Source organism: Pandoraea sp. NPDC090278, from assembly GCF_044772185.1.
Lineage (GTDB): Bacteria > Pseudomonadota > Gammaproteobacteria > Burkholderiales > Burkholderiaceae > Pandoraea.
The window spans coordinates 114697-169824 of the sequence record NZ_JBIVYJ010000003.1 but is presented as its reverse complement, the minus strand read 5'-3'; the positions used below and the strand labels follow the sequence as shown (position 1 = coordinate 169824).

57 protein-coding genes (2 of these 57 cut by a window edge) are annotated in these 55128 nt (G+C 63.1%); 29 read left to right on the top strand and 28 right to left on the bottom strand.

The features are described from left to right. On the top strand, positions 1-16 hold the end of the coding sequence (locus tag ACIQWO_RS13175; protein ID WP_402824352.1) for a LysR family transcriptional regulator. 917 nt of this gene lie to the left of the window's left edge; only the last 16 of its 933 coding nucleotides appear in the window; the start codon falls outside the window, past its left edge; the stop codon is at positions 14-16. 49 nt (positions 17-65) lie between these two features. Here the strand turns inward: ACIQWO_RS13175 and ACIQWO_RS13170 are convergent, their stop codons facing one another. The 7 genes from ACIQWO_RS13170 to ACIQWO_RS13140 all read right to left on the bottom strand — a co-directional run bounded on the left by ACIQWO_RS13170 (position 66) and on the right by ACIQWO_RS13140 (position 7983). Beyond that, positions 66-920: a hypothetical protein gene (locus ACIQWO_RS13170; RefSeq protein WP_402824349.1), complete on the bottom strand. Its 855-nt coding sequence runs from the start codon at positions 918-920 to the stop codon at positions 66-68. 78 nt (positions 921-998) lie between these two features. Beyond that, on the bottom strand, positions 999-1508 hold the full coding sequence (locus ACIQWO_RS13165; protein WP_402824346.1) for a hypothetical protein: 510 nt from the start codon (positions 1506-1508) through the stop codon (positions 999-1001). 197 nt (positions 1509-1705) lie between these two features. Further along, on the bottom strand, positions 1706-2287 hold the full coding sequence (locus tag ACIQWO_RS13160) for a DJ-1/PfpI family protein (RefSeq protein ID WP_402824343.1): 582 nt from the start codon (positions 2285-2287) through the stop codon (positions 1706-1708). A gap of 165 nt (positions 2288-2452) precedes the next feature. Beyond that, positions 2453-3718: a benzoyl-CoA 2,3-epoxidase subunit BoxA gene (boxA, locus tag ACIQWO_RS13155; protein WP_402824340.1), complete on the bottom strand. Its 1266-nt coding sequence runs from the start codon at positions 3716-3718 to the stop codon at positions 2453-2455. A gap of 57 nt (positions 3719-3775) precedes the next feature. Next, entirely contained in the window at positions 3776-5203 is a 1428-nt protein-coding gene (boxB, locus tag ACIQWO_RS13150; RefSeq protein WP_402824337.1) for a benzoyl-CoA 2,3-epoxidase subunit BoxB, read from the bottom strand. A gap of 97 nt (positions 5204-5300) precedes the next feature. Continuing rightward, on the bottom strand, positions 5301-6956 hold the full coding sequence (gene boxC / locus ACIQWO_RS13145) for a 2,3-epoxybenzoyl-CoA dihydrolase (RefSeq protein WP_402824334.1): 1656 nt from the start codon (positions 6954-6956) through the stop codon (positions 5301-5303). A gap of 112 nt (positions 6957-7068) precedes the next feature. Next, complete coding sequence (locus ACIQWO_RS13140) at positions 7069-7983, bottom strand: helix-turn-helix transcriptional regulator (protein ID WP_052252576.1); 915 nt, start codon at positions 7981-7983, stop codon at positions 7069-7071. Between the two features lie 118 nt (positions 7984-8101). On the opposite strand from ACIQWO_RS13140, the gene ACIQWO_RS13135 reads away from it, so the two are divergent. From ACIQWO_RS13135 to ACIQWO_RS13120, 4 genes are all read left to right on the top strand, one after another. Next, a complete protein-coding gene (locus ACIQWO_RS13135) occupies positions 8102-8572 on the top strand; it encodes a DUF4863 family protein (RefSeq protein ID WP_402824331.1) in 471 nt (156 codons plus the stop codon). A 42-nt stretch (positions 8573-8614) separates the two neighbouring features. Then, positions 8615-10201: a 3,4-dehydroadipyl-CoA semialdehyde dehydrogenase gene (locus tag ACIQWO_RS13130; RefSeq protein ID WP_402824326.1), complete on the top strand. Its 1587-nt coding sequence runs from the start codon at positions 8615-8617 to the stop codon at positions 10199-10201. A 203-nt stretch (positions 10202-10404) separates the two neighbouring features. Continuing rightward, positions 10405-11976, top strand: coding sequence for a benzoate-CoA ligase family protein (locus ACIQWO_RS13125; RefSeq protein WP_402824323.1), 1572 nt, complete (start codon positions 10405-10407; stop codon positions 11974-11976). A gap of 14 nt (positions 11977-11990) precedes the next feature. Beyond that, positions 11991-12812 (top strand): alpha/beta fold hydrolase, encoded by an 822-nt coding sequence (locus tag ACIQWO_RS13120; RefSeq protein ID WP_402824320.1) that lies wholly within the window; start codon positions 11991-11993, stop codon positions 12810-12812. A gap of 109 nt (positions 12813-12921) precedes the next feature. Here ACIQWO_RS13120 and selD read toward each other — a convergent pair whose 3' ends face one another. Then, positions 12922-14019 (bottom strand): selenide, water dikinase SelD, encoded by a 1098-nt coding sequence (gene selD, locus ACIQWO_RS13115; RefSeq protein WP_402824317.1) that lies wholly within the window; start codon positions 14017-14019, stop codon positions 12922-12924. Positions 14020-14215: 196 nt separating this feature from the next. Here selD and ACIQWO_RS13110 point away from each other — a divergent pair, with 196 nt between their 5' ends. Further along, positions 14216-15364 carry a transglutaminase-like domain-containing protein gene (locus ACIQWO_RS13110; RefSeq protein WP_402824315.1) on the top strand — a complete coding sequence of 383 codons (1149 nt, stop codon included), beginning with the start codon at positions 14216-14218 and terminating at the stop codon, positions 15362-15364. A 61-nt stretch (positions 15365-15425) separates the two neighbouring features. After that, a complete protein-coding gene (locus ACIQWO_RS13105) occupies positions 15426-16025 on the top strand; it encodes a TlpA family protein disulfide reductase (protein ID WP_402824312.1) in 600 nt (199 codons plus the stop codon). A gap of 23 nt (positions 16026-16048) precedes the next feature. Here the strand turns inward: ACIQWO_RS13105 and ACIQWO_RS13100 are convergent, their stop codons facing one another. After that, positions 16049-16972, bottom strand: coding sequence for a LysR family transcriptional regulator (locus tag ACIQWO_RS13100; protein ID WP_402824309.1), 924 nt, complete (start codon positions 16970-16972; stop codon positions 16049-16051). Between the two features lie 159 nt (positions 16973-17131). On the opposite strand from ACIQWO_RS13100, the gene ACIQWO_RS13095 reads away from it, so the two are divergent. Together ACIQWO_RS13095 and ACIQWO_RS13090 are read left to right on the top strand one after the other, a co-directional pair. Further along, positions 17132-17788, top strand: a complete 657-nt coding sequence (locus ACIQWO_RS13095; protein WP_402824306.1) for a chromate transporter — start codon at positions 17132-17134, stop codon at positions 17786-17788. Further along, positions 17785-18315 (top strand): chromate transporter, encoded by a 531-nt coding sequence (locus tag ACIQWO_RS13090; RefSeq protein WP_046292673.1) that lies wholly within the window; start codon positions 17785-17787, stop codon positions 18313-18315. Before ACIQWO_RS13095 ends, ACIQWO_RS13090 begins: the two co-directional genes overlap by 4 nt. A gap of 14 nt (positions 18316-18329) precedes the next feature. Here the strand turns inward: ACIQWO_RS13090 and ACIQWO_RS13085 are convergent, their stop codons facing one another. After that, the gene (locus ACIQWO_RS13085) at positions 18330-19691 is read right to left on the bottom strand and encodes a hypothetical protein (RefSeq protein WP_402824300.1); all 1362 of its coding nucleotides are present in this window, start codon (positions 19689-19691) and stop codon (positions 18330-18332) included. Between the two features lie 187 nt (positions 19692-19878). Here ACIQWO_RS13085 and ACIQWO_RS13080 point away from each other — a divergent pair, with 187 nt between their 5' ends. The 3 genes from ACIQWO_RS13080 to ACIQWO_RS13070 all read left to right on the top strand — a co-directional run bounded on the left by ACIQWO_RS13080 (position 19879) and on the right by ACIQWO_RS13070 (position 23444). Continuing rightward, positions 19879-20505 (top strand): LysE family translocator, encoded by a 627-nt coding sequence (locus ACIQWO_RS13080; protein WP_402824297.1) that lies wholly within the window; start codon positions 19879-19881, stop codon positions 20503-20505. A 30-nt stretch (positions 20506-20535) separates the two neighbouring features. After that, on the top strand, positions 20536-21369 hold the full coding sequence (locus ACIQWO_RS13075) for a DUF3047 domain-containing protein (protein WP_402824294.1): 834 nt from the start codon (positions 20536-20538) through the stop codon (positions 21367-21369). 290 nt (positions 21370-21659) lie between these two features. After that, positions 21660-23444: a peptidoglycan D,D-transpeptidase FtsI family protein gene (locus ACIQWO_RS13070; protein WP_402824291.1), complete on the top strand. Its 1785-nt coding sequence runs from the start codon at positions 21660-21662 to the stop codon at positions 23442-23444. A 299-nt stretch (positions 23445-23743) separates the two neighbouring features. Here ACIQWO_RS13070 and ACIQWO_RS13065 read toward each other — a convergent pair whose 3' ends face one another. The 5 genes from ACIQWO_RS13065 to ACIQWO_RS13045 form a co-directional block, all read right to left on the bottom strand. After that, positions 23744-24109 (bottom strand): cytochrome o ubiquinol oxidase subunit IV, encoded by a 366-nt coding sequence (locus ACIQWO_RS13065; protein WP_402824288.1) that lies wholly within the window; start codon positions 24107-24109, stop codon positions 23744-23746. Beyond that, complete coding sequence (locus ACIQWO_RS13060) at positions 24109-24735, bottom strand: cytochrome o ubiquinol oxidase subunit III (protein ID WP_402824285.1); 627 nt, start codon at positions 24733-24735, stop codon at positions 24109-24111. Before ACIQWO_RS13060 ends, ACIQWO_RS13065 begins: the two co-directional genes overlap by 1 nt. 2 nt (positions 24736-24737) lie before the next feature. Then, positions 24738-26717 (bottom strand): cytochrome o ubiquinol oxidase subunit I, encoded by a 1980-nt coding sequence (gene cyoB / locus ACIQWO_RS13055; RefSeq protein ID WP_150739510.1) that lies wholly within the window; start codon positions 26715-26717, stop codon positions 24738-24740. 15 nt (positions 26718-26732) lie between these two features. Further along, positions 26733-27791: a ubiquinol oxidase subunit II gene (cyoA, locus tag ACIQWO_RS13050; RefSeq protein WP_402824282.1), complete on the bottom strand. Its 1059-nt coding sequence runs from the start codon at positions 27789-27791 to the stop codon at positions 26733-26735. 510 nt (positions 27792-28301) lie between these two features. Continuing rightward, positions 28302-28931: a LysE family translocator gene (locus tag ACIQWO_RS13045; RefSeq protein WP_233326744.1), complete on the bottom strand. Its 630-nt coding sequence runs from the start codon at positions 28929-28931 to the stop codon at positions 28302-28304. A 267-nt stretch (positions 28932-29198) separates the two neighbouring features. Between ACIQWO_RS13045 and ACIQWO_RS13040 the strand changes: the two genes are divergently transcribed. Together ACIQWO_RS13040 and ACIQWO_RS13035 are read left to right on the top strand one after the other, a co-directional pair. Beyond that, positions 29199-29663, top strand: coding sequence for an Lrp/AsnC family transcriptional regulator (locus ACIQWO_RS13040; RefSeq protein ID WP_402824280.1), 465 nt, complete (start codon positions 29199-29201; stop codon positions 29661-29663). Positions 29664-29871: 208 nt separating this feature from the next. Further along, the gene (locus tag ACIQWO_RS13035; RefSeq protein WP_402825346.1) at positions 29872-31332 is read left to right on the top strand and encodes a diguanylate cyclase domain-containing protein; all 1461 of its coding nucleotides are present in this window, start codon (positions 29872-29874) and stop codon (positions 31330-31332) included. Here the strand turns inward: ACIQWO_RS13035 and ACIQWO_RS13030 are convergent. Next, a complete protein-coding gene (locus ACIQWO_RS13030; protein WP_402824277.1) occupies positions 31260-32384 on the bottom strand; it encodes a LysR family transcriptional regulator in 1125 nt (374 codons plus the stop codon). The two genes, ACIQWO_RS13035 and ACIQWO_RS13030, sit on opposite strands and share 73 nt — an antisense overlap. Continuing rightward, positions 32381-33883, bottom strand: a complete 1503-nt coding sequence (locus ACIQWO_RS13025; RefSeq protein WP_402824274.1) for an MFS transporter — start codon at positions 33881-33883, stop codon at positions 32381-32383. The genes ACIQWO_RS13030 and ACIQWO_RS13025 overlap by 4 nt, the downstream gene beginning before the upstream one ends. Positions 33884-33948: 65 nt before the next feature. Here ACIQWO_RS13025 and ACIQWO_RS13020 point away from each other — a divergent pair, with 65 nt between their 5' ends. Then, positions 33949-34623 (top strand): helix-turn-helix transcriptional regulator, encoded by a 675-nt coding sequence (locus ACIQWO_RS13020; RefSeq protein WP_402824271.1) that lies wholly within the window; start codon positions 33949-33951, stop codon positions 34621-34623. 33 nt (positions 34624-34656) lie between these two features. On the opposite strand, the gene ACIQWO_RS13015 is transcribed toward ACIQWO_RS13020, so the two are convergent. After that, a complete protein-coding gene (locus tag ACIQWO_RS13015) occupies positions 34657-34974 on the bottom strand; it encodes a YnfA family protein (protein ID WP_150577099.1) in 318 nt (105 codons plus the stop codon). 114 nt (positions 34975-35088) lie between these two features. Between ACIQWO_RS13015 and ACIQWO_RS13010 the strand changes: the two genes are divergently transcribed. Together ACIQWO_RS13010 and ACIQWO_RS13005 are read left to right on the top strand one after the other, a co-directional pair. Next, positions 35089-35304, top strand: coding sequence for a SlyX family protein (locus ACIQWO_RS13010; protein WP_370855767.1), 216 nt, complete (start codon positions 35089-35091; stop codon positions 35302-35304). 169 nt (positions 35305-35473) lie between these two features. Further along, positions 35474-36118, top strand: a complete 645-nt coding sequence (locus ACIQWO_RS13005; protein ID WP_402824267.1) for a DUF1439 domain-containing protein — start codon at positions 35474-35476, stop codon at positions 36116-36118. Between the two features lie 78 nt (positions 36119-36196). Here the strand turns inward: ACIQWO_RS13005 and ACIQWO_RS13000 are convergent, their stop codons facing one another. From ACIQWO_RS13000 to ACIQWO_RS12985, 4 genes are all read right to left on the bottom strand, one after another. Next, positions 36197-36622: an organic hydroperoxide resistance protein gene (locus tag ACIQWO_RS13000; protein WP_150577101.1), complete on the bottom strand. Its 426-nt coding sequence runs from the start codon at positions 36620-36622 to the stop codon at positions 36197-36199. A gap of 281 nt (positions 36623-36903) precedes the next feature. Next, the gene (locus ACIQWO_RS12995; RefSeq protein ID WP_402824264.1) at positions 36904-37488 is read right to left on the bottom strand and encodes a TetR/AcrR family transcriptional regulator; all 585 of its coding nucleotides are present in this window, start codon (positions 37486-37488) and stop codon (positions 36904-36906) included. Positions 37489-37657: 169 nt separating this feature from the next. Beyond that, entirely contained in the window at positions 37658-39895 is a 2238-nt protein-coding gene (locus tag ACIQWO_RS12990) for a TonB-dependent siderophore receptor (RefSeq protein ID WP_402824261.1), read from the bottom strand. 177 nt (positions 39896-40072) lie between these two features. Further along, positions 40073-41230, bottom strand: a complete 1158-nt coding sequence (locus ACIQWO_RS12985; protein WP_402824259.1) for a WD40 repeat domain-containing protein — start codon at positions 41228-41230, stop codon at positions 40073-40075. Positions 41231-41489: 259 nt separating this feature from the next. Between ACIQWO_RS12985 and ACIQWO_RS12980 the strand changes: the two genes are divergently transcribed. Next, positions 41490-41978, top strand: coding sequence for an Lrp/AsnC family transcriptional regulator (locus ACIQWO_RS12980; RefSeq protein ID WP_039396891.1), 489 nt, complete (start codon positions 41490-41492; stop codon positions 41976-41978). Further along, entirely contained in the window at positions 41971-42930 is a 960-nt protein-coding gene (locus ACIQWO_RS12975; RefSeq protein ID WP_402824256.1) for a DMT family transporter, read from the top strand. Before ACIQWO_RS12980 ends, ACIQWO_RS12975 begins: the two co-directional genes overlap by 8 nt. 35 nt (positions 42931-42965) lie before the next feature. Here ACIQWO_RS12975 and ACIQWO_RS12970 read toward each other — a convergent pair whose 3' ends face one another. Next, the gene (locus ACIQWO_RS12970) at positions 42966-43724 is read right to left on the bottom strand and encodes an SDR family NAD(P)-dependent oxidoreductase (RefSeq protein ID WP_402824253.1); all 759 of its coding nucleotides are present in this window, start codon (positions 43722-43724) and stop codon (positions 42966-42968) included. 174 nt (positions 43725-43898) lie between these two features. Here ACIQWO_RS12970 and ACIQWO_RS12965 point away from each other — a divergent pair, with 174 nt between their 5' ends. Further along, complete coding sequence (locus ACIQWO_RS12965; RefSeq protein ID WP_150661643.1) at positions 43899-44795, top strand: LysR family transcriptional regulator; 897 nt, start codon at positions 43899-43901, stop codon at positions 44793-44795. Between the two features lie 21 nt (positions 44796-44816). Here the strand turns inward: ACIQWO_RS12965 and ACIQWO_RS12960 are convergent, their stop codons facing one another. Continuing rightward, positions 44817-45470 (bottom strand): TetR/AcrR family transcriptional regulator, encoded by a 654-nt coding sequence (locus tag ACIQWO_RS12960; protein ID WP_402824248.1) that lies wholly within the window; start codon positions 45468-45470, stop codon positions 44817-44819. Between the two features lie 220 nt (positions 45471-45690). Between ACIQWO_RS12960 and ACIQWO_RS12955 the strand changes: the two genes are divergently transcribed. From ACIQWO_RS12955 to ACIQWO_RS12945, 3 genes are all read left to right on the top strand, one after another. Then, a complete protein-coding gene (locus ACIQWO_RS12955; RefSeq protein ID WP_150666050.1) occupies positions 45691-46119 on the top strand; it encodes a VOC family protein in 429 nt (142 codons plus the stop codon). Positions 46120-46258: 139 nt separating this feature from the next. Next, the gene (locus ACIQWO_RS12950) at positions 46259-47188 is read left to right on the top strand and encodes an ABC transporter ATP-binding protein (protein ID WP_402824243.1); all 930 of its coding nucleotides are present in this window, start codon (positions 46259-46261) and stop codon (positions 47186-47188) included. A gap of 8 nt (positions 47189-47196) precedes the next feature. Further along, entirely contained in the window at positions 47197-47958 is a 762-nt protein-coding gene (locus ACIQWO_RS12945) for an ABC transporter permease (protein ID WP_402825343.1), read from the top strand. A gap of 101 nt (positions 47959-48059) precedes the next feature. On the opposite strand, the gene ACIQWO_RS12940 is transcribed toward ACIQWO_RS12945, so the two are convergent. Then, entirely contained in the window at positions 48060-48674 is a 615-nt protein-coding gene (locus ACIQWO_RS12940) for a glutathione S-transferase family protein (RefSeq protein WP_150666048.1), read from the bottom strand. Positions 48675-48780: 106 nt separating this feature from the next. Here ACIQWO_RS12940 and ACIQWO_RS12935 point away from each other — a divergent pair, with 106 nt between their 5' ends. Then, entirely contained in the window at positions 48781-49470 is a 690-nt protein-coding gene (locus ACIQWO_RS12935; RefSeq protein ID WP_402824239.1) for a type 1 glutamine amidotransferase domain-containing protein, read from the top strand. Further along, on the top strand, positions 49467-49994 hold the full coding sequence (locus ACIQWO_RS12930) for a GNAT family N-acetyltransferase (protein ID WP_402824236.1): 528 nt from the start codon (positions 49467-49469) through the stop codon (positions 49992-49994). The genes ACIQWO_RS12935 and ACIQWO_RS12930 overlap by 4 nt, the downstream gene beginning before the upstream one ends. A gap of 3 nt (positions 49995-49997) precedes the next feature. Here the strand turns inward: ACIQWO_RS12930 and ACIQWO_RS12925 are convergent, their stop codons facing one another. Then, a complete protein-coding gene (locus tag ACIQWO_RS12925; protein ID WP_402824233.1) occupies positions 49998-50519 on the bottom strand; it encodes a DUF1993 family protein in 522 nt (173 codons plus the stop codon). A 217-nt stretch (positions 50520-50736) separates the two neighbouring features. Here ACIQWO_RS12925 and ACIQWO_RS12920 point away from each other — a divergent pair, with 217 nt between their 5' ends. The 3 genes from ACIQWO_RS12920 to ACIQWO_RS12910 all read left to right on the top strand — a co-directional run bounded on the left by ACIQWO_RS12920 (position 50737) and on the right by ACIQWO_RS12910 (position 53251). Beyond that, complete coding sequence (locus tag ACIQWO_RS12920; RefSeq protein WP_402824230.1) at positions 50737-51486, top strand: hypothetical protein; 750 nt, start codon at positions 50737-50739, stop codon at positions 51484-51486. Positions 51487-51554: 68 nt separating this feature from the next. Continuing rightward, entirely contained in the window at positions 51555-52376 is an 822-nt protein-coding gene (locus tag ACIQWO_RS12915; protein WP_402824227.1) for a hypothetical protein, read from the top strand. Then, positions 52280-53251, top strand: coding sequence for a hypothetical protein (locus ACIQWO_RS12910; protein WP_402824224.1), 972 nt, complete (start codon positions 52280-52282; stop codon positions 53249-53251). Before ACIQWO_RS12915 ends, ACIQWO_RS12910 begins: the two co-directional genes overlap by 97 nt. A gap of 10 nt (positions 53252-53261) precedes the next feature. Here the strand turns inward: ACIQWO_RS12910 and ACIQWO_RS12905 are convergent, their stop codons facing one another. Then, positions 53262-53858: a nitrogen fixation protein NifQ gene (locus ACIQWO_RS12905; protein ID WP_402824221.1), complete on the bottom strand. Its 597-nt coding sequence runs from the start codon at positions 53856-53858 to the stop codon at positions 53262-53264. Positions 53859-53949: 91 nt separating this feature from the next. Then, positions 53950-54375 (bottom strand): molybdopterin-binding protein, encoded by a 426-nt coding sequence (locus tag ACIQWO_RS12900; protein WP_402824218.1) that lies wholly within the window; start codon positions 54373-54375, stop codon positions 53950-53952. A 284-nt stretch (positions 54376-54659) separates the two neighbouring features. Here ACIQWO_RS12900 and ACIQWO_RS12895 point away from each other — a divergent pair, with 284 nt between their 5' ends. Continuing rightward, positions 54660-55128 carry the 5' portion of a YoaK family protein gene (locus ACIQWO_RS12895; protein ID WP_402824215.1) on the top strand. The gene runs 266 nt beyond the window's last position, so only the first 469 of its 735 coding nucleotides appear in the window; it begins with the start codon at positions 54660-54662; its stop codon lies off the right edge, out of view.

Below are 55128 nucleotides of genomic sequence, written 5' to 3'. Positions count from 1 at the left end.
GCCGACGACGGCTTGAGAGTCAGATGACGTTCAGACCACGATGCGTCTGACGCCACCGCCTGTAATTAACGCCGCCCCGCACACAGGAACGGCGCCTGCCGAGCATCAACCGCCCTGGCACGCGTGTCATACATGTGCGCCCAGGTTTGCGCAGCCCACGTGCCGCCGAGGCGTTCCACCAGGTGATCACGCCGAGCCAGCAGCCGGGTCACGAGCGCATCCGGTTCACAGCACGCGGCGGCAGCGCCGGGCGAAGCGCCGCACGCCGCGTCCCCAGCCCTCGCCACCGCATGCGCGCTTTGCGCCCACGGCCGAATGTCCAGCGCAGAAATCCGGCCCAGCCGGTAGGCCATTTCGGCCGCCAGCGCACGCACACCGACCGGATTCTTCAATTCGTCCTGCACTGTCTTGTTCGACGCCTCGCACGCGAGCCCCTTCAGGCGACGGACAAACGGCGCGTACTGATCGCCGTACGGAAATTGCGAGAGATCGGTGAGCGAATTTGGGGCAAGCGCGGCGCTGAAGTCCGCTGCGTCGCGCCGAAACGTCGACGTCAGTGCGGGCAATGACGGCACCGCGTTGCGCTGACCGACCGCCGCGTCGTAGCTCTTGTCTTTGGTTAGGCCCTGAAAGCCCAGGTGAAGGCACGCGTCGAAGTCGAGCGACATCGCGTAAGGCAGGTCGTTTTTGTCGCGCCAGACACCGATGTTCTCCATGAAGACGTTGCACAGATCCCAGTTGCCGAGCCAGAGCGCTGCTATGTAGTGGCGTTCGAGCGCACATTGATAGACGTCTGGCAGCGCGTGACAAAGCTGATGGCGCATGGCGTTGCGACGCGCCAGCGCATCAGCGTACCCTTTCGCCGCGTCGCCGCTTAGTGCATGGAACGGCACGCCGTTGGATGCCACGAGTTCCGCCATCTGCCGCCCTGCCGCCGTCGCCTCGTCCCTCGCCCTTTGCAGCCGGGGGACGTCGGAGCCGTCGACACCGCTTATCCCTTACAAGACCCGCCACGCATCGTCGCTCTCCAGCCAGTCGCCGAGATCCTGATAGCGGGACAGAAACGTCGTCGCCAGATAGACGCGCGCCGGGTCGCGCGTGCCGTCGAACGCCTGCGAACACCCGTGCACCAGCGCTGCCGTCGGCGTCGCGAGTCCCACCGCACCGAAGAGTCGCGACGCCAGCCATGCCTGCGCGGCATGCCCCGCGCTCGGGCACGCCTTGACGACGTACTGAGGCATCTCCGCGTGCGGCGTGAGCGACATGAGGGTGGCCGCGCCCGTGCTGCCCATCGGCATGGCATCGATCACACGTGTGGCGTTGGAGAAATCGTAGGGACCGATATCCGGCAATGACGCACCACTGCCGTCGTGCCCGATGACCGCGCCGAAGAGGCCCTGCGGCCCGGCTTCCGGCAACAAGTCGGCGCGCCCGGTGGCGTCGCCGGTTAGCGTGTCGTGGCGGCGGTGATCGATGTCACTGTGAACGAGGAAAGTGTTGAGCTGCATCGCGACGCTCCCTGGTCGTGGCAGGGGGCCGAGACGTGTGCGGACGCCGGTCTCCCCGGTTGAGACCGGCAATCTTGCTGCGGCGTCGGGCAGCCAGCTTTCGAAAATGAGGCAAGATCGGACGAATCCGCCGCGCGTCTGCGGCAACGACCGCAGCGGCGGCGACGTCCTATCGGAGGTCCTGCACTACGGCTGCATTACAGCTCGATTTTCGTGCCGAGCACGGCGAGGAACTGTGCGATCCACGCGGGGTGCGCGGGCCACGCCGGGGCGGTGACGAGTTTGCCGTCGGTATGGGCGTCGTCGATGGCGATTTCCATGTACTTTCCGCCAGCCAGACGCACTTCCGGCGCACATGCCGGATACGCTGAGCACTCACGCCCTTCGATCACACCGGCGGCCGCAAGCAACTGTGCGCCGTGACAGATCGCGGCAATCGGCTTGTCGTTCTCGGCAAAGTGGCGCACGGCGGCGAGCACCTGATCGTTGAGCCGCAGATACTCGGGGGCGCGGCCGCCGGGGATCACCAGCGCATCGAAGTCCGCTGGCGAGAGGCCGTCGAACGTCGCGTTGAGCGTGAAATCGTGACCGCGTTTCTCGCTGTAGGTCTGATCGCCTTCGAAATCGTGAATCGCGGTACGCACCTTGTCGCCCGCCTTCTTGCCAGGACAGACGACTTCCACGCGATGCCCGACGGCCATCAGCGCCTGCACCGGCACCATCAGCTCGTAGTCTTCGACGTAGTCGCCCGCCAACACCAGAATCCGCTTCTTGCCCATGTGACTCTCCGTTCAGAGAAAAAATGGAAGGGAAACAGCCCCTCCATGTTACTCAATTCCGGTGACGCACTTGAGACAGCATCGAACAGCATCGGGGCAAAAAAAACCGCGAGCCGAAGCACGCGGTGTTAAATCGGCGCAAAACGCCGTCGGTCAATCGATTCGTCAATAGGTTTCCAGATGCAGACGCCCTTCCGTCTTCATCCGTTGCCATAGCGTCTGCCAGTCGAGACCGGCTTCACCCGCGATGGTCTGCAACACTTGCAGCACACCGTCCTCCATGCCTTTCAACCCACAGACATAGATGTACGTATGCTCGTGCCGCAGCAGCGCCGCCACATCGGCCGCCCGCTCGCGCATCGCATCTTGCACGTAACGCTTGGGGCTTCCCGGCGTGCGCGAGAACGCGAGATTGGTATCGATGAAATCCTTCGGCAGATTGAGCAGCGGACCGAAGTACGGCAACTCGCCTTGCGTGCGCGCACCGAAGAACAGCATCAGCTTGCCGGTCGCGCCCTTCATGCGGCGACGTCGGCGGTATTCGGTCATGGCGCGCATCGGTGCCGCGCCCGTGCCGGTGCAGATCATCAGAAGATGCGAGTCGGCGTGGTTCGGCATCAGGAACGTGCTGCCGAATGGCCCCATCACGTTGACCACGTCGCCCTTCTTCAGGTCGCACAGATAGTTCGAGCACACGCCACCCACCGCCTGTCCCTGATGGTCCTTGGTCACACGCTTCACCGTGAGCGCCAGGTTGTTGTACCCCGGACGCTCCCCATCGCGCGGCGACGCAATCGAATACTGACGCGCATGATGCACACGCCCGTCCGCCGTCGTGCCCGGCGGGATGATGCCGATGGACTGCCCCTCGAGCACCGGGAACGGTTGCTTGCCGAAGTCGAGCACGATGTGATGGATATCGCTCTCGGTACTCGCGTCCGTCACGCGATAGTTGCCGACCACAGTGGCCTGCACAGGGGCCTTGTGGTTATAGAGATTGACGTACGGCTTCGCAGCGGACCACGGCGGCACGACCGAGCCGCGCACCAGATCCGAGCCACCGATGACGGGCTCCGACGCATCGGCGGAGGCACCGGACGCACCGCCCACCGCGCCCTCCGACGCCTCGCCAATCGTGCCCTGCCCGGCGAGCGCGTCGTCTTGCACGGGCAGTTCGTCCCACGTGAGCTGGTCGTCGACGGGGTAGGCCTCGGCTTTGAGCACGTCGCGCCAGTTGTCGATGGCCCCCGTCGGGCACGGCGAGATACACGCCATGCACCCATTGCACGTGTCCGCGCGCACGACGTAGTTGTTCTCGTCATGCGTGATCGCGTCGATCGGACACGTCTCCTCGCAGGTGTTGCAGCGAATGCAGATCTCCGGATCGATCAGATGCTGCTTCAGGACTTCGACCGGAACGGGGCCGTTCATGATGCTGTCTCCTTGTGGGGATGGCTCTTGCGGCCTTTCCAATAACTTGGCAATGACTTAGTTGAAACGCACGTACTCGAAATCGATGGGCTGACGGTTGATGCCCAACGGAGGCGGCGCAATCCAGTTGGCGAACTTGCCCGGCTCCGTCACACGGCCCATGAGCGACGCCACATACGCACGGTCTTCCGACGTCGGCAGCCATTCGCGTTCATGCGCGGCCAACTCCGTCTCGCTCACCACACGACCGTCCGGCGACACGCGCACGCCTGCAAACGTACCGATCTGACGATTGAACGCCTTATGCGGCACCGTCAGACGGAAGTCGATCCCGGCCTTCTCCAGCACCTTGTTCCAGCGATTCACACCGGCGACCGAATCCTTGATGTAGTCATCGCGCAGCACTTCGTTCATCGCGTTGAGCATCGGCACTTCACGCTCCACGAGCTTGCCGTTGTCGACATCGAGCAAACGGTACATCTGACCGTTCAGTTGATGATCGTCGTCGCGCTTGCTCTCTTCATAGCGACCCTTGAGGCCCGAGCTATAGAAGATCGCCGCGTTCGACGACTGGTCCGCGCCGAACAGATCGATCGTCACGGAGTAGTGGAAGTTGATGTAACGCTGGATCGTCGGCAGGTCGATAACGCCCGCCGCGCGCAGCTTCGAGACGTCATCCGTCTTCAGTTCGTTCATCACCTGCGCCGTGCGCGCGATCACACGCGACACGCCCGACTCGCCCACGAACATGTGGTGCGCTTCTTCCGTGAGCATGAACTTGGTGGTGCGGGCCAGCGGATCGAAGCCCGACTCGGCCAGTGCGGACAACTGGAACTTACCGTCACGATCCGTGAAGTACGTGAACATGTAGAACGCGAGCCAGTCCGGCGTCTTCTCGTTGAACGCACCGAGAATGCGGGGATTGTCCTCGTCGCCCGAGCGGCGGCCGAGCAGCGCTTCGGCTTCTTCACGGCCGTCGCGGCCGAAGTAGCGATGCAGCAGGTAGACCATCGCCCACAGGTGACGGCCTTCTTCCACGTTCACCTGGAACAGGTTGCGCAGGTCGTACATCGACGGTGCGGTCAGCCCGAGGTGACGCTGCTGCTCGACCGAAGCCGGTTCCGTGTCGCCCTGCGTGACGATGATGCGGCGCAGGTTCGCGCGATGCTCGCCCGGCACTTCCTGCCACGCGGCTTCGCCCTTGTGCTCGCCGAAGTGGATCTTACGATCCGAATCGCCCGGCGTGAGGAAGATGCCCCAGCGGTAGTCCGGCATCTTCACGTGATCGAAGTGCGCCCAGCCGCTCGGATCGACGCTCACAGCCGTGCGCAGATAGACGTCGAAACCATGCGAGCCCTCCGGTCCCATGTCGCCCCACCAGGACAGAAAGTTCGGCTGCCATTGTTCGAGCGCGCGTTGCAGCGTGCGGTCGTCCGACAGGTTGACGTTGTTGGGGATCTTCTCGCTGTAGTTGATCGAAGCCATCGTGGGAATCCTCGTGTCTCGTACGTGTTCTATGGAAACGTTTGATCGGGTGCGGGGGCGAGAGCGTGACATGCGCCGCCGCACCCCTGCGAATTCGTCAGACGCGGTTCAGATCGAACTGCGCCTTGTTGCCCTTGCCGTAGACCTTGAGCGCGCCCTTCTCGCCTACCGCGTTCGGACGAATGAAGATCCAGTTTTGCCACGCCGACAGACGGCCGAAGATGCGCGTGTTCATCGTCTCTTTGCCGTTAAAGCGCAGGTTGGCTTCCATGCCGGTGAGCGCATCGGGCGACATCGCCGCACGCTCCTCGATGGCGATGCGAATTTCGTCCGGCCAGTCGAGATCGTCGACGGCGGCCGTGACCAGCCCCAGACGCTCGGCTTCGTCCGGACGCACCGGACGGCCAATCGTGGCGCGCACAGCGTCAAGCTCGGCAGCGTCTTCATAGAAACGGCGTGCGAGACGCGACTGATCGGTGACCATCGGCAGCAAACCGAAGTTGACTTCGCTCAGCGTGATGGCCGGTTCGTCTTCCTCGCTTGCCGGGAGCGCCGCCATGTACGTGCGATCAGCGGCAAAGGCGAATTCGGCGAGCGTGCCGGTGAAGCACGAATCCGGCTCGATCAACGCAAACAACGAGCGCGACGACACATCGATACGGGCGAATGTGCGACGCAGCATGCCGAGGGTCTCGCGCACGAACCAGTGATCCTGATGCGCGAGCAGCGACGCATCGGCGGCCAGCACATGCTTCGCGTCGCCTTCGGTGCGCAACAGCCACGTGCCGATGTCGAGTTCGTTGGTGCGCAGGTTGAGAATCGCGTCGTCGAGTTCGCGCGCCATCTTCAGCGGCCACCAGTTGATGCCCGCCGCTTCGATACCGGCGATGTCGCTCGGCGGCGCAGACTTCGGTGCCTTCACGGTCAGGCTTGCGGTGCGATTGGCGCGGTCGATTTCAACGTCGACGAATTCATAGCGGATGGCATCCGGCTCGTCGGTGCGTTCGATGCGCGTGAGCGTCACGCCCTTGCCACCCGGACGATGGCTGTCCTGCGCCAGTTCCTGCGCACGTGCGGCGACGGCCTGCGCGAATTGCGCGGGCTTGACCACTTCGTCGACCAGACGCCATTGCTTGGCGCGCTCGCCGCGAATGCCTTCCACGATGGTGCAGAAGATGTCGGCGCGGTCGTTGCGCACATGACGCTTGTCCGTCAGACGCGTCAGACCGCCGGTGCCCGGCAGCACGCCCAGCAGCGGCACCTCCGGCAGCGCGACCGACGACGAGCGGTCGTCCACCAGATAGATCTCGTCGCAGGCCAGCGCCAGCTCGTAACCGCCGCCAGCACAGGCGCCGTTCACGGCGGCAATAAACTTCAGGCCCGAATGACGGCTGGAGTCTTCGAGACCGTTACGCGTTTCGTTGGTGAATTTGCAGAAGTTGACCTTCCACGCATGCGAGGACAGGCCAAGCATGAAGATGTTCGCACCCGAGCAGAAGACACGGTCCTTGGCGCTCGTGACCACCACCGTCTTCACTTCCGGATGTTCGAACCGGATGCGCTGGATGGCATCGTGCAGTTCGATGTCCACACCCAGATCGTACGAATTGAGCTTGAGCTTGTAGCCCTCGCGAATACCGCCGTCTTCCGCGATGTCGATGGCGAGCGTGGCCACCGAGCCGTCAAAGGTCAGCTTCCAGTGCTTGTACTGCGTGGGGTCCGTACGGTAGTCGACGTGGGGTTTGCCGAACATGATTGCCTCCAACTCGAATAATGATCTTGTTGAATTGCAATATAGTGCAGCACAAACCCACCGTCAACCGTTTACCCAAATAAAAATGAATTATTTTGCAGAATGCTTCCGATCAATCGGATGACAACTGCACTGCCAGGCGTCCACGCAGTTGCAGATAGGCGTCCGCGAGCGCCCGCCCGCCGGTGTCGAAGCTCATATCGGCCTTCGCGTAGAAGTCCTGACGCCCGGCCAGAATGCGCTTGAGGTCGTCCATCGCTTCCGCATTGCCCGACATCGGCCGAAGGTCGCCCTGTGCCACCACGCGCTTCATGTGCTCCTCGGGCGACGCTTGCAGCCACACCGTATAGCAGTGGGTCAGCAGGAAATTGAACGTGGCGGCGTCGCTGACGATACCGCCCGGCGAAGCGATCACGGCACGCGGATGCTCGGCCACCACCGCTTCCAGCGCGCGCAACTCGTAGCGACGGTAGGCGCTCGCACCATACAGAGAATAGATCTCCGACGGCGGGCAGCCCGCCAGTTGTTCGATCACGCGATTGAGTTCGACGAACGGCACGTGCATGTCGTCGGCAAGCATGCGGCCCAGCGTCGACTTGCCTGCGCCGCGCAGGCCGATCAGCGCGATGCGCCCACGCCGGTCGGGGTCTCGCTCGCTGCCCGCGAAGAGTTCGCTCAATGCCTGACGTGCGCGGGTCAGCGCTTCGCCGTCGCGGCCGTGCAGGATCTCGCGAATCAGCAGCCACTCGGCGGACGACGTGGTTTCGTCGCCCACGATTTCGGCCAATGTGCAATTTAGTGCCTGTGCGAGCTGACGCAGGAACAGCACGGAGGCGTTGCCCACGCCCGACTCCAGATTGGCGACGTGACGCTCGGAGACTCCGGCATCCAGCGCCAGCGCCTTACGGGTCAGGCCGCGACGGGCGCGCAGCGTCCGAACCCGCTCGCCCAGTGCGACCAGGAACGGGTCTTTCTCGCCAGCGCCTCGCGCCGTCGGCACCCCATCGGCTTGCGCACTCTTATTCATCGGATGAGATCCTCGAAGCAGGTAACATGTAATATATTGCTTGACAGCCAAATTTGCATGCTCTAATTTTCACCATGCGTCAGTAAAAAAGCAAACACGACGTCCCCAGGAGACATGGATGGATGTGCCCCAATTTCAGGCGCTGATCGCCGACGTGACACGTCAGCTCGACGGTCGCCCGCTAGACAGCTCGCTCGCCGACTGGCTCAACGCCAACTACGGCGCGGGTTCCCCAGGTTACGAAACCCTCATCGACGCCTGCCGCACCGGTGTGGCCGAGGGCTGGCTGTGCAATCGCGAAGGCGGCGGCATTCGGTACGGGCGCGTCATCAAGCCCACGCCCGACACGCACGGCTTTTCCGTGGACGTCGTCGACATGGCCGATCTGGCCGGACCGCACCACGTGCATCCCAATGGCGAAATCGATCTGATCATGCCGCTCACGCCGGGCGCGACTTTCGACGGGCATCCCGCCGGTTGGTGCGTGTACGGCCCGGGCACCGCACATCGGCCGACGGTCGCGAGCGGTCGTGCCCTCGTGCTGTACCTGTTGCCCGAAGGCGCTATCGAATTCACGCGCAGCGCCTGAGACCGGCGCGCCCCTTCTTTCCTGCCTGATTCATTTCGGTTGATGGATATGAGTACCCCTGCCTTGCTGGAAAACTACGTCGCTGGCCAATGGGTGGCCGGTGGCGGCGAGCGCACCGCGCTGACCGATCCCGTGACGGGCGACACGCTCGCCTTCGTTTCGAGCGCCGGTCTCGATCTCGACGCCGCGTTCGCCTTCGCGCGCGACACGGCTGGCCCGGCGCTGAGGGCGCTGTCGTACGGCGAACGGGCGCAGCGTCTCTCGCAGATCGTCGCCACGTTGCAGGCGAATCGCGACGACTATTACGCCATCGCGACAGCCAACTCGGGCACGGTCGCCACCGACTCCGCTGTCGACATCGACGGTGCGATTTACACGCTGTCGACCTACGCGAAGCTAGGTGCGTCGCTGGGCGATGCGCACACGTTGCTCGACGGCGCGGCCCTGCCGCTCGCCAAAGACGCCTCGTTTGCCGTGCGTCACGTCTTCCGTCCAACGCCGGGTGTCGCCCTCTTTATCAATGCGTTCAACTTCCCCTCGTGGGGTCTCTGGGAGAAGGCCGCAGGTGCGCTGCTGGCGGGCGTGCCCGTCATCGTCAAACCCGCGACGTCGACGGCATGGCTCACGCAACGCATGGTGGCCGACGTCGTCGCCGCAGGCATTCTGCCGCCGGGCAGCCTGTCGGTGATCTGCGGCAGCGCCGCCGGACTGCTCGACCGCATCGGACCGTTCGATGTGGTCTCGTTCACCGGCTCGGCGGACACCGCCGCCACGTTGCGCGCGCATCCCGCCTTCACCGAACGCTCCGCGCGCATCAACGTGGAAGCCGACAGTCTGAACAGCGCCATCCTTTTGCCGGACGCCACACCGGGCACCGCCGCCTTCGATCAGTTCGTGCGCGAAGTCGCGCGCGAGATGACGGTCAAGTCGGGGCAGAAGTGCACGGCGATTCGTCGCGCGATGGTGCCGGTCGAGCATTTCGACGCGGCGGCGGCCGCCATTGCCGAGCGACTGGCGAAGACCGTCGTCGGCAACCCGCGCAACGAGACCGTGAAGATGGGATCGCTCGTGAGCGCTGCGCAAAAGCGTGCGGTGCTCGAAGGCATCGCGCATTTGCAGGCCGAAGCCGAAACGCTCTACGACGGAAATCGTGACGCCGTCTTTGTCGATGCCGACGCGAATAGCGCCTGTGTCGCCCCCGTGCTGCTGGGCCTGCGCGAGGGCGCGGCAGGCAAGCGCGTGCACGACACTGAGGTCTTCGGTCCGGTGGCGACGCTCGTCGGTTATCGCGATATCGAAGAAGCCGTCGCACTCGCCAAGCGTGGTCAGGGATCGCTGGTCGTCTCGCTGTTCAGCGACGACGCCATCGCCATGCGCGCGCCCGCCCTTGCGCTGGCCGACTCGCACGGGCGCGTTCACGCCGTCGATCCGTCGGTTGCGAAGACGCAGACGGGTCACGGCAACGTCATGCCGCAGTCGCTGCACGGCGGCCCGGGACGCGCCGGTGGTGGCGAAGAACTCGGTGGCCTGCGCGCGCTGCGCTTTTATCACGTGCGCTCGGCCGTTCAGGGGCCTGCCGCCCTCGTCGAAGCGCTAACGCAGGACGCCGTCGAATTGCCAAAGTCATAACGTCGTAAAGACGTCGCAGATTTATGCCGATGGCGGTCACAGCCCCCGCTATCGGCACCGTTTTACGCCAGCCGTAGAAGTCGCAAGCCGTCGCAGTCAAGGTGATTCAAAGAGGCGCCATCAGAGCGCTGAATAGAACTCACGCCACGCGTGCCGCGCCCGTTGGAGTGCGCTGTGCCGCATGGTGATCCACCGGAGGCAACATGGAAGCCGTACTCACCCCACCGCCAGCGAACTTCAACTTCGCTGCGCATCTGGAGGCGCTCAACCGCGAGCGCGCTGCCAAGACTGCATATCTCGACGACACACGCTCGCTGACCTATGGCGAACTGGCCGAGCAAAGCCGACGCTTCGCCACCGGCCTCACGCGCGCGGGCGTTCATCGCGAAGAACGCATTCTGCTTGTCATGCTCGACACCATCGATCTGCCCATCGCGTTTCTCGGCGCGCTGTATGCAGGCGTGGTGCCGGTCGTCGTGAACACGCTGCTCACGGCCGACGACTACGCGTACATGGTCTTGCACAGCAAGGCGCAACTCGTGATCGCCTCCGGCGCACTGATGCCGACGGTGCAGGCTGCCCTCGACAAGGTCGCCGAGGCCGGATCGCCGCCGCCTTGCATCGTCTCGCAGCCGATTGCGGCCGAGACCGATGGCGCGAGCGCGTTGCCGACCTTCGACGCACTTCTCGATGGCCCGCCCAGCGCCCTGCCCGTCGACACCGCAGGTGACGACATCGCGTTCTGGCTGTACTCGTCGGGCTCGACCGGCAAGCCCAAGGGCACGGTGCATACGCATGCCAATCTCTACTGGACGGCAGAGACGTACGGACGCAACGTGCTCGGCATTCGCGAAGACGATGTCGTCTTTTCTGCTGCCAAACTGTTCTTCGCGTACGGCCTCGGCAACGGCCTGACGTTCCCGCTGTCGGTCGGCGCAACCATCGTGTTGATGGCAGAGCGCCCCACGGCGGAAGCGGTCGCGAAGCGGCTGCGCGAGCATCGCCCGACGATCTTCTACGGCGTGCCGACGCTCTACGCCACGCTGCTCGCCTCGCCACATCTACCGGCACGCGCCGACGTGGCGCTGCGCCTGTGCACGTCCGCGGGCGAAGCGCTGCCGCGCGAGATCGGAGAGCGCTTCACCGCGCACTTCGGTGCGGAGATTCTGGACGGCATCGGCTCGACCGAAATGCTGCACATCTTCCTGTCGAACCGCGCGGGTCAGGTCGCCTATGGCACGACCGGCGAACCGGTGCCGGGCTACGCCGTGGAGTTACGCGACGAGAACGGTCAGCCGGTGCCCGATGGCGAAATCGGCGATCTGTACATCAAGGGGCCGAGCGCCGCACTCATGTACTGGTGCAACCGCGAGAAGTCGCGCTCGACCTTCCTCGGCGACTGGCTCAAGAGCGGCGACAAGTACCAGCGTCTGCCCAATGGGTATTACGTCTATGCGGGACGCAGTGACGATATGCTCAAGGTCAGCGGCCAATACGTCTCCCCCATCGAAGTCGAGATGGTGCTGATGCAGCACGACTCGGTATTGGAGGCAGGGGTCGTGGGACGCGACGACAACGGCCTGACGAAGACACAGGCGTTCGTCGTCCTCAAGCCGGGGCTGGTCGCCACGGACGCGATGGCGACCGAGTTGAAGGCCTTCGTCAAGGCGCGCCTCGCGCCGCACAAATATCCTCGCGAGCTGGTGTTCGTCGACGATCTTCCGAAGACCGCCACGGGCAAAGTTCAGCGCTTCAAGCTGCGCGAGATGCTTTAGGAGACGTAACAACGATGTCGGACGTACAGTTCGCAAAGATCGAGACGCCCTCGCACGGTGCGCTCTCGCTGGAGTATCGATGGATCAACCGTGAGCGCACCGACGCGCCGCTGCTGGTATTTCTGCACGAGGGGCTTGGCTCCATCGCCATGTGGAAGGACTGGCCGCAGCAGTTGTGCGACGCGGGCGGCTATCGCGGTCTCGTGTTTTCACGCAACGGCTATGGCCGCTCGACGCCGCGCCCGAAGGATGAGAAGTGGCCCGTCGACTTCATGCACCGTCAGGCGCGCGAAGTGCTGCCCGCGTTTCTCGATGCGGTCGGTGTCGGTGCGGAGCAAGCAGACCGCGTGTGGCTCGTCGGTCACAGCGATGGCGGCTCGATTGCACTACTGTTCTCGGCAGCGTTCCCTGACCGGTTGGCAGGTGCGGTCGTGATCGCACCGCATCTGTTCGTCGAAGACGTCTCTGTCGAGAGCATCGCAAAGACGAAGACCGTCTACGAGACGACGGACCTGCGCACGAAGCTGGGCCGCTATCACGAGGATGTCGACTCGGCCTTCTGGGGCTGGAACGACATCTGGCTGAATCCGGCGTTCCGCGACTGGAATCTGGTCGGTGCGGTGGCCACCATCTCGACACCATTGCTCGCAATTCAGGGCGAGGACGACGAGTACGGCACGATGGCGCAGATGGAGAGCATTGCCGCGCACGTGCCGCACGCGAAGGTGGTGAAGCTGCCGGACTGCGGACACTCGCCGCATCGCGACGCACCGGCACCGCTCGGCGAAGCTATCGTCGCGTTCATTGGCGCACAGGTACAACGTCAGGCGGCGTGATCGTCACGGCTGACGTCTGACGTCACAGGAAACTAAACGGGCGCTCTCCGAAGACCGGAGAGCGCCCGTTGTGGTTTCACGACAGCATGTAGACGACAGTTGCGGTTCGTCAGATGACGCGCACGCCCGGTGTGCCCGGGCGCATCGCGCCCACGATCCCGGCCGCGTCGAATCCGTCGGCACGGAAGACGGCGAGGACGTCGTCCACCGCGCCCGGTGCGCACGAGACCAGCAGGCCGCCAGCCGTCTGCGGATCGCACAACAGATCGCGGTCGCGTTCCGTGATGCGCTCCCCAAGCTCCACCGACTTGCCGTACGACGCCCAGTTGCGGCCGGACGCGCCGGTAATGCATCCCTTGTCGGCCAGTTCGCGCACGCCGTCGAACAGCGGCACATCCGACATGCGCAGATAGGCGGCGAGATTCGCGCCGCGGCACATTTCCAGCGTGTGGCCGAGCAGACCGAAGCCGGTCACGTCGGTCAGCGCATGCACGCCGGGCAGCGCGGCGAGCGCCGGGCCGACGCGATTGAGGCGCGTGGTGGCGTCGATCATGCAGCGGTAGCCCTCGTCGTCCAGTTGATTCTTCTTGAGCGCTGCCGACATCACACCGACGCCGAGCGGCTTGCCGAGCACGAGCACGTCGCCTGCCTGCGCATCGGCATTGCGTTTGAGTCGCTTCGGATGCACCACGCCCAGCGCCGCGAGGCCGTAGATCGGCTCGACGGAATCGATGCTGTGACCGCCCGCAATCGGGATGCCCGCTTCGGCGCAGATCGACTCGCCACCGCGCAGAATCTCGCGGATCGTTTCGTGCGGCAATACGTTGATCGGCATGCCGACGATGGCCAGCGCGAAAATCGGCTTGCCGCCCATCGCGTAGATGTCGGAGAGTGCGTTGGTCGCGGCGATACGGCCAAAGTCGAACGGATTGTCGACGATGGGCATGAAGAAGTCCGTCGTCGCAATGATGGCCTGCTCGTCGTTGAGCTGATAGACGGCGGCGTCGTCGGACGTTTCGGTGCCCACCAGCAACGCGGCCGGGGCGGGCAGCGGCGCCTCGTTGCGCGCCAGCAATTCGGAAAGCACGCCCGGCGCGATCTTGCAGCCGCAGCCGCCGCCGTGCGAAAGCGACGTCAGACGCGGCGGTGGTGCCGACGATTGCGCCGCCGTATGATCACCCACTTGAGTTGCTTCGTTTGCAGTCATGGTCGTTGGTGTTCGTTTTCCTTAAGTCGACGTATTATGAAGCAGCTTTGCGCCGTCGCCATGTCCCGAAATGACTGTGGCCGACATCCGACGGTGTCATGCTACCGCTTCACATCGTCCCTGCATGGGACGCCACCGCATCGCATTGCCCTAACCACCATGCGCCGTGAGCGCTGAAGCCAAAGGGGTCTACATCATGCAACGCCGCCGCTTCCTGTCTCTGGGCGCTTACGCCCTCCCCGCCTCGTTCCTGTCCTCGTCGCTGCTCCCGGGTTACGCCCACGCAGCCAAGTCGTCGACGCAGACGCCCAGCGCCGCCGATGGCTGGCGCACGTTCGAGCTGACAACACAGGTCGACCTGCCCGCTGGCAACGGCCCGGCGAACGTCTGGCTGCCGGTGGCGACGTCTCCGTCGGGGGCCTATCAGCAAGCGCTCGGCACGCACTGGGACGCCCCGGACGCCAAGGCCGAGTTGCGCATGGTGCGCGGTGCGTCGGGTATCGGGGTGCCGATGCTCGCCGTGGCATGGCCCGAGGGGGGTGCGCAGGACGCTCGCAGCGTCACCCTGACGAACACCTTTGCGACACGCGATCGCATAGTGGATCTGTCGCAGCCGCCGTCGGCCAATGCACCGCGCGAATCGGCGGCGGTGCTGCGTCAGTATCTCCAGCCGACAGAACTTCAGCCGACCGACGGTCTCGTGCGCGAAACTGCCGAGAAGATCACGCGTGGCGAGAAGGGCGACGTGGAGAAGGCGCGCGCCATCTATCAATGGATCGTGGAGAACTGCCGTCGCGAAGGCTCGGTGCGCGGTTGTGGCACGGGCGACGTGCGCTACATGCTCACGACCGGCGACCTCGCGGGCAAGTGTGCCGACATCAACGCGCTCTTTACGGCGCTGGCACGCTCCGTGGGGATTCCCGCGCGCGACGCTTACGGTGTGCGCGTGGCGACCTCGCGTCATGGCTTCAACAGTCTGGGCAAGGCGGGGGACGTTACGCGCGCCCAGCATTGCCGCGCCGAGTTCTACGCGGCCGGTTACGGCTGGGTGCCGGTCGATCCGGCGGATGTGCGCAAGGTCGTGCTCGAAGAAGTGCCGGGAGGTCTGCCGGTCGACGATCTGCGCGTTCGCGCCGCGCGTGCGATGCTCTTCGGTCAGTGGGAAATGAACTGGGTCGCGTTCAATCACGGTGCGGACATTCCGCTGCCCGGCGCGCGGGGTAAGCCTGCAAGCACCGTACCGTTCCTCATGTATCCGAACGGCGAAGTGGCGCGCGCTCAGCTCGACAGCCTGAATCCGGATACCTTCCGCTATCGCATGAACGCCCGAGAGATCACCGCCTGATCGAGGCCATCGACACCCGCCACGGCGTGACCGTCACACGCCAATGAAGGAGCGCATCGCCATGCAACGTCGACACTTTCTTCACACGCTGGGGGCGCTCGGCGCTGCCGGTGCATTAGGGGCCACCGGCTCCAATGCGCTCGCGGCGGGACCGGTCAAGGGTTCGACGGAGGTCGACGACAGCGCGCTCGCCGGAACGTCCGGCGGCACGCTGTCGGCATGGCGCGGCGCGACACCGGCGTTCTCGCTCGACGGTCTCGACGGCAAGACGTACTCGCTGTCGCAGTATCGCGGGCGCGTCGTCATCGTCAACTTCTGGGCGACGTGGTGCGGGCCTTGCCGCGAGGAGATTCCGGCGATGGGGGCGGTGGTGCGTCAGTACCGTCAGCGCGGCCTCGCCCTGCTCGCCGTCAACTACAAGGAACCCGCCACGACGGTGAAGCCCTTCGTCGACAAGCTCCCCATCGACGGCACCGTGCTGCTCGACACCGATGGCGCGGTCTACAAACGCTTCGGCTCGCTCGGCCTGCCCGCCACGTACCTCGTCGATCGTGCGGGCAACGCGCGCTTCTGGCGCATGGGCGAACTGGACTGGAGCGACGTCGGGCTGCACGGCCACATCGAAGCGCTGGTCGCGCAGAAGGCTGGCACGTCAGCTTAAGTCGGCTTAAGCGTCCAAACCTGTCATGCCTTGGCGATGGTTTGCACTGCGGCGTTCACATGTTCCAGCAGGCGCGCCGTCGGACCGGCAAGCACGCCTTCTCGATAAGCACAGCACAGCGGTGCACGCGGCGGCGGTGCGAGGGGACGGTAGACAATCCCCTCGATCTGCATGCGCATCAGCGACGCAGGCACCACCGACACGCCCAGCCCGGCCGCGACGAGCGAGAGCGTCGTCAACAGACGCGGCGCTTCCTGTTCGATAGCCGGACTGAAACCGGCGCCGTGGCACGCGGCGATGATCGCGTCGTACAGTCCCTGCCCAGCGCGTCGTCGATAGAGAATCAGCTTTTCCGAGGCAATGGCCGTCATCGGTACGGCGGCTTTGCCTGCCCGGCCCGTGAGCGCCAGCGGATGCGCGGACGGCACGGCCAGCACCATCGGCTCTTCCAGCACCTGCACGACGGTGATCTCACCGGTGTTGCCCTGCGGCTGACGGATGAACGCGACGTCGATATGCCCGTCGCGCAGCCCGTCCAGCAAATCCCCCGTACTCGACTCATCCAGCATCAAGGACACCGACGGCGCATCGCTGCGGAATGCGCGAATGACCGTCGGCACGAACGGATGGAGCGCCGCCGAGCTGGTGAAGCCGACCGACAGGCGCCCCTTGATGCCCGCCGCTACCCGCCGCACGTCGTCGACCGCCTGATCGAGCTTGCGCACGACTTCGTAGGCGTCGGCGAGGAAGGCCTGCCCCGCGTCGGTCAGCGCCATGCCGCGCGGCAAGCGTTCGAAGAGCGTCACGCCCAGTTGTGTCTCAAGCACGCGGATCTGTTGCGAGAGCGGTGGCTGCCCGATGCCGAGCCGCTCGGCGGCCCGCGTCATGTGCCCGGTTTCAGCCACCGCAATGAAGTAGCGCAGCAAGCGCACGTCGATGTTTGCCATATCGATTGAATATGATTTAAGTCACTTCCATATATTGGACAATATAGCGCAATCGACCTACTCTCGGGGTGTCCCGTGCGGCACTCATGCATCCCATCCCTCGATGACATTCACTGCCGGGCGGCCCCACCGTAGTCAAGTTTTAAGAGTTTGCCCGCCATGAACACTCGGGCCCCCTTCACCTCCCCCACCCCGGGCACCCCCGGGACACCCGACACCCGCCTTGCGCCGAATCCCCCTGCCGCCCCGGTCGCCCCCAACGCTGGGCACGACACAGCGGTGGCGGACAGCCCGAGCATTCGCGCCCTCTTCTTCGGCTTTCTCGGCCTCGGCATGACCGCGTTCGGCGGGGCGTTGCCGCTGGCGCGACGCATGGTCGTCGACAAGCATCGCTGGATCAGCGGCGCGGAGTTCACCGATCTGCTCGGGCTGTGCCAGTTTCTGCCTGGCGGCAACATCATCAACTTGTCGGTCGCGCTCGGCATGCGTTTCCACGGCTGGCGCGGAGCGCTCGCGTCGATCCTCGGATTGATTGCGGCGCCGTCGGCCGTGGTGATCGCGCTGGGCACGATCTATCAGCACTTCCAGAACGACCCGCATGTGAAGCATCTGTTTGCAGGGTTGGCAGCAGCGGCGGCCGGTCTGTTGATTCAGATGGCGTGGAAGGTGGCGTGGCCGCTGCGCAAGTCCGTCGTGCTCGGCGGCGTGGCGGTGGCGTGCTTCATTGCGATTGCTGTGCTGCGCGTGCCGCTGGTGCTCACCATGCTCGTGATGACGCCGATTTCGATTTACGCCACCTGGAGGGTTTCGCAATGACCGGCACCCTCATCTCGCTCGCGCTCATCTTCACGCAGCTGTCCGTGCTCGCTTTCGGTGGGGGCAACACGATCCTGCCGGAGATGGAGCGGCAGGTGGTCGATCTGCATCACTGGATGACGTCCGAACAATTCAGCGCGCTGTTTGCGCTGGGACAGGCCGCACCGGGGCCGAACCTCATGATCGTGACACTCGTCGGCTGGCATGTGGCTGGCTGGCAAGGCATGCTCGTCACGACGTTGGCCAAGTTCGGGCCGTCGTCGCTCATTACGGTCGGTGTGCTGCATCTGTGGCAACGCTTCCGGGATCGTCCGTGGCGGCGCATCGTGCAGGCGGGTCTGATGCCGATGACGGCGGGGCTCGTGGCCGCGAGCGCGGCGTTGATCGCCGAAGCGTCGGCCACGTCGTGGCTGCTCGCGGGCATCACGACAAGCGTGGCGGTGCTGGCCATCAGAACCCGTGTGCATCCGCTGTGGTGGCTCGCGGCGGGCAGCGTCGCCGGACTGCTGGGCGGCGCATACCTCTGAGCGTGCCGCGTGCGTCACACGTGGCGCACCCCGCGTGCGGCATTACAGACTTGCGCGAACGACATGTGCCAGTGACTGCGGCCGAGCGCGTCGATCCCGTCGGTGAGGCGCACCCAGTCGTCGCTGCCGACCTTCAGCGTCGGCGGGGTGTCCCCTCTCACCAGTGCGGCAAGACGCGACGGGCACGGTAGATTCGTGTCGGGATTGCCCGCGACGATCATCACCCGCGCGATCCATTCGGCCACATCCACGGGAATCGTCGGCCGTAGCGTTTCCCCCGGCCGGAGTACCGGCTCGTCGCTCCAGCGCCATGCAAAGCGCGCGCTGATGCCCGAGTGGGTGGCAATACCCATCGCGAGCAATACCTTGTCGCACGACATGCCGTGCTGTGCCGCAGCCGCCAATGCCCGTTGCGCGAGCGAACGCCAGTCGCCCGTTCCCCCGCAGTCGTCGCGCACACTCGCTGCGAATAACGCGACGAGACGGGCGCGCACGCGACGCAGTGCGGCCGGGTGCGTCAGCAAGCGGCGTTCGTTGCGTGTCTTCGATGAGAGGTCGTCGGTCGTCTCGTCAGGATCGAACACCTGCACGTCGATCGGATGGACGGTGAAGGTCGCGCTGCCTGCCTCGTCCTGACGCCAATCAGGCTCCAACTGGGTCTTGAGCAGCGCGAACGCGTTGTCGTCGCGAATCAGGGACGGCCGCTCATCGCTGATGTGCAAGGCCTCTCGCACCGTCTTCGGCAGTTTGAATCCGAGGCCGTGCGCCATGAGCTGGCAAAGCCCGGCGATCCGGTCGCTTCTTGCGAAATCGGATTGGGGGGCGTCGGCGATGTGAAGCAGCAGCGCTTCGGCGATGCGCGTTTCGGCCAGCGCGCGCCGGGGCATGTCCGTACCCGCTTGCTGCGCCGTTGCAGCGAGGGCCGTGGCGTCGAACACCGCGAGACACTGACGCATCGCCGTCACATCCGCCACCGTGCGACGACGCAGTTGCGAGTCCGTCTGCAACGCCCACTGACGCTGCGTCTCGTCGCCGCCGTCGATGGCACGTTCCAGCGCCTTGAATTCAGGCAAGAGATAAGTGCATGTCGCGCCGACGGTGATCGCGCTCAAAGCGCAGGCGAAGCCGACGTCCGAGACACCGGAATGTGTTGGCGCGTGCTGTTGGAACCGCTGCCCTGCGTGCTGCCAGGTATCGGATAGCAACTGGCTTAATCCGCTCTCGCGCAGGCAAGCCAGCGCGCCCGAGAAGTCGCCACGGAAGCCGTCGAAGGCGCAATGCATCGCATTTAGTGCGATCTGAAAGAGCGTGCCTGTCGCGGGAGAAGATGAGACCGTCGAGAGAGAAGAAGACGAAGCGGGAGAGTGGAATGACATAGCGCAGGCTCCAGAATGCCGTAATCCGGCGGGATCGAAAGACCGGGCATGTTCAGTCACTGGTGCGCGCAGCGCTTCAGGATTCGCTCTGCGCCCTTTTGGGCGCCCTCCTTCGGAATCTGGGATGATGTCGGAATTGCACGGCCGTCACGGCCCGCACCGCCCTCGACCCCACCGGAGGCTTTCCATGCCGACCCTTGCCACGCTTGCCACATTCGTTGTCGTTGTCCTCGGGCTATTTCTGATTCCCGGCCCGGCCGTCTTGCTGACCATCACCCACACCGTGCAGGGCGGACGCCGCGCCGGTGTCATGACCGGCATGGGCATTGCGCTCGGCGATCTGGTGCACACCCTGTGCGCAGCGGTCGGGCTGTCGGCAGTGTTGATGACGTCCGCGCTGGCGTTCGACGTCGTCAAATACGTGGGGGCGGCCTACCTGATCTATCTGGGCATCAAGGCGCTGCGTGAGCGACCGTCCGACCCGCAGTTGCCCGTCGCGCCGAAAGTCTCGCCGGGACGCGCGTTCGGTCAGGCGGTGGCGACCGAAGTGCTGAATCCGAAGACTGCCTTGTTCTTCCTCGCCTTCATGCCGCAGTTCGTGCACGCGAGCGAAGGCAACGCCTTCGGGCAGTTCCTCGTGCTGGGGCTGGTGTTCGTTGCGATGAGCGCGCTTTATACAGCGGCCATTGCGATGTCGGTGCGCCCGCTCGGCAAGTTCGTGGGACGTTTCACCTGGCTGCTGCGCTGGCAGGGCAAAATCATTGGCACCATCTTCATCGGCCTGGGCCTGCGCGTCGCCATGCAGCAGCGCTGAGTTCGTCCTTCAACGTTGGAGTCGTCCACCATGCAACGCATTGTCTCGACGCTTCGTTCGCCGTACGTCTCACGATCCACTCAAGCCTTCCGCCAGTCGCCCCGTCGTGTGACGGCGGTGGCACTGGCTGCGGCCATCGCGTGGCTCGCAGCGCTGGCCTACGTTCCCAACGCCGTTTCGGCTGACGCAGCCTCCGCTAGCGGCGCGGCAGCCGTCCCCTTCTCGAAAGCCAGCCCGGGCAACGCACTGCCGGAGGGCTGGAAGAACCTGCCTGTCGTGAGCGGCAAGAAGCTCACCGTCTACACAGTCGTGGCCGACGGCAAGCGCAACGTCATCGAGGCTAATTCGGCCGATTCGGCGTCGGCGCTCATGGCCAAGGGTGACGGTATCGACCTGAACGCCACGCCGGTCGTCGCATGGCGATGGAAGGTCGACAAGGCCATTCCGGGCGCGGACAACCGGGTGAGCGACAAAGAGGACTCGCCCGCACGGCTGGTGTTTTTCTTCGACGGCGACAAATCGTCGCTTTCGTTCGGGGACCGTGCGGCGATGACGCTGGCCAAGGCGGGCGGCGAAGACTTGCCGTACGCAACGCTCATGTACATCTGGTCCAACGATGCGCCGGTGGGCGGCGTCATCCAGAATCCGCACACCGACCGGGTACAGATGATGGTCGTAGCGGGTGGCGACGCATCGCTCGGCAAGTGGCAGACGTTCTCACGCAACGTCGCGGCCGATTACGAGCGTGTCTATAAAGAGAAGCCGGGCAAGTTGCTCGGCTACGGCATTTTCACCGACAGCGACAACACCCATGCGACGGCGCACGCGTGGTACGGCGACGTACGATTCGACGCGGGGAAGTAGCACGAATCGGGCGAGGATCGGCGTCAGGATCAGCGCCCAATCGGGCGCGCACATCCGGGTGAGAATCAGGGGGAAAATCCACCTTTGGTTTCACCTGCCGACACCCATACGAAATGTCGTGTCGAAAGCCTCCAAAATAACCCTGAAAGCCCCGTCTGACGGGGCTTTTGCGCTATTGCAACAGTCGCTTGCATGCTACGCTATCTCGCCTAGAATTTGAGCCATAGTTGGTTGACAGGCTCATTGCTGCTAATTGCTGTAACCAGCCTCTCATTCGCCCTGCGAGCGCCATGCAAAAGAATCGCCAGCCCAAGGACGTCACGTTCTCCGCCAGTCCTGTTTTGCAATCGCGCATGTCGTTATGGCGCTCCAAATTCGTCGTCATCGTCATCACCATCGCCTTCATCGGTTTGGTCGTCCGGGCATTCTGGATCGCCGGACCGGGCAACAGTTTCTACATTGCGCAGGGTGAAAAGCGATACGAGCACGCCATCGTCATGCCGGGCGTGCGGGGCAAGATCGAAGATCGCGACGGCCGCGTGCTCGCGACCAGTCTGCCGATGCGTACCATTTGGGCCGTCCCAGCCGAAGTGCCGGACGACCTTTCCGACAGCGACGTCCAGAAAGCCAGCAAGCTGCTCGACATTCCCGCAAAAGAACTGCGCACCAAGCTCATCGGCGAGAAAAAGTTCGTCTATGTAAAGCGTCAGGTGTCACCGGAGATCGGCAAGCAGGTCGAAGCGCTGGGCATTCCCGGCGTCTACGAGAGTAGCGAATACAAGCGCTTCTACCCTGAAGGCGAAGTGGCCGCGCACGTGGTCGGCTTTACCAATGTAGAGGACAAGGGACAGGAAGGCATGGAGTTGGGCGAGGAGCCGCTGCTCGAAGGCGCGGCGGGCGTACGGCGAGTGATCAAGGATCGCATTGGCCGAACGATTCAGGATCTCGACGACTCCAGTCCGCCGCGCGACGGCAAGGACATTCGTCTGACGCTCGACACCCGCGTGCAGTACATCGCTTACGAGGCGTTGAAGAATGCGCTGGACCGTACCGGTGCGAAGGCTGCGATGGCGGTCGTCATCGACGCGAAGACCGGACAGGTGTTGGCGCTGGCCAACTTGCCGACATACAACCCGAACGACCGTGAGCATTTGACGGGGGAGCAGTTGCGCAACCGCGTGTTCACAGACGTCTTCGAGCCGGGATCGATTCTCAAGCCGTTCACGATGGCGCTGGCGCTGGACTTGCATCGCCTGACACCGACGACGCTCATCGACACTGGCCCGGGCCGTTACGTGTTTGAGGGGGCGACGATCAGCGACGACAGTGCGAACGGCACGTTGACGGCGGCGGGTGTCATTCAGAAGTCGAGCAACATCGGCATGACGAAGGTGTCGACGATGTTGCGGGCGGAAGAGATGTGGGACATGTTCACCGAGATTGGATTGGGGCAGCAGCCGAAGCTCGGGTTCCCGGGTGCGGTGTCGGGTCGTCTGCGTCCGTACAAGTCGTGGCGACGGATCGAGCAGGCGACCATGGCGTACGGCTATGGGATTTCGGCGTCGCTGTTCCAGTTGGCGCGGGCGTACACCATCTTCGCGAACGACGGCGTAATGGTCCCCATCTCCATCATCAAGCCGGACACGCCGGTGCAACCGGAGGGCGTGCGGGTGATCGATACGCATACGGCGTCCGAGATGCGCAAGATGCTGGCGGCCGTGGTGGATACGGGCGGGACGGCAACGACGGCGCAGGTGGCGGGATACAGCATTGGCGGCAAGACGGGGACGGCATATAAAGCGGGGGCACACGGTTACGACCATTCGAAGTACCGGGCGTCATTCGTGGGGATAGCGCCGTTGTCGGCACCGCGTTTGGTGATTGCGGTGTCGGTGGATGAGCCGAAGGCATCGCAGCACTTTGGTGGTCAGGCGGCGGGCCCGGCGTTTGCGGAGATAGCGTCGCAGGCGCTGCCGCTGTTGGGCATTCGACCGGACCTGCCGGTACGACCGGGGGTAATACTGGCGGCCCCGACATCGGATACGCCGCCTGACGACAAGCCGCCGCATGGTTAATCGATAGCGGTGACGGCACAGGATAAGTGAGCGGTGATTGTCGGTGCCCTGACGGAGCGACTTTCAGGTGGAGCGCAGTCAGGGTACCGACAATCGCCGCGGGTATGGGGGTGAGTCAAGGGCTGGAGGGATAGAACGGCGGCCGGTGTCGACGAACAGATAGCGTGTGAGCAAAAAGGGCGATTCGATTAGTCGAATTGCCCTTTTTGCGCACTACGAACCCAAAACAACAAAAAAGGCGGCCCGGTTTCCCGAAGCCGCCTTTTCTCTTGCCTAAACGACTGGCAAGTCCGGAAGACTTACATCCCCGGCATCATCAGCGAGTTGGCGTTGTGCATGATCCACAGCGAGCCGACGAGCACGATGGCGACGATCAGCACGGTGAACAGGAACGCCATCACATTCCAGCGTTGTTCCGACGAGCGGTCCATGTGCAGGAAGTAGATCAGGTGGACGATGATCTGGATCAGTGCGGCGCCAAGAATCAGCGGGAGCACCGTCGAGGGGGGCATCGTGCCGTCCATCACCAGCTTGAACGGGATGACCGTCAGGATCACGGCGAGCACGAAGCCGATCAGGTACGACTTCACGCTACCGTGGCTACCACCGGCTGCGTTGTGGCCAGCTTCATGGCCGTGCGATTGCACCGAATTGCTATTGCTCATTACATCGCTCCCATCAGGTACACGACCGTGAACACGCCGATCCAGACCACGTCCAAGAAGTGCCAGAACAGCGAGAGGCACTGCAGACGCGTCGCGTTGGTCGACGTCAGGCCCTTCTTGGCGATCTGGAACATCAGCACGGCCATCCACAGCAGGCCCGAGGCCACGTGCAGACCGTGCGTCGCCACCAGTGCGAAGAACGACGACAGGAAGCCGCTACGGTTCGGACCTGCGCCTTCGAGGATCAGGTGATGGAATTCATAGAGTTCCATCGCGATAAAGCCAGCGCCCAGCAGCCACGTGATGGCCAGCCAGCCCATCGTGGCGCCCTTCTTGCCGTTGTGCAGGCCGATCATGGCGAAGCCATACGTGATCGACGAGAACAGCAGGATGAACGTTTCGACCAGCACGAACTTCAGGTCGAACAGTTCCTTACCCGTGGGGCCGCCCGCCGTCGAGTCACGCAGCACCGCGAAGGTGGCGAACAGGCTGGCGAACAGCACCAAGTCGGTCATCAGGTACACCCAGAAACCGAAGATCGTGTTGCCGCCGGTGTCGTGGTGCGCGTGGTCGTGCGCATGCGCATCGGCATGCGCGCCCGTGTGTTTGAGAACTTCGCTCGTCATGATTAAGCCTTTGCTGCTGCGGCCAGTGCCTGATGGTGAGCCGATTCAATGGCCACCACTTCCGGCGACTGCACGTAGTAGTCGATCGAATCGTTGTTGCTGCGGCAGATGAACGTCACGATCATGCCCACGAAGCCAACGATGGCGAGCCACCAGATGTGCCAGATTGCGGCGAAACCGAACACCAGCGAGAACGCACTGATGATGAAACCGGCGCCGGTGTTCTTCGGCATGTGAATCGGGGCGTAGCTCGTCTTCAGATCGCTCTTGATGCCGTGTTCCTTGCGATAAGCCAGCTCGTCGATGTCATGCACGCGCGGCTCTTCGGCAAAGTTGTAGAACTGCGGCGGCGACGACGTCATCCACTCCAGCGTACGGCCGTTCCAGGGGTCACCCGTGGTGTCGGCCAGCGCCTTGCGGTTCTTGATCGACACGACCAGTTGCAGCACCTGGAAGCCAATACCGGCGGCGATGAACAGTGCACCGATCAGCGCAGCGATCAGCCACGGCTGCCATGCCGGGTTGTCGTAGTGGTTCAGACGACGGGTCATGCCCATCAGGCCGAGCACGTACAGCGGCATGAATGCGAGGTAGAAGCCGATCAGCCAGCACCAGAAGCTTGCCTTGCCCAGACGCTCGTCGAGCTTGAAGCCAAAGGCCTTCGGGAACCAGTAGTTCATACCGGCGATGTAACCGAACAACACGCCACCGATGATCACGTTGTGGAAGTGAGCAATCAGGAACAGCGAGTTGTGCAGCACGAAGTCAGCGCCCGGCACAGCCAGCAGCACGCCCGTCATACCACCGATCACGAACGTGACGATGAAGCCCAGCGTCCACAGCACCGGCGTCGTCATTTGCACGCGACCACGGTACATCGTGAACAGCCAGTTGAAGATCTTCACGCCGGTCGGGATCGAGATGATCATCGTCGCGATACCGAAGAACGCGTTCACGCTTGCGCCCGAACCCATCGTGAAGAAGTGGTGCGCCCACACGAGGAACGACAGCACCATGATCGCGGCCGTGGCGTACACCATCGACTTGTAGCCGAACAGCTTCTTGCCCGAGAACGTCGAGATGATTTCCGAGAAGATACCGAACGCCGGCAAGATCAGGATGTACACCTCAGGGTGACCCCAGATCCAGATCAGGTTGATGTACATCATCGGATTGCCGCCCAACTCATTCGTGAAGAAATGGAAGTCGAGATAGCGATCCAGCGAGAGCAGGCCCAGCGTCACGGTCAGAACCGGGAACGCAGCGCACACCAGCACCATCGTGCACAGGGACGTCCACGTGAAGATCGGCATCTTCATCAGGTTCATGCCCGGTGCGCGCATCTTCAGAATCGTGACGACGAAGTTCACACCCGTGAGCAACGTCCCCAGACCTGAAATCTGCAAGGCCCAGATGTAGTAATCCACCCCCACGCCCGGGCTGTACTGAATGCCCGAAAGCGGCGGGTAAGCCAGCCAGCCCGTACGTGCGAATTCACCCACGCCCAGCGACAGGTTCACCAGCACAGCGCCAGCGGCGAACAGCCAGAACGACAGCGTGTTCAGGAACGGGAACGCCACGTCGCGCGCGCCGATTTGCAGCGGCACCACGAGGTTCACGAGACCCGTCATGAAAGGCATCGCCACGAAGAAGATCATGATCACGCCGTGAGCCGTGAAGATCTGGTCGTAGTGATCCGGCGGGAGAATGCCCGGCGAGTTATGCGCGAGCGCCAACTGGGTGCGCATCATCATGGCGTCGGCAAAGCCGCGCAGCAGCATGACGAGCGCGACGAGCACGTACATCACGCCGATCTTCTTGTGATCGACGGACGTGACCCACTCGTTCCACAGATACTTCCACTTACCGAAATAGGTGAGCAGGGCAAAAATGCCCAGCCCGCCCAGCACCATCATGCCGACCGCGCCGACGATGATCGGCTCGTGGTACGGGATGGCTTCGAGAGTCAGTTTGCCAAACAGTGCTGACATTGTTGATTACTCCTTATGCGCGTGCGCAGCCGGACCGGCAGCGTGCATCGCGTGCGCGCCGGCGTCCATGGCCATGGTCATCGACTGGCCTTGCACGTTGGCTGCAGCGGCCGGAGCCGTTGCGGCGTCGGTGCCCGCGCCCTTCATTTCCATCTTCATGTCCATGCCCTTCATTTCCATGGCACCGTGGTTTTCATGGCCTTCATGCTGCTGAGCCATGCCCGATGCCATCGGGGCGTGCACGATCGACTGGAACATCTTCGCGTCGACCGAGCTGTAGTACGTGACCGGCGTGTTTTCGCTCATCGGCACCAGCGAGGCATAGGCGTCCTTGTCGAGTACCTTCTTCGACTCGCGCACCTTCGTGACCCATTGCTGGAAGTCGCCGTCCGTCATCGCCAACGTCTTGAAGCGCATGCCCGAGAAGCCACCGCCGCTGTAGTTCGCCGAAATCCCGTCGTACGTGCCGACGTGGTTGGCGATCAGGTGCAGCTTCGTTTCCATCCCGGCCATCGAGTAGACCTGGCTACCCAATTGCGGAATGAAGAACGAGTTCATGATCGATTCCGAGGTGATCTTGAAATTCACCGGGACATCGACAGGAACGGCCAGTTCGTTGATCGACGCAATGCCCTGTTCCGGGTAGATGAACAGCCACTTGTAGTTCAACGCCACCACTTCGACCGTAATCGGCTTCACGTCGCTTTCCAGCGGCTTGTACGGATCGAGTTCGTGGGTGGAGACCCAGGTGATGCGCGCGAGGATCGCAATGATGATGATCGGCACGAGCCAGACCACGACCTCAATGGCCGTCGAGTGCGACCAATTCGGCTCATAGCGTGCCGTCTTGTTGGTTGCGCGGTACTTCCACGCGAACCACAGCGTCATCAGAATGACCGGAATGACCACGATCAACATCAGCCAGGTGGCCGTGAGGATCAGGTTCTTGTTCTCAATTCCGATCTGCCCCTTAGGGTCGAGCAGCGTCATGTCGCAGCCTGCCAAAAGCAGCGGCGAGCACAAGGCGAGCAGCCTAAACAATCGCGGGTTTCTGTGTTTCTTCATGTCACACGACAGGGTTGAGTTGGCCAGCGAACGGCGCAACACGGGCTTACCGGCCTGATGCAGGGTCGCAGGAGGTTGGCAAGGGTTAGGTGGGACGGGAGCAGTCGTCTCGCCGGTATTGCACCGGTCGAACTACGACGACTGTGTCATCGAAAAGACGTGAACCGGGGCGGATTGCCGCCCGCAGACCTCAAGTCACTGTCCGACTTCTTGTCTTTTACTTCCATCACGGTGCGGCATTATGCCGAAGTTTAATTAGGCCGGACATCGCACACCCACCTGCGCGACAATGTGTCGCGCGGCCTCCACGCGTACGCGCGCGACGATTTCCGAGCAGATCGACACCTTTTTGACGGTAAACGCTGTGCAATGCAGCAATGCGGGAAGGTTCTGCGAATTCAATGGGTGCGACGTTGTGTCGCACCCCAATTTGCCGTGTCGCAGCGAAATGCACTCGTTTGGTGCAACCACTGGAAGGTGATGTAGGTGAGATGTATTGTGCCCGGCTTTTCAGTCGAGCGACAGCCGTACGGCGAATGCCATGAGCGCCGCGCCGAACGACCAGCGTTGTACTTTTTGTGCAAGCGGCCGAGTGCGCAGCCAGTTCGCGATGCGTGCCGCGCCGAACGAGAGCGCGACGTCGAACATCGCCCCAACGATCAGCAGCAGCACGCCGAGTTCGAGCACTTGCGTCCACACAGGGCCCGCTTCAGGGCGAACGAACTGCGGCAGGAGCACCGAACAGAACAGCAGCGCCTTCGGGTTGAGCACGCTGGACAACACGCCACGGCGAAACGCGTGCGAGAGGGGCGGTGCGGCATCGTCTGCGGCCGCCACCGCCTGTACCCCGAACGCGGGCGAGCGCCAGATCTGGATCGCCACCCATGCCAGGTAGATTGCGCCAACAATGCGCACCGTCTCGAACAGCCAGGGCGCTGCGCGCAGCAGCGCCGCCACGCCGCAGGCCGAGAGCGTCACATGCGCGGCACGCGCCAGCGCCAGACCGGCGGCCGTGGCCAGCCCGTGTCGCGTGCCTCGCGTCATGCTCGTTTGCATCACCACCGCCATATCGGGACCGGGCAGCGCGTAGACGACAACCAGCGCGCCAATGAAGACGGTGAGCAACTGCGGCGAAACCATGTTTTTCCCCAATGAATGAAAGCGGACGAAAATGAGCTTCATGATCTCTCCATTTCATGAGAGATACATGGCGTTTTCCACCCACCTATATTTCATCTATTGGTGCATTACCCCACCTCTCATTTGAAATTAACAAAAATCACCTACTTCACCTTTATCCCCTTGCCGATCGGCTTAATCCAAACGGACGAGGGAAACACTTTCCCCTCCTCGTAGATCGTGGTGGAATGCCATCTTTGCAGCAGATTTTGTAGCGGGATACCCACAATGAACGAACTCGACGCGATCGATCGGGCAATTCTCGCCATCGTCCAACGCGATGGCCGCATCTCCAACGCCCGCCTTGCAGAGCGTGTGTCGCTTTCCGAAACGCCGTGTGCACGACGCCTGAAGCGTCTCGAGGCCGATGGCTACATCACCGGCTACCGCGCAGAACTCTCGCACCGCGCACTGGGCCTCGGCGTGACCGCTTTCGTCCACGTGCGCTTCGCGGTGCACGATCGCGCCCTGTCCGAACAGTTCGAGCGTGAAGTGCAGGCCATCGACCGAATCGTGTCGTGCCACAATATCTCCGGCAGCGCCGACTATTTGCTTGGCGTGGTCGCCACCGACCTCGACGATTACGGCAGTTTCACGCGCGATGTGTTGCGCGCCCTGCCCGGCGTGTCGTCCATCGAGTCGATGCTTTCCCTGCGCGAAGTCAAACGCGATACCGGTGCGCCGCTGCTGTAATTCGACGCAACGCGAAATCGCACGAAGTCAGGACAGCTTGCAAATCGTTTGAACGTAGAATGGCGGGCTAAAACAGAGATAACAGACCAGGTGACACATGCCGGACGCCATGCCCGCCTTACCCTCAGCTAACTCGCCTGACGCGACATCCGCCACCGCCGGGACATCTGTGACCAGCGCGGCGGCCAGCGCCACCGACGACGCCCTGATGTTCGACCTCGCGCCCGTCTCCCTGTGGCTCGAAGACTTCAGCGGCGTGAAGCGATTGTTCGACGAATGGCGTGCGCAGGGCGTGGTCGATCTGCGCACACACTTCAAAGCCGATCCGGCGCACGTCTCGCAGTGTTCCCAACGTATCCGCGTCATCAAGGTCAATCGTCGGACCCTGGCGATGTTCAACGCGCCCACGCTCGATGAACTCGTCGCCAACTTGTCGCGCGTGTTCCGCGACGACATGCTCAAGACGCACATCGAAGAGCTTTGCCAACTGTGGGACGGTCACACCCATTTCACGAGCAAGACCGTCAACTACACACTCGACGGCGGCCGTCTGGATGTATTGCTGAACGGCTCCGTCCTGCCCGGTCATGAAGCCACGCTCGACCGCGTGCTGATCTCGCTGGAGAACGTGACCGAACTGGAACACGCCCGCGAGCGCGTCACCATGGGCGAGCAATACGCCCGGGGACTGTTCGAGTATTCGCCGGTCTCGCTGTGGGTCGAAGATTTCAGCGCGATCAAGCTACTGCTCGACGATGCACGCGCACGCGGCATCACCGACTTCCGCACGTTCACCGACGTGCACCCGGAGTTCGTCGAGCGCTGCATGCAGGAAATCGATGTGCTCGACGTGAACCGCCATACGCTGGCGATGTTCGTCGCGCCCGATAAGGCCACCCTGCTCGGCCGTCTGCCCGACGTGTTCCGCGACGACATGCGTCACAACTTCCGCGAGCAGCTGATCGACCTGTGGGAGAACAAGCTCTTTCAGCAACGCGAAGTCGTGAATTACGCGCTCGACGGCAACGAGATCAACGTCCATCTGCAATTCGCCGTGCTGCCCGGGCATGAATCGCGCTGGGATCTCGTGCTCGTTGCGCTCACCGACATCACCGCGCGCAAGAAGGCCGAGTCGTATCTGGAGTTTCTCGGCAAGCACGACGTGCTCACTAAGCTGCGCAACCGGTCGTTCTATGTGGACGAACTCAACCGGCTCGAACGCAAGGGCCCGTATCCGGTAACAGTGGTGGTCGCCGATCTGAACGGCCTGAAGGCCGTGAACGATCAACTGGGCCACGCCGCTGGCGACGCGCTGCTGCGTCGGGCGGGCGAAGTGCTGGGTAAGGCGGTCGCAGCGCCTCAGATCGCGGCCCGCATCGGTGGCGACGAATTCGCGCTGCTGCTGCCGTCGACCGACGAGACAGGCGGTGCCGCCATGATCGAGAGCATTCGTCAGCTCGTGGAACTGAACAACTCGTTCTACCCCGGCACGCCGCTGTCGTTCTCGATGGGGATGGCGACGTGCCAAGCTGGCGAACGGCTCGAAGCCACGATCCAGCGCGCCGATCTACTGATGTATGAAGAGAAGCGCAACCACTATGCGGGCAGCGTCAACGAGCGTCGCGTGCTGGACGGGACGCCCTCCGGCAAGACCGGCAGAGGCGCGTAACCTTTCGCGTCGACCTTCGAGCTGACTTTCGCAGCCGCCGTTCCGGCATCGCCCGTCACGTCGCTGGCAGCCGTCTGCGCGTGACCTAACGGCTCGCAGATCAACGCCAGCCAGTCGACGAACGCTCGCACGCGCGGCGACACGCGCTTTTGCGCCGGATACGCCGCCGACAGCCGCAACGGCGGCGGCGGACACTTCGGCAGCACCGGCACCAGACGCCCCGACGCCAGATACGGCGCGGCCGCCAGCAGCGTCGGCTGAATCAGTCCCAGTCCTTCCAGCCCTGCCGCGAGATACGCCGCTTCATCACCCACGTGCAACTGACCGCGCGTGCGCACGCACGTCGCCTTGCCACCCACCGTCAGCGTGAGATCGCCACAGCGCGTTGGCAACATGAAGCCCTGCCCCCCGTCACCTGACGATCCCGGCGACGGAACAGCCGACGATGCCAACGACTCCGCCGGTGCGGACAGCCATTTGACCGACGTGTGCGTGGCCAGTCCGTCGAGATCCTCCGGCGTGCCGTGCAGGTCGAGATAGCGACGGCTTGCGCACGTCACGCGCGGCAGGTCGCCCAGATGTCGCGCGACCAGCCGCGAGTCCGGCAACTCCCCGAGTACGACGCCGCAATCCACCCCGTCGCCACGCCAGTCCCCGTGTGCAGGCGTCGCGTCGAGCGCAATCTCCAGCCCCGGATAACGCGCCTGAAACTCAGCGAGCGACGGCATGACCACCTCGCGGGCGATGACCGGCGGTAGCACGACGGCGAGGCGTCCGCGCAACTGCGCCTGCGCACCGAACAGCCCCGACTCGACTTCTTCGACGTCAGCGAGAATCGACGAGCATCGCTCGTAGTACGCCGCGCCTTCCATCGTGAGCGCCACACGCCGGGTGGAGCGCGTGAAGAGCGCCACGCCGAACCAGCGCTCGAGATGCTGCACCTGTGTCGTCGCGGTCGCGCGCGGAATATCGAGCGACGCCGCCGCCTTCGTGAAGCTACCGACTTCGGCCACACGTACGAAGGTGCGCATGGCTGTGATTCGATCGATCATGATGCCTCCTGACCCTCTCGTTCATTCTGTTCGTTCTGTCCGCTAATGCTTGCGGCTGTCCTGCCGCGCCAGATGATGACGGCCGCGCCCGCCGGTGCGAGGGCGAATACCGCGAACAACCAGATCGAGGCGCGCTGGATTTCGGGCAGCCCGCCGTCGGCCAGACCGGCCGAGTTCGCGACGAGCCCCGCGAGCGCCGAGCCGAGCGCCATCGAATACAACTGCACCGTGGTGATCGACGCGGACGCCAGCCCCGCTTCACCCGGACGCGCCGCCGTCATCACCCGCGTGAGCAAATGCGGCCAGCCGATGCCGACACCGATCCCCACGCCGAACAGCGCGATGCAAAGCGTCGTAATTCCTGCGGCGCTGTCGAAGAGCGATGACTGCGGCAGCAACCACGCGAGCGCAAACATCCCCACAGCGACGATCACCGGCCCGAGGCGAACGCGACGCTCAGCGGCGTCGCCCTGACGGCTGGCGCTCGTCATCGAGCCGACCGACCAGCCCGCCGCCATGAGCGCGGCAAGATAGCCCGCAGCGAACGGCGTCTGTCCATGAATCGTCTGAAGGAAATAAGGGATGTAGATCTCGCTCGTCATGGCCAGACCGAGCAGGCTCATGGTGGCGTAGAGTCCGCCCAGACGCGTACGCAACGAGTACGCGCCCGTGGGCATCAGTCGCGGCAACGCATGGCGCGCGCTGCGCTCTCGCTGTGCCAGCCACCACGCGAGGGCGAGGCCGAGCACCATCCACCCTGCGGCCACGACGTGCGAACCCACCACCGCGCCGAGCGAGATCGCCACGGCCGATGCGCACAACAGCACGACCTTGAACCAAGGCACGGCGTGTGCGTCGTCATGGCTTTGCGAAGTCCCGTCTGCGGCCTTCACGGCGCGTCCGCCCGGCACCTGTGCGCGGATGATGAGGCCCAGTCCCACCACGATGGGCAGCAACGACCAGAACGCCCAGCGCCAGTGACCGAACTGCGCAAAGACGCCGCCGACGGCCGGGCCGCAAAGCGTTGCAACGCCCCACATCCCCGAGACCAGCCCCATCGCCCGCGACCACAACGGCGGCGCGAAGACGATACGAATCAATGCGTAGCTCAACGCCAGCAGAATGCCGCCGCCGAAGCCTTGCAACGTGCGCCCGGCCAGCATCCACGGCATGCTCGGCGCGGCTGCGCACACGATCGTGCCCGCACTGAAGCCGACGAGCGCTGCGATATAAGCGACGCGCGGCCCGAGCGTCGAGAGCATCTGGGCCGCGAAGACCGAGCCGAGAATCGACGCCACGACGAACAGCGTCGTGTTCCAGGAATACAGATCCAGTCCGCCGATCTCTTTCACGATGGATGGCAACACCGTCGTCGCCACATACACGTTGGTCGCATGCAACGCGACCCCGCCCGCCAGCGCCAGCGACCGCCAGCCGTTGTTACCGCTCAACAAATCGCGCCAGCCCGGCGCCGTGGAATTCGTCGTGCTCGTTGTCATGGATGGACAGTCACCTCTGGGGCGACTAATATGCAAGAAAGTTCTTGGATATTACATGCCTCACGATGAATTACCCAAATAACCACTTGGATAATAGGGCAGCACCGCTCGTGGTCCCGGTTGCCGGGCACGAGCGCGTTTTGCATTGGTTGAAGACGCAAGGCCCGGCGTCGACGGCGGAAGTCGCCTCGGGATTGGGGATCACGGCGGAAGCGGCACGTCAGCAGGTGCAGAAGCTGGTGGCGGACGGTCTGCTCGCTGGCGAGACGATGCCCTCGCGCGGCGCGGGACGTCCGCGTCAGGCGTGGACGCTCACCGAAGCCGGTCACAGTCGCTTTCCGGACGCCCACTCCACACTCACGATTCAACTGATCGGCTCGATCCGTCAGTTGTTCGGCGAGGACGGGCTCGACCGACTGATCACGCAACGCGCTGCCGAGACGCGCACGGGCTACAAAAAGGCCATCGACCCGCTCCCGGGACTACCGGCGCGCATGGAGAAGCTTGCGGAGATTCGTTCGGCGGAAGGCTACATGGCGCGCGTGGAACGCGATGGCGACGACTGGCTGCTGATCGAAGATCACTGCCCGATCTGCGCGGCAGCCAAGACGTGTCAGGGTTTTTGTCGCACGGAACTGGAACTGTTCCAGGAGTTGATCGGTGAGCGCGGCACCGTGTCGCGCGAGACGCATATCCTCGCGGGCGGCCAACGCTGCACCTATCGGGTGAAGACGGCCTGAACGGCGGTCTTTGCTATCGCTGCTGGCGCGATTTCAGCGCGGCTGAAACGCAATCAGGCTCATGCCCGCGAGCGCCACCACGACACCCGCGACGTCCCACGATGTCGGACGCACGCCGTCGACAAGCCACAACCACACAATGGCGACACTGATGTACACGCCGCCATACGCGGCGTAGACGCGCCCGGCCGCCGACGGATGCAGTGTGAGCAACCACGCGAACAGCGCAAGCGCCGCAGCGCCCGGCACCAGCAGCCACGCGCTGCGATCCTGTTTGAGCCACAACCAGGGCAAGTAGCAACCGACGATTTCCGCCACCGCCGTGACGACATAAAGCAGAAAGGTTTTCATGTTGCGATTATGCCCGGCACGTTCGTGAAACGTCTCGCCACACACGTCTCGCCATGCAGCGCGGACGTGTGAATCGTTCAATGGCCTACAATGCCGCGTTCACCGGAGAAGCTCATGGAATCGTTGGAAGCCCGCGTCGTCGAACTCGAAGTCAAGGCAGCGTTTCAGGAAGATCTGCTGGAGACGCTCAACGAGATCGTGACGCGTCAGGAGCAGCAAATCGACCTGCTACAAAAGCAGCTCAAGGCGCTTTATCAGCAGATGCAATCGCAGGGTCAGAGTGGCGGCGGCGACGGCAATCCGCGTCACGAAATTCCGCCGCACTATTGAGACTTGCCCCCGTTGCGGCAGCGTTTGTGGCTGCCCCGCAACGGAAATTGTGGAATCTTGTTTCCGACGTCGATTGCACAGATCAACGCGGCATTCAGAACGATTCCACGCCCTGCGGGTCACACGACCATCGACGATTCAAGCACGCCCGCTTGCCGGGCCCCGTGACATGACTTCGCAACGCTCACGCCGCACCCAGTCCATCGCACACACGCTGCGCCTCGACGACACATCGATCTTTTCGCGCCGCGACACCCTGCACCTCGCCGTCGGTGGGTTGCTCGGTCTGGCGCTCGGGTCGCTCATGCGTCCGGCGAACGCCGCCTACAACATCTGGACGGGCGAGTACACGATGACGCGCAAGGACATCGAGGCCGCCGTCGATAAGCGTTTTCCCACGACGCTGAACTATGGCCAGTTGCTCTCCGTCGAGCTGACGCATCCGCAGATCGGCTTCAACCCGCAGGCCAACCGCATCAACACGCAAGTCGATGCGCAGGTGCAGAATGTGCTGCTGCAAGGTCAGCCGCTCAAAGGCGTACTCGCGATCTCCAGCGCGCTGAAGTACGACCCGGTCAGACGCGCGGTGCTGCTCGACAACCCGAGCGTCGAGCGTGTCGACGTGAACGGCATGCCATCCGCCTACGGTCAGCAACTCACGGCCATCGGCGGCAATGTTGCCCAGCAGGTCCTCAATCAGTACCCGATCTACACGTTCAAGCCGGAGCAGTTGAAGTACGGCGGACGCGACGTCGAGCCGGGGGCGATCACCGTGTTGCCGGACGGCATCAAGGTCGAAGTGAAGACGAAGTAGCGCGACGTCGAACGCAGAAAGCGAAAGAGCAGCCCGAGGGCTGCTCTTTTCACATGCGACGTACGAGGACGGGGACGATTAAACGATCGTCAGCGTCACGTCGATGTTGCCACGCGTTGCATTCGAGTACGGGCACACAATGTGCGCCTTTTGCACGAGGCCTTCGACCACGGCGCGGTCGACACCCGGCACGCTGATCTTCAGCTCGGCCTGAATGCCGAAGCCGGTCGGGATCTGACCGATACCGACGCTACCGTCGATCTTCGTCTCGGCAGGCAGCGTCACCTTTTCCTTGCCAGCGACGAACTTCAGCGCGCCCAGGAAGCAGGCCGAGTAACCTGCGGCGAACAGTTGCTCCGGGTTCGTGCCGCCAACGCCGGGGCCACCCATTTCCTTGGGCACGACCAGCTTGACGTCGAGCACGCCGTCCGACGACGTGGCGCGGCCATCACGGCCTCCGGTGGCAGTGGCGTGGGCGGTGTACAGCACTTTTTCGATCGACATGACGAACTCCTGGTAAGTAGAAAAATTTCACTTCCAAACTTCGACCTTCCTGACCCGACACAGCACAACGCGGTGCCTTGCAGCCAAGCGGTCATCTTAATGCACTCACGGGACAGCTTCTGTGAACGTCGCAGCAACCTCACCGCTTCGCTCGTCCCGTTTCTCGCATCTCACAATATCTATCTATTACTAGATAGATAATCAAACCCAAATAAACGGGAGATGTCTCCCGTGTTGGTCCTGCTCTGCCGCGATGGTCGGCGGCGTCTTTCCTCAGACATTCAGGCCACGCCACACACCGACGCGACCACATCCTCCAGCCTCGACGGCGCCCGGAACAACCGCGACGCCATCACACTGCCCTGAAACCCGGCGAACAGCGCGCGAGCCGTCGCTTCCGGCGAGGACGTCAGCGTCAGCGAGCCCGCTTGCGTGCCTTGCGTCAGCACCCGCGCCAGCCATGCTTCGTGAAACGCGAAGAACCGCTGCACCGCTTCGCGCACCGTTTCCGGCAGCGTTTCGATGTCCGCCGCCAGCATGCCGCACAGGCAGATCCGGTGGCCGTCTTCGATAATTCGTCCAAAGCCCTTCGCATACAACGCCAGCTTTTCCGGCGCGGGCAGCGTCTCGTCGATTGATGCCAGCCCTTCGCCGATGAAACCGTCGTACGCCTTGATCGCTTCGAGCACCAGATCTTCCTTGGCCGGGAAGTAGTAGTGAATGCTCGACGTCTTCACCCCGACACGCTCCGCCAGATCGCGATAGCTAAAGCCGTTGTAGCCTCGCGTCATCAGAAACGTCTGCGCATGATCGAGCAGTTGTTCCCGGACGGTTGGTGCAGCGGGCGATGTCGTTGTGCGGTTCATGTGACGAACTTTATCTACTGGTAGGTAGACAGTCAAGCGCTTTCTTCGGTGACGTCGATTGATTGTTTCGATGATGGCGATAGCCTCCCGCTGACGATCATCGTCCGTCCAATGAAAACAGCGGCCCGCAGGCCGCTGTTTTTCGTCGCATCAAGACACTGAGCGTCGATCAGAAATCGATCTTGGCGTTCAGGCTGACCATGCGCGGGTCGGCGGCCTTGATGTAGCTGTCGTACTGATATTCCCAGTACTTGCGGTTGGTGAGGTTGCTCACGGCCGCGCGCAACGTCACGTCCTTACCGGCAACGCGCGTACGGTACGTCGCACCGATGTTGATCAGCGTGTAGCCGGAGACGGTCAGCGAGTTCTGCGGGTTGAGCGTCGTGCGACCGTTGTAGCGGATATCGCCGCCGACCGACAGGCCCGGCACGTACGGCACCTTGTATTCGACGTTGCCCGAGAGCACGAAGCGCGGTGCGCCGCCGACACGGTTGCCGTCGAAGCCACCGGCCGTGCGTGCGTACCAGGCGTCGAGGGCCATGGCGCTGGCACCCAGCGTCCATTGCGGGCCGAGCTTCACGGAGCCCGCGAGTTCGATCCCCTGATAGATCGACTGACCGTCGGCCACGCGGGCGTTCGCGCTGTTCGTGTACACGGCGCCACGTTCGATGCGGAACAGCGCAGCCGTGGTGCTCCACGTCGCCTGCTCCGTCTTCACGCCGACTTCGTACTGACGGCTCTTGAACGGGTTGAGCACCGCGCCTGCGTTGGCGTAGGTCGAACCGACCACTTCACCTGCTTCGAGCGCTTCCACGTAGCTGGCGTAAGCCGTGGTGTTCTGCGTGAGCTTGTACATCGCGGCGAGGGTCGGCGTGAAGACGCCGTTGGTCGAGTACGTCGACGCGCCCTGCGCATTCGTCTGGTCGTAGTTTGTGAAGCGGCCACCGGCCAGCACCGAGAAGCGGTCCGTGATCTGCACGGTATCCGACGCGAAGACGGACTTCTGCTCGATGGCGCTGGAGCGTTGCGCCTGAAGCGGCGTGCCGTTGCCGTAGAACTGATACGAATTACCTTGATACAGATTGCCCGAATACGTCGAGAACGGCACGTACGGGTTGGCGGTCACGGGGCTGTAGACGTAGTCGTAATCGTTCGTCTGATATTGCGACGCATAGCCGAACGTCAGTTGATGCGTCAGCGGCCCCGTGCGAACTTTGCCTTCTGCCGTTACCTGCCACGCGTGGAACGTGTTGATTTCGTCGCCAAGATCGTTCAGCCCACGATAATCGCCCGCACCATTTAGCAGGTACATCGTTGCTTCATTTCGATCGCGCGTGGACTTGTTGTACGCGAAGTTCGCGGACACCTTCCAGTCCGGGTTGACCTGATATTGCAAACCCGTCGTATAGAACTGCGTGATGGTGTTCAAATGCGTTGCCTGCGTTTGCAAGTTCGCATTCGAAACGTTGATCGGACCAGGCAACTGGTTACCGGTGAAATTTGCGGTGGAAATCGACGGCGACGTGCCCGTCGCGCGACGGTCCTGATACATCGCGCCGAAGTTCCACGTGAGGTCGGGCGTGATGCGTGCGTCGAGGGCGACCGACACCGTGTCGCGGTTCAGATTGCCGTCGGTGTACGTGCGGCCTTCTTCGTGCGTGTAATTCAGACGCGCGCCGAACATGTCGTTCGGACCAGCACGGCCGCCGAGGTCAACGTGCTCGCGCCAGATGCCTTCCGATTGGAAACCGACGTCAATGCTGGCGATGCGCTCGTCCGTCGGCTTCTTCGTGACGTAGTTCACCACGCCGCCCGGCGCAACGAACCCGTACATGAAGCCGGACAGGCCCTTGAGCAATTCCACGCGGTCGAACTGTTCGTACGGCATGGTCACGCCGTAGGTCATGACCGGCATGCCGTCGAGCTTGAAGCCCGATTGCCAGTCGATGGGCATGCCGCGCACGTAGATGTAACCAGCCCACGCGTCGAAGGCGTTACTGCCGTCGGTCACCGAGGCGTCCGTGACGAACACGTCGCCGAGCTTGGTCGCCTGACGTTTCTCAAGTTGCTCCTGACTCACGACCGTCGTGGAGAACGGTGTGTCGAGCTGGCTGCGCGAGCCGAGCGCACCGGCCTGCACCGGCTGCTTCAGGTTCTGCGGCGTTTCGCGCAGCGTCGAGTCGGTCACCGTCGTCGCCTTGAGCGTGGCGGGCGCGGTCCCGGTATTCGTGGTGTCGGTCGCGTCGGTGGCCGATTGCGCGAGTGCCGACGACGCGGCAAACGTCAGCAATGCGGCGAGCGCGAGCGGTGCGACGGTGTTACGGGGAGCCAGAGAAAGGTGACGTGCAGCGAGACGGCCATTCGCGCGCAAAGCGCGGCTGACCCGGTGAGCCGGAGCGGAAGACATGCTTGAAATCCCGTGTGACTAAACAATATTTTCTTAATGAGAATCGTTAACGTTCTCATTCACAGGTTCGGGATATTAACAAACCACCGCCCAGCGTCAACAAATGTTGTCGTCAGACGGCAACGACAACACCGAAATACAACATTTCGGATCCTTACCGCATGCCCGGCAACACAACTATTGGAAATCGACGATTCGAATCTCGTCGCCAACGGCGTATATCAGATGCTTTTCATCGGGACTGAGCGCGCATGCCGATGGTCCGCGACTTTTCCCCGGCGTTGCGAGGGAGTAGCGTGCCGTATGGGTGCTAACGTCCCAGACCGTGATCGTTTGCGACGTTTTCACGTCGAATTGGCACGACACCAGCGTCTCGCCACCGGAGCTGATCATCAGGGAGACGACCTTTCCCGAAATCGGGGAAAACGTCTGCATCAAATGGCCGTCGTCCGTAGAAAACATGCGAATGGGGTCCGAGTTGTCCGTATGGACCCACTTTCCGGTGTCCTGGTCCAGCGTGTCGTGAATCGCGCCCGTGTTGGTGCCGGTGAACGCGAACCGCCCGTCGCGGCTGACGGCCAGCGCCGTTGGCGACATCGTATGAATGTCGCGTGCGATGGTTTTCTGCGTCGCGACACCCACGCCGACTTCCTGCACGATCGTTCGTTGCGAAAAGAAACCGATCCGCCGCTTGCCGTCACGATCAAGCAGGGTTTCGCTGCCAGCGAAACGCAGGCTTTTGCTATCGGCCGAAAACACCATATCGGTCGCGACGTGACGGCCGCCGAGATCAACCTCGCGAAGCGTGGCGCCCGTTGCCGCGTCGATCAATCGCAGGCGTTCGGGAAGCTGATTCTTGCGATCGCCTGCCAGCGCTAAATAGTCGATCGCCAGCACCTTGCCGTCCGGACTGAGGGCCATCTGTTTGACTGGGGCGGCGTGACCGTTCACGATCGGCTCGTTGACGTAAGTGCTCAACGCTTCGCCATCGGTGAGGCGAAACACATGCACATCCACCACGCCGACGATGAGTCGCTTGCCGTCCGGTGCGTATGCCAAACCACCGAGATACGTCCCGTACGGCAAAGGCATCTGACGTGTCAGCCTTAGATCGTCGACGTTGTGCAGGCAGACGCCCTTCCCGCTCATTCCGCTCATCCCGCTCATCCCGCTCGTCCCGTCCCCCAGCAACGCAAACTGCTTTGAATCGGGTGACCACGCGACTCGCGAGGGGCGGCAGGGAGATGCCACGTTACGCATCCGGGAGAACACAAATGCCTTGGCATCCCCGCCCGAACCGGCCTCGCTTGCCGTAGCAGGCGCGATGCACGCCATGCAAGCCATTGCGAATACGGCACCACGCGTTCGGAAGCCGCCCACACGACCACGCTCACGACGGACACTGCGATCCATAGGACCTCGCGCGATAAGCACAAGACTGCAATCTATCGAGCAGCAACGGGCTGTGGCGAGGTCTTTCAGTTTCAAACAATCGTGTGAACGACAAATAGGCTAATATCGCGGCACTGTCGCCTACCGAGCGGCTAATTGAACGGAACGCCGGCCCCCATCCGGGGCACGTGCGTAGAGTGGTATGGAACTCGACGCCATTGATTTGAAGATTCTGCGGGAGCTGCAAGCCGACGCCCGCCTCACCAACGTTGAACTCGCCTCGCGCGTGAACCTGTCGCCGTCGCCGTGTCTGGCGCGCGTCAAGGCGCTCGAAGCGGCGGGTTATATCCGGCAGCGTGTGACGCTGCTCGACCCGTCACGCCTAGGGCTGCACATCAACGTCTTCATCCACGTCACGCTGGAAAACCAGAATCGCGACGGACTGGATGCCTTCGAAGCCGCCGTGACCGCGCTGCCGAACGTCATGGAGTGTTACCTGATGTCCGGCGACGCCGACTATCTCCTGCGCGTGATGGTCAGCGACATGGCCGCTTACGAATCGCTGATCACCGACCGCATCTCCCGCATTCCGGGTATCCGCAACATTCGTTCGAGCTTCGCGCTCAAGCAAGTGATGTACACCACGGCCGTGCCGGTACCCCAGCCGCCAGACGCCTCGGGCGATGCCTGAGGCCACTTCCGAGACTTCGTCCACACCGACCGGCGCGCTGAGCGCCGCGCCGCAGGGTGGCGCCAGCCAGCAGATCGCACTGCACGTGGCGGCCATGCTCTTCGGCGCGTCCGCCCTGTTCGGCGAACACATCGCCGCGAGCAGCACGATGATCGTCTTCGGACGCGGGCTGTTCTCGTGGCTCGCCCTCACCGTCATTACTCTCGCTGGACTGGCCGGTATGCGCAGCGCAGCGCGTCTTTCGGGCGGTGCACCGTGGCGCGGTCTGTCGACGGCCTCCGGTGCGCGCCTCATCGTCGCCGGGGTGCTGCTGGCCGTGCACTGGCTGGCCTTCTTCCTCGCCATCAAAGCGGGTGGCGTCGCCGTCGGTACACTCGGCTTCGCCTGCTTCCCGGCGTTCGTGATTCTGCTGGAATGGCCACTGCGCCGTGAACGTCCCACGTTGGGGGACGCCGGGGTGATTGCGCTCGTCTGTATCGGCCTCGCACTGGTGACGCCCGCGTTCGACTGGCAGGCTGGCGCGACGGTGGGCCTCGCGTGGGGTGTGCTGTCGGGCGCGATCTACGCCGTCATCGCCCTGTCGAACCGGGTGCTGGGCGCGCAGGCCTCGCCGTTGCAGGCGAGCTGGTGGCAATGTCTGGGGATTCTGATCGTGCTCGGGCCGTTCGCATGGCGCGAGTCGCTGACGCTTCCCGCCGCGCAATGGGGATGGCTCGCGTGTCTGGGCGTCGTTTGCACCGCGCTGGCTTACACCCTATTCATTCACGCGCTGCGTACCGTCAAGGCGAGTCAGGCGGCGGTCGTGATCGCGCTCGAACCCGTCTATGCGATTGCCTTCGCGTGGGTGCTGTTCGGTACGTCCCCCACGCTCAAGATGGCGATTGGCGGCATGTGCATCGTCGGTGCCGTTGCCTGGTCCGGTTCGATGCGCTCACGCCGCCCGGCTCACTGAGCCGTCCGTCTTCAGGCTGAAGGACGTCGCGCCCCTCAGAGCATCATGCCGCCCGACGCTTCGACGCGCTGGCCGTTGATCCAGCCCATTTCGTCGCCGAGCAGCGCCGCCACGACGCCACCGATGTCGTCGGCTTCGCCCACACGTCCCAGCGCAGTAGTGCCCGCAACCATCTGATGCACGGCCTGATTGTCGCGCACGGTGCCACCGTTGAAGTCGGTGGCAATCGCCCCAGGCGCAAGCGTGTTGGCACGAATGCCGCGCGCACCCAGCTCCTTCGCCAGATAGCGCGAGAACACCTCGATACCGCCCTTCATCATGGCGTACGCCGATGCGCCCGGGAACGTGAAGCGAGCGAGACCGCTCGACACGTTGAGGATGCGTCCGCCGTCGGCCATCATCGGCAGCAACGTCTGCGTGAGGAAGAACGGGCCCTTCAGGTGCAGCCGCACGAGGAAGTCGAACTCGTCTTCCGTCGTCTCGGTCACCGGCTTGTGCAAGCCCGTACCGGCGTTGTTCACGAGGAAGTCGAACGTGTCGCGCTTCCAGACCTCGTTCAGCACACGCTTGACCTCCGCGGCGAACGGCGCGAATTGCGACGATTCCGAAACGTCGAGCGGCAAGGCCACGGCCTTCGCGCCCAGTTGGACGATCTCGGCAACCACGGTGTCGGCCTCGGCGCGCTGGCTGCGATAGGTGAGGATGACGTCAATGCCGTGTTGTGCTGCGGCGATGGCCGATGCACGGCCCAGACCACGGCTGCCACCGGTAATGAGAGCGATCTTGCGCGTCATGGTGATTCTCCTGAATGCTGAATGGGAACCGGCGAGGCCGCCCGGCCACACCGCGTTGAACTGTTCAACATCCTATTGCAACGAATTTCACCAATAAACCGGACGAATTTGATTACACTGATCAAATTCAAATAACAATCGATCGTCCATCGAGACGATTGGCCCCTCGCCCCCATGCACCAGCTCGACGCCATGCGCATCTTCGTGCGCGTTACCGAAACCGGCAGTTTCACGCAGGCCGCCGACAGTCTCGGTCTGCCGCGCGCGAGCGTCTCCAACGCCATTAAGCAACTCGAAACGAAGCTGGGCACACGCCTGTTGCATCGAACCACGCGACGCGTGCAACTGACGCAGGACGGTCAGGCGTGCCTCGAACGATGCAAGGACCTGCTCGCCGACGTGGAGGAGTGGGAGACGATGTTCGTGGCGCGCGACGAAGCGCTCACCGGCCGTCTGCGGGTCGATCTGCCCGCGACGCTCGCGCGCACAACCGTCATCCCGGCGCTGCCCACGTTTCTCGCGCAGCATCCGGCGCTACGCGTGGAATTGTCGAGCACCGACCGGCGCGTCGATCTGGTGCGCGAAGGGTTCGATTGCGTGCTGCGCGTGGGCGCGGTCGCAGACTCAACACTCATCGCCCGGCCGCTGGGTCACATGCGTCAGATCAATGTGGCAAGTCCTGCGTATCTCGAACGGCACGGCGTGCCGACGACGCTGGACGACCTGAGCCAGCACCGTCTGATCCATTACACGACCACACTCGGTACGCGTCCGGCAGGCTGGGAGTATTTCGACGGCGAGCGCTATGCGCAATGGCCCATGGAAGGCGTGCTGACGGTGAACAACGCCGATGCCTATCAAGCCGCCTGCGTCGCCGGACTCGGCTTCATACAAGCGCCCGAAGGCGGCGTGCGCGGCCTCATCGCCGAGGGCAAGTTGCAGGAGGTGATGCCGGAATTTCAGGCGGAGCCGCTGGCCGTCTCGCTGCTGTACGCGAACCGGCGTCACCTGCCGCGTCGTGCGCAAGCCTTCATGAACTGGCTTGCGGAGCTGCTGACGCCACGTCTGTAGCGCGGCCGCATTCAGGGGCGCTTACAACCCCTTCTCCACCATTGCGACGAGCCGCTGCCCGAGCGCGTCGACCTGATCGTCGGGCAAGTCTCGCAACGGACCATCGATGACGAGCACGGCGAGGCCATGCACCGCCGCCCAGGCCAGATATTCCGCACCGGGCCGCTGCGCTGCATCGATGATGCCCGCCTCCAGCATGCCGTCGAGCGCCGCCCCCAACAGCTCGAACGGATTCAGACCACTCGCCCCCGCCTTCTCCGGCCCGCCCGCCGAGCGCACGTTCTCGGACGGCGCAAACGCCGTGCGGAACAATCCCGGCTGCCGCCGCGCGAAATGCAGATAGCCAATGCCCACCGCACGAAGCACGGCGCGCGAGCGCGACACGCCGTCAGGCATCGATGTCGCGTCGATCATCGCCTGCTCGTGCTCGATCCCCGTCGCCAGTTCGGCCAGTGCCGCCGCACGCACCGCATCGAGCAAATCCTGACGATTGGCGAAATGCCGGTACGCGGCATTGGGAACGACCCCGGCGCGACGCGTCGCCTCACGTAGGATCACCGCGTCCGGTCCGCCATCGCGCGCCAGCGCGATCCCCGCTTCCAGCAACGCCCGGCGCAGGTCGCCGTGGCGGTATGTCGCGCGCGCCGGCCCGGTCGTTGTTTCTTGTTCTGTCATTGCTACCCCTTGTGGACAGTGTCCATTATGTCTGCTATTGTTTGTGTACACTGTCCACAAAGGCAAGTTGCAGTGCGTCAGACGGCATCGGCTTCGTCACATTCGCGCATTAAATGCGAAGGCACTATGGTTGATGAGGTACCGAAGACGTTCGCCCAATGACACTTCCCCAACGGGGCGTCCCCACGCCCTTTATTACCGACACATCGAGGAGCGTTCCATGCAAGTTCATTCCTATCTGTTTTTCGAAGGTCGTTGTGAAGAAGCCATTGATTTCTACGAGAAGACGCTGGGCGCACGGCGCGGCATGCTGATGCGTTACGGCGAAAGTCCGGAAAAGTGCCCCGAAGGCATGCTGCCGCCGGGCAGCGACAACAAGATCATGCACGGCGAGTTCTTCATCGGAGAATCGATGGTGATGGCCTCGGACGGCATGGTGAGCGGCAAGCCGAAGTTCGACGGCTTCTCGCTGTCGGTCGATTTCACCGAAGTCGGCGCCGCCGAAAAGGCGTTCCACGCGCTGGCTGACGGCGGTTCGGTCAACATGCCGCTCGGCGAGACGTTCTTCGCGAAGACGTTCGGCATGGTCAAAGACCGTTTCGGCATGAACTGGATGGTAATCGTGCCCAAGGAAATGCCGAAGGGTTGATCTTCCGCCTCCCCTGGCACGCAGACAGACACGTATCGATGCTCGTCGCCCGCCGCTGGGCGGCGAGCATTTTTTGTTCGTCGGCTGTTCGACGGTTCGTGTCCGACAAGTTCCTCACGCCTGTGCTATCGTCGCCGCCATGCCATCCGTGATCTCTATCCAGAATCTGTCGAAGACGTACGCGACAGGTTTCCAGGCGCTGAAGAACATCAACCTGGAAATCCAGCGCGGCGAGATCTTCGCCCTGCTCGGCCCGAACGGCGCCGGCAAAACCACCCTTATCAGCACCATCTGCGGCATCGTGCGTCCGACCTCGGGCACGGTGACGGTCGACGGTCACGATATCGTCACGGACTACCGTGCCGCACGTGAAGCCATTGGCCTTGTCCCGCAGGAGCTAACCACCGACTCGTTCGAATCGGTGTGGGCCACCGTCTCTTTCTCGCGTGGCCTGTTCGGCAAGCCCGCGAATCCGGCGCACATCGAGAAGGTGCTGCGCTCGCTCTCGCTGTGGGAGAAGAAGGACAGCCGCATCATGCAGCTCTCGGGCGGCATGAAGCGACGCGTGCTGATCGCCAAGGCGCTCTCGCACGAGCCGCGTGTGCTGTTCCTAGACGAGCCCACCGCCGGTGTGGACGTCGAACTGCGTCGCGACATGTGGCGTCTCGTGCAGTCGTTGCGCGAGACCGGCGTGACCGTGATCCTGACCACGCACTACATCGAAGAGGCCGAGGAAATGGCCGACCGCGTGGGTATCATCACCGGCGGGCAGATTACGCTCGTGCAAGAGAAGACCGAACTGATGCGGCACATGGGCAGCAAGCAGCTCGCGTTGCAACTGACCGAGCCGGTCTCCGCCATTCCCGACGCGCTCGCCGCGTACGGCCTCACGCTCGGCAACAACGGCACCGAACTCGTGTTCACGTACGACGCCAACATCGAGCAGACGTCCATCGCCTCGCTGCTGCGCGACATGGAGCGCGCCGGTATTTCGGTGAAGGATCTGCACACGACGCAAAGCTCGCTCGAAGACATCTTCGTCTCGCTCGTGCACAGGAAAGAAGGATGAGCCGCGCCATGAATTTCTACGCCATGAAGGCGATCTACAACTTCGAGATGGCACGCACGCGTCGCACGCTGATGCAGAGCATCATCTCGCCGGTCATCTCGACCTCGCTGTACTTTGTGGTGTTCGGTGCGGCGATCGGCTCGCGCATTCCGGAAATCGAAGGGGTGCCGTACGGCGCGTTCATCGTGCCGGGCCTGATCATGCTCTCGCTGCTCACGCAGAGTGTGACGAACGCCTCGTTCGGCATCTATTTCCCGCGCTTCACGGGCACGATTTACGAGGTGCTCTCGGCGCCGGTGTCCTACATGGAGATCGTGTGCGCGTACGTGGGGGCGGCGGCGACCAAGTCGATCATTCTCGGGGTCATCATGCTGGGCACGGCCGCGCTGTTCGTGCCGTTGCGCATCGAGCATCCGATCTGGATGGTCTTCTTCCTCGTGCTCACCGCGGTGACGTTCAGCCTGCTCGGTTTCATCATCGGCATCTGGGCCGATGGCTTCGAGAAGCTGCAACTCGTGCCGTTGCTCATCATCACGCCGCTCACATTCCTTGGCGGCAGTTTTTACTCGACGAGCATCCTGCCGCCGTTCTGGCGCGCGGTCACACTGTTCAACCCGGTCGTGTATCTCATCAGCGGTTTTCGCTGGAGCTTTTACGGACTGGCGGATGTGAGCGTCGCCGTGAGCCTTGGCATGACGCTGTTGTTCCTTGCGATCTTCCTCGCCGTCGTCGCGTGGATGTTCAAGACGGGCTATCGCCTGAAGAGCTGACGTAGATCGCAATGCCGGACGGTGATGCCGTCCGGCTTGTCTTGCTTCCGTCTCTTTCTCTCGCTCTACTTCACTCCCCGCTTCACCCCTTCCCCAATACGTCAGATCGGCGGCGTCTCGCGAAACGCGGGCAGCGCCTCGGCCTGTGCCGAGAAGTTGGCAATCTCGGGAAACTCTGCGCCGAAGTCGACTTCCGGCAGCAGCAACTGATGGAAACGCCACGCCACGGCGACCGCCACGCCATGCTCGCCAATCTGCTCCGGCGTTGCCAGGATGGGCACCTGCGCCAACTCCAGTTCCAGTTCGTGAAACGCCGCATGCACTTGCGTGCGCACGCGGTCGGTCCACGGCGTATGGCGCTTCTCGCTCGGACGCAGTTCGCGCTCGTACACCAGTTGCACCGACTTCTCGCAGGCCGCCAGCGCCAGCCCCGTCAGACGCAAGGCGCGCACACGTTCAGCAGGATCGACAGGCACAAGCCGCTGCGCCGGATCGACCAGCGATTCCAGATACTGGAGGATGAGCGTGGAGTCCATGAGCACCGTGCCGTCGTCGGTCACGAGCGTCGGGGCTTTGACGACCGGATTGATCGCGGCGAACGCGTCGAAGGTGCTGAACACCGACAACGACCGGTGCTCGAAGGGCAGCCCGAGCAACTTCAGGCAAATGGCCGTACGACGCACGTACGGCGAGTCCAGCATTCCGATCAACTGCATGTCTCGCTCCAAGGTTCGAGGCGCTTATCGCCGTTATGGCCGGTTTCGTCGATCATACATGACGGGTAGAATGATTCGCATGGCCGATTCGACAGGGAGACGTTTCATGAACATCCTGATGGTTCTGACCTCGCACGACCGCCTGGGCGACACAGGCAAGAAGACGGGCTTCTGGCTCGAAGAATTCGCCTCGCCCTACTACGTATTCATCGACGAAGGACTCACCGTCACGCTCGCCTCGCCGGCCGGTGGACAGCCACCGCTCGATCCCAAGAGCGACGAGCCGGACGCGCAAACGGAAGCCACCCGGCGCTTTCGCGAAGACCCCGACGCACAGAAGGCACTCGCCAGCACGCTCAAACTCGCCGACGTCAAAGCCGACGACTACGACGCCGTGTTCTACCCCGGCGGCCACGGCCCGCTCTGGGATCTCGCGCAAGACCCGCACTCCATTCTTCTGATCGAAGCCTTCGAGCGCGCAGGCAAGGCCATCGGCTTTGTTTGTCATGCGCCGGGCGTGCTTCGTCAGGTGCGTGCCGCGAACGGCGAACCGCTCGTGCGCGGACGCCACGTCACCGGCTTCACCAACGACGAAGAAGCCGCCGTCGGCCTCACCGACGTTGTGCCGTTCCTCGTGGAAGACGAACTCAAGCGGCTGGGCGGGCTATACGAGAAAGGCGGCAACTGGGAATCCCATGTTGTCGGCGACGGGCGCCTCGTCACCGGGCAGAACCCTGCCTCATCGGAAGAAGCCGCACGCACGGTGCTGGCGATGATGGAGCCGCGCCTGCCATGAAGACAGGGTCGTCGGTTCAGGTGCGTCGGCTCGTTCCCGCCGACGCACTCGCCTTTCAGGCACTACGCCTTTCCGGCTTGCAAGCGCATCCGGAGGCATTCGGATCGAGCTATGCCGAAGAGAAGGACTGGCCGGTCGAACGTGTGCGCGAGTGGCTGACGGTGCGCCCGGATACGGGCGTCTTCGGTGCGTTCGAAAACGAACGGCTTGTGGGCGTGGTCGGTCTGGGACGTCAGACACGCGCGAACTTCGCGCACGTCGGTTTCCTTTGGGGCATGTACGTCCATACGGACGCTGTTGGGCGCGGCGTTGGCCGAGCGCTCCTCGACGCGGCCCTCGCCCTCGCACGCTCACAGCCCGGGCTGCGCCATCTCACACTTCAGGTGAACGCCGACAATCGTGCGGCGCTTGCGCTCTACCAGTCGTTCGGCTTCGTGGAAATCGGCCGCGAGCCCGACGCCATGCGCGTAGGCAACGGCTTCTGCGACGACATTCGCATGTATCTGCCGATTTCCACGCGCTGAGCCTCAGACCGGCTGCATCTCGAACGGTCCCAGATAGTCCATCTTGCCGACCTCCACGCCTTGCGCGCGCAGCAGGTCGTGCGTCGTCGTCACGTGGAAATAGAAGTTCGGCAGCGCGAACTTGAAGAGATAGTCGACGGCGTCCATGGTGGTCTGCTGCGTCTTGAACTTCAGCGTGATCTGGCGCGACTCCGCCCCGTCGAAACGGTCTTCGAGAATGCCCGCAATGTAGGCCTCGGTATTGGCGATGCGGTCCCGCAATTGATCGAACGTCGTCTCCGCATCCTCGAACTTCGGAGACTCGACGCCGGTGATGCGTGACACCGCGAACTTCGCCGTATCGCTCACGCGCTGCACCTGCGCGACGAAGTCGAGCATGTCCGGCGCGAGCTTGGCCTTGAGAATCGAATCCGGGTCGGCCGACGTGGCTTCGCAATGCGTGCGCGCCTTCTTGATGTAGTCGGCCATGACGGTCAGGCCACGGAGATAAACGGGAATCGTGGCGCGATAGAGGGTGATGGACATCGGGGAACTCCTCGGGAGATGACCCATTGCGCAATGCGCGGGCAAGAGGGAAATGCGGGCAAAAGCACATGCTATCAGCGCCGGAATTTTCCTGCCGTGCACCGGGCGATTTCTGGAATTCGCCACTCGGCCATTTGCGCAAAATTAATGGCCCGGGGCAGCCGCGCAACAACGATGCGCACCGCCCCCCTCCATCACGACACAAGGATTTCATCGCATGGCGAGTTCGACGCTTTCCGTCCCTCCCGTCACTTTTCCCACCCCGCTCACCGGCCACTTCGCGAGCACGTTGAGCGAGGAGACGATCCAGACGCGCAGGGACGCCGAAAGCGAGAAGGCACTCATGAGCGCCTGGGGCCAGGTCAGGGACTTCTTTCGCGGCACACACAAGGAAGCGGCACAACGTGCGCTGTTTCGGCTGTCCCAGCCTAAAACCATGGACGAACAGGTCGCCGCATTCGCCGAACTGCTGCGCTACGTCGCCCCTGAGGATATGCACCGCCTGCATTGGCATATCTCCAGTCATGAAGTCCTCGGCTTCCAGGTCGGCGATCCTGTCTTCGCACCCGCGCACGACGTTGTCGACTACATGAAGCACACCACGTGGATGGACTTCGAAGACAGTTGCCATCTGCTGCTCAGCCTTCGGTTCAACGGCCATCACGTGCTCACCGGAGGCAACGACTTCGGGCTATCGCTACACGATCTGGCGGATGCCCCACAGTGTGCCGTGACGGCTGGGAGATGCCGGCGGCAGCTCAGCGCCATGCCGACGCTGCTCGACGCCCTGCAAATCATACGCCTGCATCGCGACGACGAAATTCCGGGTCTCAGTGCGCGCGTAAGGGCTGCGATCAACGCACTGATGATCGAGATCAACGGCACCGGTGCACCTGTGAGCGGCGAGATCGGCCGCAATGCCGGGCAGCTATGCAAGCTCGCGACGACGCTCAAGGATCGCTACTAAGCAGTCGTCGTGCAAGCCCCAACCCAGCGCCCTCAAGATTGGAAACGCATCACTAAGGAGTCATCGCCATGATCACGAACCCGTCTTCGCCGGTCCTCTCACTCTGCGGCGGCACCCCCTCCAGCCTCAGCGCGAAGCACATTGATGAGTGTACGAATGCGCGCAGCGAGAAAGACCTGGAAAGCCTCTGGGGACGCATCAAGGACTGGTTCTTCGGCACGCATCGCGTGGACGCCAAGCTAGCGCTGTATCGGATGCTGCACGCCGAAACGACCGATGTGATGCAAACGTCGTATCTCGAGCTGCTTCGCTACGTCGAGTCCGAACATCGCCAACAGTTGGCGTGGCTCATCAACGAGCACGAACGCCCCGCCTTCCAGATCGGCGGGTACGTCGTCCCCTCCAAGGTCGACTGGGCGTCTCAGGTGCCCTCGGAACCGCCGCCGAGCGTTGCCGACATGGCAAAGCTGCTGCTGTCCCTTCGATACAAGGGACTGCCAGTGCTGGAGACGCTGCGCGAGGTCGGCCTCTGCCGCATTGTCGAAGAAGCGCGCGAGGGCGCGCTTCCCGAGGCAAAGGTCGAAGTGAACGCAGATCGGATGCTCGACGCACAACTGTGGTTTCTGGCTCGCTCGCCGTCGCTTGTCGACGCACTGGAGCTCATCGGCCTGCATCGAAATGACAACGACGGAGAGCTCGCCCACCAACTCAGGCTAGCGGTCGAAAAGGCGCTTGGCGGTGAGGACGACGACGACAAGGTCGCCGTGATGTCGCGCAATGCGGAGAACCTGATGTGTCTGGTGACCGAGATGTTCCACGATCGCGAGCATCTGAAGCGGACGGCCCTGTCGGCCAACCTGCACGTCAACCCATTCAATCGCACTGCCTGATAGACATCGCCGTCGGACGAAAAATTTACTTAACAACGAAGGAAGTGTTTGCAATGACCGTTTCAGCAACACATGCGTCGATAAATCTGATTGGCAATATCCCGCACAGTCTCGATGCCGAGACCGTCACGATATGCACGAAAACCGGCGTCGACTACGCGTTGACCAGCCTGTGGGAGCGCATCAAGGATTGGTTCTTCGGCACGAACAAGGTCACAGCGATGACTGCGATTCACACGCTGGCCACCACCCCGTCGTCCAGCGCGCAAATCGACGCATTTCTCGATCTGTTGCGTTGTGTCGAACCGGAACACAGGGATCAGTTGAAGTGGTGTGCGGGCGATAGCGGCGATCCGTATTTCATGATCGGCGACTGCATCGTGCTCGCCGCACCGGACTGGTCCGCACGCGGAGAGAAGCCTCTGAACGTCGACGACATGGCGCAGATGTTGCTGAGGACGCATCACGGCGACGAGTCGATACTGTCGGCATTCATGCGCGTTGAAATGGAAACCGGCCACCTGCTGCGTCCGCCTCGGGCAAGCGTGGAAGAAGACGACGTTGTCTTCCATGACCTCAGCACCAAAAAAACTTACTTGGAAAGCTCACCTAAACTCGTCGAAGCGTTGGAGTTCGTCGGCATGAACCGCAATGGCGCGAGCTGCGACGAATCTCACGCACTCGGCATTCTGGTCGAGAAGGCTTGGCGCGAAGCGATGGTCGGGAACGGAAAGATCGATGAGCAAGCCATCCAAGCGTCGAGTGTGCGCATGGGCGGCATGGCACAGGACGTCATGGTGCTTGTGACCGACATGTTTCACGAACGTCTCGCGACGCACCGCACTCCGATGCCGAGGCGAGAGATCGGCCAATAAGGCGCCAGTGTCAACGACGCGTCGACGAGTCCGTGCCGATCGGGATGATGGTCTGGCGCAAGTGCGCGTAGCACTCGCCATAAGCCTCACAGCCGGGACAGCCCGGCGCGGGCGCGGGTGCACGTCCGTAGGCGTGCGCGCAGGCTTCGGCGAGGAACCGCTTCCATCGCAGATTCGCCGTGTTCTCGGTGACCAGTGTCGGGAAGAAGTGCGTAAGTAACGCGGTGACGTCGTCACGTCCCGTCAGCCCCAGATCGCGCCAGAGGTGATCGGGCCGCAGACACGCCGTGGCGAGGATCGTCGCCATGTCGGCCGCGTCGACCGGATGCAGCATCGGATCGGCGCGACGGCGCAGCATCTCCTTCATCTCGACGACGAAGACGGCATGCGACGCCCACGCAGGCGTCGGCAATGTCGAGGCAAGCGTCTGCCAACCGTCGGGCACAGGAAGAAAGTGACGGCGCAGCAACGTCGCCAGCGCTGCGCCCGACAGCCCGAGGCGCGCAAGGCGCTCGGGCGTGGCATTGGCCGCGAGGAGCGAGGCGAACAGCGTCGCCTCGGGGCGTGCATGCGAAGGCGTCAGTGTGAGACCGTGCATGAATGACATTGCCTTGCGTTCAGGCAATTTTGCAGAATGATGCGGATGAGGTGACTCAGGCGAAGGAGACTCAGGCGAAGGAGACTCAGGCGAAGGAGACTCAGGCGACGGCCAGAATCACGCTCGATGCCTTGACCAGTGCGGCGGCAGCGCGACCGGCCGTGAGACCCAGACGCTTTGCGCTTTCGTTCGTCACGATGGCGGCAATGATCGCGCCGCTGTCGGCCGTAATTTCGACTTCGCTGTTCACTGCGCCCGTCTCGACGCGCGAGACCTTGCCGGTAATCACGTTGCGCGTGGAAACCTTGCTCGCGTCGGCATCGACCATCACGATCACCGACGAGGCCTTGATCAGCGCCACGGCGTCGCTGCCTTCCTTCAGGCCCAGATTCACAGTGCTCTCATGCGTGATGACGGCGACGATCTCCTGCCCGGCGTCCGTGCGCAGGGTGACTTCGTCGTTCACCGCACCGCGTTGCAGCGAAATGACTTTGCCGTTGAATTGGTTGCGGGCACTGGTCTTCATGGAAATCTCCTGTCGATGTGAGCAGCGTAGCCGATGTCGACGATGTCGATGATGTCGCTCAGGCCACGCGATGCAATAAGACGTTCGGACGGTCGCGCCGGAGCGCCGGTGTGATGCAGTATAGCGGGTCGACGTGGCGTCCGGCGTAGCAGGCCGGTGATATGCTTCATCAGCGTCCGGGGCCGGACAGACGCCTGCTTTGGGCGCGCAGTATCGAGTATCGAGGCCTCACCGGCACGCTGCACGGGACGCCATCTGCCACGCATGCCGACACAGGAGCTGTCATGGGTACTCCCCGCCACATCCCTACACCGACCGAGGCCGCCACGCTCGCCCGCAGTTGGGTCAGTCACTTCTCCAAACCCACCGTCATCGGCATGACGCTCGCGTTTGTCGCCGGTTATATCGACGTGGTCGGCTTCATCGCACTGTTTGGACTCTTCACGGCGCACGTGACGGGCAACTTCGTGATGATCGGTGTGCAACTGGTCGCCAGCACGCACGTCGGCGTGCTCGCCAAGTTGCTCGCGTTGCCCGTGTTCGTCATTTTCGTCGCGATGGTCAAGCTCATCGTGCAGGGCTTTTCGAACACCAACCGTCGTCCGCTCCGGTTGTTGCTGATCTTGCAGACGTTGCTGCTGCTGGGGTTCATGATCATCGGCATGGCCGCGCAGCCGATTCTCTCGGCCGACGCGCCACTCGCCATTCTCTCGGGCATGTTCGGCGTGGCCTCGCTGGCGATCCAGAACGCCA

Coding starts and splice junctions, on each gene's coding strand:
- ACIQWO_RS13170 (WP_402824349.1), bottom strand. CDS start 920: ATGGCGGAACTCGTGGCATCCAACGGCGTGCCGTTCCATGCACTAAGC.
- ACIQWO_RS13165 (WP_402824346.1), bottom strand. CDS start 1,508: ATGCAGCTCAACACTTTCCTCGTTCACAGTGACATCGATCACCGCCGC.
- ACIQWO_RS13160 (WP_402824343.1), bottom strand. CDS start 2,287: ATGGGCAAGAAGCGGATTCTGGTGTTGGCGGGCGACTACGTCGAAGAC.
- boxA (WP_402824340.1), bottom strand. CDS start 3,718: ATGAACGGCCCCGTTCCGGTCGAAGTCCTGAAGCAGCATCTGATCGAT.
- boxB (WP_402824337.1), bottom strand. CDS start 5,203: ATGGCTTCGATCAACTACAGCGAGAAGATCCCCAACAACGTCAACCTG.
- boxC (WP_402824334.1), bottom strand. CDS start 6,956: ATGTTCGGCAAACCCCACGTCGACTACCGTACGGACCCCACGCAGTAC.
- ACIQWO_RS13140 (WP_052252576.1), bottom strand. CDS start 7,983: ATGAATAAGAGTGCGCAAGCCGATGGGGTGCCGACGGCGCGAGGCGCT.
- ACIQWO_RS13135 (WP_402824331.1), top strand. CDS start 8,102: ATGGATGTGCCCCAATTTCAGGCGCTGATCGCCGACGTGACACGTCAG.
- ACIQWO_RS13130 (WP_402824326.1), top strand. CDS start 8,615: ATGGATATGAGTACCCCTGCCTTGCTGGAAAACTACGTCGCTGGCCAA.
- ACIQWO_RS13125 (WP_402824323.1), top strand. CDS start 10,405: ATGGAAGCCGTACTCACCCCACCGCCAGCGAACTTCAACTTCGCTGCG.
- ACIQWO_RS13120 (WP_402824320.1), top strand. CDS start 11,991: ATGTCGGACGTACAGTTCGCAAAGATCGAGACGCCCTCGCACGGTGCG.
- selD (WP_402824317.1), bottom strand. CDS start 14,019: ATGACTGCAAACGAAGCAACTCAAGTGGGTGATCATACGGCGGCGCAA.
- ACIQWO_RS13110 (WP_402824315.1), top strand. CDS start 14,216: ATGCAACGCCGCCGCTTCCTGTCTCTGGGCGCTTACGCCCTCCCCGCC.
- ACIQWO_RS13105 (WP_402824312.1), top strand. CDS start 15,426: ATGCAACGTCGACACTTTCTTCACACGCTGGGGGCGCTCGGCGCTGCC.
- ACIQWO_RS13100 (WP_402824309.1), bottom strand. CDS start 16,972: ATGGCAAACATCGACGTGCGCTTGCTGCGCTACTTCATTGCGGTGGCT.
- ACIQWO_RS13095 (WP_402824306.1), top strand. CDS start 17,132: ATGAACACTCGGGCCCCCTTCACCTCCCCCACCCCGGGCACCCCCGGG.
- ACIQWO_RS13090 (WP_046292673.1), top strand. CDS start 17,785: ATGACCGGCACCCTCATCTCGCTCGCGCTCATCTTCACGCAGCTGTCC.
- ACIQWO_RS13085 (WP_402824300.1), bottom strand. CDS start 19,691: ATGTCATTCCACTCTCCCGCTTCGTCTTCTTCTCTCTCGACGGTCTCA.
- ACIQWO_RS13080 (WP_402824297.1), top strand. CDS start 19,879: ATGCCGACCCTTGCCACGCTTGCCACATTCGTTGTCGTTGTCCTCGGG.
- ACIQWO_RS13075 (WP_402824294.1), top strand. CDS start 20,536: ATGCAACGCATTGTCTCGACGCTTCGTTCGCCGTACGTCTCACGATCC.
- ACIQWO_RS13070 (WP_402824291.1), top strand. CDS start 21,660: ATGCAAAAGAATCGCCAGCCCAAGGACGTCACGTTCTCCGCCAGTCCT.
- ACIQWO_RS13065 (WP_402824288.1), bottom strand. CDS start 24,109: ATGAGCAATAGCAATTCGGTGCAATCGCACGGCCATGAAGCTGGCCAC.
- ACIQWO_RS13060 (WP_402824285.1), bottom strand. CDS start 24,735: ATGACGAGCGAAGTTCTCAAACACACGGGCGCGCATGCCGATGCGCAT.
- cyoA (WP_402824282.1), bottom strand. CDS start 27,791: ATGAAGAAACACAGAAACCCGCGATTGTTTAGGCTGCTCGCCTTGTGC.
- ACIQWO_RS13045 (WP_233326744.1), bottom strand. CDS start 28,931: ATGGTTTCGCCGCAGTTGCTCACCGTCTTCATTGGCGCGCTGGTTGTC.
- ACIQWO_RS13040 (WP_402824280.1), top strand. CDS start 29,199: ATGAACGAACTCGACGCGATCGATCGGGCAATTCTCGCCATCGTCCAA.
- ACIQWO_RS13035 (WP_402825346.1), top strand. CDS start 29,872: ATGTTCGACCTCGCGCCCGTCTCCCTGTGGCTCGAAGACTTCAGCGGC.
- ACIQWO_RS13030 (WP_402824277.1), bottom strand. CDS start 32,384: ATGATCGATCGAATCACAGCCATGCGCACCTTCGTACGTGTGGCCGAA.
- ACIQWO_RS13025 (WP_402824274.1), bottom strand. CDS start 33,883: ATGACAACGAGCACGACGAATTCCACGGCGCCGGGCTGGCGCGATTTG.
- ACIQWO_RS13020 (WP_402824271.1), top strand. CDS start 33,949: ATGAATTACCCAAATAACCACTTGGATAATAGGGCAGCACCGCTCGTG.
- ACIQWO_RS13015 (WP_150577099.1), bottom strand. CDS start 34,974: ATGAAAACCTTTCTGCTTTATGTCGTCACGGCGGTGGCGGAAATCGTC.
- ACIQWO_RS13010 (WP_370855767.1), top strand. CDS start 35,089: ATGGAATCGTTGGAAGCCCGCGTCGTCGAACTCGAAGTCAAGGCAGCG.
- ACIQWO_RS13005 (WP_402824267.1), top strand. CDS start 35,474: ATGACTTCGCAACGCTCACGCCGCACCCAGTCCATCGCACACACGCTG.
- ACIQWO_RS13000 (WP_150577101.1), bottom strand. CDS start 36,622: ATGTCGATCGAAAAAGTGCTGTACACCGCCCACGCCACTGCCACCGGA.
- ACIQWO_RS12995 (WP_402824264.1), bottom strand. CDS start 37,488: ATGAACCGCACAACGACATCGCCCGCTGCACCAACCGTCCGGGAACAA.
- ACIQWO_RS12990 (WP_402824261.1), bottom strand. CDS start 39,895: ATGTCTTCCGCTCCGGCTCACCGGGTCAGCCGCGCTTTGCGCGCGAAT.
- ACIQWO_RS12985 (WP_402824259.1), bottom strand. CDS start 41,230: ATGGCGTGCATCGCGCCTGCTACGGCAAGCGAGGCCGGTTCGGGCGGG.
- ACIQWO_RS12980 (WP_039396891.1), top strand. CDS start 41,490: ATGGAACTCGACGCCATTGATTTGAAGATTCTGCGGGAGCTGCAAGCC.
- ACIQWO_RS12975 (WP_402824256.1), top strand. CDS start 41,971: ATGCCTGAGGCCACTTCCGAGACTTCGTCCACACCGACCGGCGCGCTG.
- ACIQWO_RS12970 (WP_402824253.1), bottom strand. CDS start 43,724: ATGACGCGCAAGATCGCTCTCATTACCGGTGGCAGCCGTGGTCTGGGC.
- ACIQWO_RS12965 (WP_150661643.1), top strand. CDS start 43,899: ATGCACCAGCTCGACGCCATGCGCATCTTCGTGCGCGTTACCGAAACC.
- ACIQWO_RS12960 (WP_402824248.1), bottom strand. CDS start 45,470: ATGACAGAACAAGAAACAACGACCGGGCCGGCGCGCGCGACATACCGC.
- ACIQWO_RS12955 (WP_150666050.1), top strand. CDS start 45,691: ATGCAAGTTCATTCCTATCTGTTTTTCGAAGGTCGTTGTGAAGAAGCC.
- ACIQWO_RS12950 (WP_402824243.1), top strand. CDS start 46,259: ATGCCATCCGTGATCTCTATCCAGAATCTGTCGAAGACGTACGCGACA.
- ACIQWO_RS12945 (WP_402825343.1), top strand. CDS start 47,197: ATGAATTTCTACGCCATGAAGGCGATCTACAACTTCGAGATGGCACGC.
- ACIQWO_RS12940 (WP_150666048.1), bottom strand. CDS start 48,674: ATGCAGTTGATCGGAATGCTGGACTCGCCGTACGTGCGTCGTACGGCC.
- ACIQWO_RS12935 (WP_402824239.1), top strand. CDS start 48,781: ATGAACATCCTGATGGTTCTGACCTCGCACGACCGCCTGGGCGACACA.
- ACIQWO_RS12930 (WP_402824236.1), top strand. CDS start 49,467: ATGAAGACAGGGTCGTCGGTTCAGGTGCGTCGGCTCGTTCCCGCCGAC.
- ACIQWO_RS12925 (WP_402824233.1), bottom strand. CDS start 50,519: ATGTCCATCACCCTCTATCGCGCCACGATTCCCGTTTATCTCCGTGGC.
- ACIQWO_RS12920 (WP_402824230.1), top strand. CDS start 50,737: ATGGCGAGTTCGACGCTTTCCGTCCCTCCCGTCACTTTTCCCACCCCG.
- ACIQWO_RS12915 (WP_402824227.1), top strand. CDS start 51,555: ATGATCACGAACCCGTCTTCGCCGGTCCTCTCACTCTGCGGCGGCACC.
- ACIQWO_RS12905 (WP_402824221.1), bottom strand. CDS start 53,858: ATGTCATTCATGCACGGTCTCACACTGACGCCTTCGCATGCACGCCCC.
- ACIQWO_RS12900 (WP_402824218.1), bottom strand. CDS start 54,375: ATGAAGACCAGTGCCCGCAACCAATTCAACGGCAAAGTCATTTCGCTG.